The organism is Parageobacillus thermantarcticus (genome assembly GCF_900111865.1).
In the GTDB taxonomy this organism is placed as follows: domain Bacteria; phylum Bacillota; class Bacilli; order Bacillales; family Anoxybacillaceae; genus Parageobacillus; species Parageobacillus thermantarcticus.
In genome coordinates this window covers 55,687-102,551 of record NZ_FOJS01000005.1, presented here as the reverse complement: position 1 = coordinate 102,551, position 46,865 = coordinate 55,687, and the positions used below count along the sequence as shown (strand labels likewise).

47 protein-coding genes and 2 pseudogenes (1 of these 49 running past the window's edge) are annotated in these 46,865 nt (G+C 45.9%); 32 read left to right on the top strand and 17 right to left on the bottom strand.

What is annotated here, in order from left to right; all coding sequences use genetic code 11:
* Together BM278_RS05265 and BM278_RS05260 are read right to left on the bottom strand one after the other, a co-directional pair.
* Positions 1 to 591: IS982 family transposase (locus BM278_RS05265; protein ID WP_090948335.1), on the bottom strand; the 591-nt coding region annotated here is incomplete at its 3' end.
* A 198-nt stretch (positions 592 to 789) separates the two neighbouring features.
* Complete coding sequence (locus tag BM278_RS05260) at positions 790 to 1,281, bottom strand: YajQ family cyclic di-GMP-binding protein (RefSeq protein WP_081159986.1); 492 nt, start codon at positions 1,279 to 1,281, stop codon at positions 790 to 792.
* A gap of 431 nt (positions 1,282 to 1,712) precedes the next feature.
* Here BM278_RS05260 and BM278_RS05255 point away from each other — a divergent pair, with 431 nt between their 5' ends.
* The gene (locus tag BM278_RS05255) at positions 1,713 to 2,699 is read left to right on the top strand and encodes a BMP family lipoprotein (protein WP_090948333.1); all 987 of its coding nucleotides are present in this window, start codon (positions 1,713 to 1,715) and stop codon (positions 2,697 to 2,699) included.
* Between the two features lie 23 nt (positions 2,700 to 2,722).
* Positions 2,723 to 4,375, top strand: a complete 1,653-nt coding sequence (locus BM278_RS05250; protein WP_090948332.1) for a methyl-accepting chemotaxis protein — start codon at positions 2,723 to 2,725, stop codon at positions 4,373 to 4,375.
* 32 nt (positions 4,376 to 4,407) lie between these two features.
* Here the strand turns inward: BM278_RS05250 and BM278_RS05245 are convergent, their stop codons facing one another.
* From BM278_RS05245 to BM278_RS05230, 5 genes are all read right to left on the bottom strand, one after another.
* The gene (locus BM278_RS05245; protein ID WP_090948330.1) at positions 4,408 to 4,539 is read right to left on the bottom strand and encodes a DUF3941 domain-containing protein; all 132 of its coding nucleotides are present in this window, start codon (positions 4,537 to 4,539) and stop codon (positions 4,408 to 4,410) included.
* 59 nt (positions 4,540 to 4,598) lie between these two features.
* Entirely contained in the window at positions 4,599 to 5,462 is an 864-nt protein-coding gene (locus BM278_RS05240) for a DegV family protein (protein ID WP_090948328.1), read from the bottom strand.
* A gap of 112 nt (positions 5,463 to 5,574) precedes the next feature.
* Entirely contained in the window at positions 5,575 to 5,775 is a 201-nt protein-coding gene (locus tag BM278_RS05235; protein WP_090948326.1) for a DUF3813 domain-containing protein, read from the bottom strand.
* Between the two features lie 2 nt (positions 5,776 to 5,777).
* Entirely contained in the window at positions 5,778 to 5,930 is a 153-nt protein-coding gene (locus BM278_RS18645; RefSeq protein ID WP_167359579.1) for a hypothetical protein, read from the bottom strand.
* Between the two features lie 88 nt (positions 5,931 to 6,018).
* Complete coding sequence (locus tag BM278_RS05230; protein WP_090948325.1) at positions 6,019 to 6,825, bottom strand: Cof-type HAD-IIB family hydrolase; 807 nt, start codon at positions 6,823 to 6,825, stop codon at positions 6,019 to 6,021.
* Between the two features lie 137 nt (positions 6,826 to 6,962).
* Here BM278_RS05230 and yjfP point away from each other — a divergent pair, with 137 nt between their 5' ends.
* On the top strand, positions 6,963 to 7,730 hold the full coding sequence (gene yjfP / locus BM278_RS05225) for an esterase (protein ID WP_090948324.1): 768 nt from the start codon (positions 6,963 to 6,965) through the stop codon (positions 7,728 to 7,730).
* Between the two features lie 79 nt (positions 7,731 to 7,809).
* Here yjfP and BM278_RS05220 read toward each other — a convergent pair whose 3' ends face one another.
* The 5 genes from BM278_RS05220 to BM278_RS05200 all read right to left on the bottom strand — a co-directional run bounded on the left by BM278_RS05220 (position 7,810) and on the right by BM278_RS05200 (position 10,683).
* Positions 7,810 to 8,112: a metal-sulfur cluster assembly factor gene (locus tag BM278_RS05220; RefSeq protein WP_090948322.1), complete on the bottom strand. Its 303-nt coding sequence runs from the start codon at positions 8,110 to 8,112 to the stop codon at positions 7,810 to 7,812.
* 16 nt (positions 8,113 to 8,128) lie between these two features.
* The gene (locus BM278_RS05215) at positions 8,129 to 9,370 is read right to left on the bottom strand and encodes a hypothetical protein (protein WP_090948320.1); all 1,242 of its coding nucleotides are present in this window, start codon (positions 9,368 to 9,370) and stop codon (positions 8,129 to 8,131) included.
* 5 nt (positions 9,371 to 9,375) lie between these two features.
* Positions 9,376 to 9,585: a DUF2249 domain-containing protein gene (locus tag BM278_RS05210; RefSeq protein WP_090948341.1), complete on the bottom strand. Its 210-nt coding sequence runs from the start codon at positions 9,583 to 9,585 to the stop codon at positions 9,376 to 9,378.
* 99 nt (positions 9,586 to 9,684) lie between these two features.
* On the bottom strand, positions 9,685 to 9,921 hold the full coding sequence (locus tag BM278_RS05205) for a DUF2249 domain-containing protein (RefSeq protein WP_208601749.1): 237 nt from the start codon (positions 9,919 to 9,921) through the stop codon (positions 9,685 to 9,687).
* A 69-nt stretch (positions 9,922 to 9,990) separates the two neighbouring features.
* Positions 9,991 to 10,683, bottom strand: coding sequence for a Crp/Fnr family transcriptional regulator (locus BM278_RS05200; protein WP_090948317.1), 693 nt, complete (start codon positions 10,681 to 10,683; stop codon positions 9,991 to 9,993).
* 226 nt (positions 10,684 to 10,909) lie between these two features.
* On the opposite strand from BM278_RS05200, the gene BM278_RS05195 reads away from it, so the two are divergent.
* The gene (locus BM278_RS05195; RefSeq protein WP_090948315.1) at positions 10,910 to 13,273 is read left to right on the top strand and encodes a nitric-oxide reductase large subunit; all 2,364 of its coding nucleotides are present in this window, start codon (positions 10,910 to 10,912) and stop codon (positions 13,271 to 13,273) included.
* A gap of 70 nt (positions 13,274 to 13,343) precedes the next feature.
* Here BM278_RS05195 and BM278_RS05190 read toward each other — a convergent pair whose 3' ends face one another.
* The gene (locus BM278_RS05190) at positions 13,344 to 13,496 is read right to left on the bottom strand and encodes a hypothetical protein (RefSeq protein WP_208601748.1); all 153 of its coding nucleotides are present in this window, start codon (positions 13,494 to 13,496) and stop codon (positions 13,344 to 13,346) included.
* Positions 13,497 to 13,626: 130 nt separating this feature from the next.
* Between BM278_RS05190 and BM278_RS05185 the strand changes: the two genes are divergently transcribed.
* The 5 genes from BM278_RS05185 to BM278_RS05165 all read left to right on the top strand — a co-directional run bounded on the left by BM278_RS05185 (position 13,627) and on the right by BM278_RS05165 (position 18,551).
* Positions 13,627 to 13,863, top strand: coding sequence for a DUF2249 domain-containing protein (locus tag BM278_RS05185; protein WP_090948313.1), 237 nt, complete (start codon positions 13,627 to 13,629; stop codon positions 13,861 to 13,863).
* 99 nt (positions 13,864 to 13,962) lie between these two features.
* Positions 13,963 to 14,550: a molybdenum cofactor guanylyltransferase gene (locus BM278_RS05180; protein ID WP_090948312.1), complete on the top strand. Its 588-nt coding sequence runs from the start codon at positions 13,963 to 13,965 to the stop codon at positions 14,548 to 14,550.
* A gap of 71 nt (positions 14,551 to 14,621) precedes the next feature.
* Positions 14,622 to 15,743 (top strand): TIGR04053 family radical SAM/SPASM domain-containing protein, encoded by a 1,122-nt coding sequence (locus tag BM278_RS05175; protein WP_090948311.1) that lies wholly within the window; start codon positions 14,622 to 14,624, stop codon positions 15,741 to 15,743.
* 291 nt (positions 15,744 to 16,034) lie between these two features.
* Entirely contained in the window at positions 16,035 to 17,210 is a 1,176-nt protein-coding gene (locus tag BM278_RS05170) for an MFS transporter (protein WP_090948309.1), read from the top strand.
* A 297-nt stretch (positions 17,211 to 17,507) separates the two neighbouring features.
* Complete coding sequence (locus BM278_RS05165) at positions 17,508 to 18,551, top strand: multicopper oxidase domain-containing protein (protein WP_090948307.1); 1,044 nt, start codon at positions 17,508 to 17,510, stop codon at positions 18,549 to 18,551.
* Positions 18,552 to 18,709: 158 nt separating this feature from the next.
* Here the strand turns inward: BM278_RS05165 and BM278_RS05160 are convergent.
* Positions 18,710 to 19,416, bottom strand: a pseudogene (locus BM278_RS05160) (Crp/Fnr family transcriptional regulator).
* Positions 19,417 to 19,651: 235 nt separating this feature from the next.
* Here BM278_RS05160 and modB point away from each other — a divergent pair.
* Together modB and moaA are read left to right on the top strand one after the other, a co-directional pair.
* A complete protein-coding gene (modB, locus tag BM278_RS05155) occupies positions 19,652 to 20,308 on the top strand; it encodes a molybdate ABC transporter permease subunit (RefSeq protein ID WP_090948306.1) in 657 nt (218 codons plus the stop codon).
* Between the two features lie 14 nt (positions 20,309 to 20,322).
* Complete coding sequence (gene moaA, locus BM278_RS05150; RefSeq protein ID WP_090948304.1) at positions 20,323 to 21,345, top strand: GTP 3',8-cyclase MoaA; 1,023 nt, start codon at positions 20,323 to 20,325, stop codon at positions 21,343 to 21,345.
* 46 nt (positions 21,346 to 21,391) lie between these two features.
* Here the strand turns inward: moaA and ric are convergent, their stop codons facing one another.
* Positions 21,392 to 22,105, bottom strand: a complete 714-nt coding sequence (ric, locus tag BM278_RS05145; protein ID WP_090948303.1) for an iron-sulfur cluster repair di-iron protein — start codon at positions 22,103 to 22,105, stop codon at positions 21,392 to 21,394.
* A gap of 203 nt (positions 22,106 to 22,308) precedes the next feature.
* Between ric and BM278_RS05140 the strand changes: the two genes are divergently transcribed.
* The 17 genes and pseudogenes from BM278_RS05140 to BM278_RS05065 all read left to right on the top strand — a co-directional run bounded on the left by BM278_RS05140 (position 22,309) and on the right by BM278_RS05065 (position 42,458).
* Positions 22,309 to 23,277, top strand: coding sequence for a methyl-accepting chemotaxis protein (locus tag BM278_RS05140; protein WP_090948301.1), 969 nt, complete (start codon positions 22,309 to 22,311; stop codon positions 23,275 to 23,277).
* A 106-nt stretch (positions 23,278 to 23,383) separates the two neighbouring features.
* Positions 23,384 to 24,643, top strand: a complete 1,260-nt coding sequence (locus BM278_RS05135) for a molybdopterin molybdotransferase MoeA (RefSeq protein WP_090948300.1) — start codon at positions 23,384 to 23,386, stop codon at positions 24,641 to 24,643.
* Entirely contained in the window at positions 24,640 to 25,152 is a 513-nt protein-coding gene (gene mobB, locus BM278_RS05130) for a molybdopterin-guanine dinucleotide biosynthesis protein B (protein WP_090948299.1), read from the top strand. The genes BM278_RS05135 and mobB overlap by 4 nt, the downstream gene beginning before the upstream one ends.
* On the top strand, positions 25,145 to 25,615 hold the full coding sequence (locus BM278_RS05125) for a molybdenum cofactor biosynthesis protein MoaE (RefSeq protein ID WP_090948298.1): 471 nt from the start codon (positions 25,145 to 25,147) through the stop codon (positions 25,613 to 25,615). Before mobB ends, BM278_RS05125 begins: the two co-directional genes overlap by 8 nt.
* Positions 25,612 to 25,842 (top strand): molybdopterin converting factor subunit 1, encoded by a 231-nt coding sequence (gene moaD, locus BM278_RS05120; protein ID WP_090948296.1) that lies wholly within the window; start codon positions 25,612 to 25,614, stop codon positions 25,840 to 25,842. The genes BM278_RS05125 and moaD overlap by 4 nt, the downstream gene beginning before the upstream one ends.
* 5 nt (positions 25,843 to 25,847) lie before the next feature.
* The gene (locus tag BM278_RS05115; protein ID WP_090948294.1) at positions 25,848 to 26,582 is read left to right on the top strand and encodes a YwiC-like family protein; all 735 of its coding nucleotides are present in this window, start codon (positions 25,848 to 25,850) and stop codon (positions 26,580 to 26,582) included.
* A gap of 293 nt (positions 26,583 to 26,875) precedes the next feature.
* The gene (gene argC, locus BM278_RS05110) at positions 26,876 to 27,913 is read left to right on the top strand and encodes an N-acetyl-gamma-glutamyl-phosphate reductase (protein ID WP_090948293.1); all 1,038 of its coding nucleotides are present in this window, start codon (positions 26,876 to 26,878) and stop codon (positions 27,911 to 27,913) included.
* Positions 27,914 to 27,929: 16 nt separating this feature from the next.
* Positions 27,930 to 29,171 carry a bifunctional ornithine acetyltransferase/N-acetylglutamate synthase gene (gene argJ, locus BM278_RS05105; protein ID WP_090948292.1) on the top strand — a complete coding sequence of 414 codons (1,242 nt, stop codon included), beginning with the start codon at positions 27,930 to 27,932 and terminating at the stop codon, positions 29,169 to 29,171.
* Between the two features lie 15 nt (positions 29,172 to 29,186).
* A pseudogene (argB, locus tag BM278_RS19025) lies at positions 29,187 to 29,876 on the top strand (acetylglutamate kinase); the annotation flags it as partial.
* Between the two features lie 84 nt (positions 29,877 to 29,960).
* The gene (locus BM278_RS19020; protein ID WP_208601752.1) at positions 29,961 to 31,121 is read left to right on the top strand and encodes an acetylornithine transaminase; all 1,161 of its coding nucleotides are present in this window, start codon (positions 29,961 to 29,963) and stop codon (positions 31,119 to 31,121) included.
* Positions 31,122 to 31,200: 79 nt separating this feature from the next.
* Positions 31,201 to 32,271, top strand: coding sequence for a carbamoyl phosphate synthase small subunit (locus BM278_RS05095; protein ID WP_090948290.1), 1,071 nt, complete (start codon positions 31,201 to 31,203; stop codon positions 32,269 to 32,271).
* Positions 32,264 to 35,389, top strand: a complete 3,126-nt coding sequence (locus tag BM278_RS05090) for a carbamoyl phosphate synthase large subunit (protein WP_090948287.1) — start codon at positions 32,264 to 32,266, stop codon at positions 35,387 to 35,389. Before BM278_RS05095 ends, BM278_RS05090 begins: the two co-directional genes overlap by 8 nt.
* On the top strand, positions 35,386 to 36,324 hold the full coding sequence (argF, locus tag BM278_RS05085; RefSeq protein ID WP_090948285.1) for an ornithine carbamoyltransferase: 939 nt from the start codon (positions 35,386 to 35,388) through the stop codon (positions 36,322 to 36,324). Before BM278_RS05090 ends, argF begins: the two co-directional genes overlap by 4 nt.
* 94 nt (positions 36,325 to 36,418) lie before the next feature.
* Positions 36,419 to 36,598 (top strand): YjzC family protein, encoded by a 180-nt coding sequence (locus BM278_RS05080; RefSeq protein ID WP_090948283.1) that lies wholly within the window; start codon positions 36,419 to 36,421, stop codon positions 36,596 to 36,598.
* A 192-nt stretch (positions 36,599 to 36,790) separates the two neighbouring features.
* Entirely contained in the window at positions 36,791 to 39,388 is a 2,598-nt protein-coding gene (clpB, locus tag BM278_RS05075; protein ID WP_090948281.1) for an ATP-dependent chaperone ClpB, read from the top strand.
* Positions 39,389 to 39,674: 286 nt separating this feature from the next.
* Entirely contained in the window at positions 39,675 to 40,247 is a 573-nt protein-coding gene (locus BM278_RS05070) for a TetR/AcrR family transcriptional regulator (protein WP_003252363.1), read from the top strand.
* A gap of 90 nt (positions 40,248 to 40,337) precedes the next feature.
* Positions 40,338 to 42,458, top strand: a complete 2,121-nt coding sequence (locus BM278_RS05065) for an MMPL family transporter (RefSeq protein ID WP_064552473.1) — start codon at positions 40,338 to 40,340, stop codon at positions 42,456 to 42,458.
* 61 nt (positions 42,459 to 42,519) lie between these two features.
* On the opposite strand, the gene BM278_RS05060 is transcribed toward BM278_RS05065, so the two are convergent.
* Positions 42,520 to 42,708, bottom strand: coding sequence for a YjzD family protein (locus tag BM278_RS05060; protein WP_013401456.1), 189 nt, complete (start codon positions 42,706 to 42,708; stop codon positions 42,520 to 42,522).
* A gap of 141 nt (positions 42,709 to 42,849) precedes the next feature.
* Between BM278_RS05060 and BM278_RS05055 the strand changes: the two genes are divergently transcribed.
* Positions 42,850 to 43,581: an alpha/beta hydrolase family protein gene (locus tag BM278_RS05055; protein ID WP_090948279.1), complete on the top strand. Its 732-nt coding sequence runs from the start codon at positions 42,850 to 42,852 to the stop codon at positions 43,579 to 43,581.
* Positions 43,582 to 43,651: 70 nt separating this feature from the next.
* On the opposite strand, the gene BM278_RS05050 is transcribed toward BM278_RS05055, so the two are convergent.
* Entirely contained in the window at positions 43,652 to 43,900 is a 249-nt protein-coding gene (locus BM278_RS05050) for a hypothetical protein (protein ID WP_090948278.1), read from the bottom strand.
* A 174-nt stretch (positions 43,901 to 44,074) separates the two neighbouring features.
* Between BM278_RS05050 and BM278_RS05045 the strand changes: the two genes are divergently transcribed.
* The 3 genes from BM278_RS05045 to BM278_RS05035 form a co-directional block, all read left to right on the top strand.
* The gene (locus BM278_RS05045; RefSeq protein ID WP_090948276.1) at positions 44,075 to 45,007 is read left to right on the top strand and encodes a beta-ketoacyl-ACP synthase III; all 933 of its coding nucleotides are present in this window, start codon (positions 44,075 to 44,077) and stop codon (positions 45,005 to 45,007) included.
* A gap of 30 nt (positions 45,008 to 45,037) precedes the next feature.
* The gene (gene fabF / locus BM278_RS05040; RefSeq protein ID WP_090948275.1) at positions 45,038 to 46,279 is read left to right on the top strand and encodes a beta-ketoacyl-ACP synthase II; all 1,242 of its coding nucleotides are present in this window, start codon (positions 45,038 to 45,040) and stop codon (positions 46,277 to 46,279) included.
* A 97-nt stretch (positions 46,280 to 46,376) separates the two neighbouring features.
* Positions 46,377 to 46,865, top strand: partial view of a DUF2268 domain-containing putative Zn-dependent protease gene (locus BM278_RS05035; RefSeq protein ID WP_090948273.1) — the 5' portion only. The gene runs 309 nt beyond the window's last position; 489 of the gene's 798 nt are visible here — the first part of the coding sequence; it begins with the start codon at positions 46,377 to 46,379; its stop codon lies beyond the right edge, outside the window.

Here is a 46,865-nt window from a genome sequence, read left to right as displayed (position 1 = left end):
GTTATAGGGATGAGGAATTTGGGTCATCACGCTTTCGGCTGCGATTCGATCGTGGCAGGATGCTTCCGTCACCACATATCCCATTGGCAAACCTTGATCGGTCACTTGAAGGTGCAGTTTCAATCCGTAGTACCATTGCTTTTTTGAAGCGCAATACCCGATGTCGGCGATCCCTTGAAACCGTTTGACACGATGCATTCTCGCAGCATGGCACAACTCTAACGGCAAGCTATCGACCACGGCATAGGCATGATGTTGGACGCGTTTCGCCAGCTCATGGCGGATCCATTTCATCGCCCAGCGCAGCGCCCGGCAACGGCGGTTGTATCGGGAACGTTCGAGAAACTGCCCGTTTGTGAACAAATTTCCGGTGACAAAGCGATGCCATGCCCGTTCGGAAGAAAAGCCAAGCAGCTTCCCCAAAATGTGAATCGCTATGATCACGTCATCTTCTTGCTTTACCAAATGGCGGTTGCGGCGTTGAAGATGTGTCTGAATCAATGACAGTTGAGCGGAGACAAAAAAGAAAATGGCGGCATATTGCTTTTGAATCTTGGCTCGATCTGTAGTAAAATGAAAGTGCTCTTGCATGGGGATTCTCCTTTCGAATGGTAGGTCGCACTTTCATTTTAAGGAGATCCGCAGACAAGGGCTATTTTTATGCTTGATCAAGTTTATCTAGCACCACGGGTTTTAATAATCAATAAACATTAGCATATGCTTTTGTCAATGTAGGAATAAAAAGAGGTGCAAAAAAACGGATGGGAGGGGCAGTGGCCCCCATCCGTGTTAGCGATAGTTGACAAATTGCACATCAATCGGCAAATCAGCTTCGCGAATCGCGGCGATGACCTTTTGCAAATCGTCTTTGCTTTTGCCGCTGACGCGGATTTGATCGTCCTGTACTTGGCTTTTCACTTTCAGACCGGTGTTTTTAATGATCGTGTTGATTTTTTTCGCATTTTCCTTGTCAATGCCTTGCACGAGCTTGGCGCGCTGGCGCACCGTGCCTCCGGAAGCAGGCTCAATTTTGCCGTATTGAATGTTTTTCGTCGGCACGCCCCGTCTAATGAGCTTGCCAATCAACACGTCTTTAAGCTGTTCCAATTTAAATTCGTCGTCGGAAATGAGAACGAGTTCGTCTTTTTCTAAGGAAATGTCGCTTTTGCTGCCTTTAAAGTCGTAGCGGTTTTTAATTTCTTTTAGCGCGATGTTGATCGCATTGGTAACTTCCGATAAATCGACTTTTGATACAATATCAAAGGAACTTTCTTTTGACATACATGACCTCCAGCACTTTTCGTTATTTAGTTTCATTATAGTAAAATGTGGCAAGGGACACAATAAAAAAGAGGGATGGAGACAAGTGCCGATCGAAGCGTTCTTATTCTTCTAGATAGTCCGTCAAATTAGTGGATTCGGGAATTAGCACCATTTTAGTTCCTCTATTAATTATACTAATTATTAAAATAGTGTGATTTATTTGGACAACCTCATTTTGTTGAATTACTGTTTCCTCTGTAACCTCTACGTAAGCCACTTTTAATGTCCACGTAATAGATTGTTTTCGTCTTCAAATAAAAGAGGATATATGTCCCTTATGTTGGAGATTCATTAATTACAGCTTTGCTTTTTTCTGACAAAAAGCTTAACAAATGTCGAACGATGCCGATAAACAATAATGAACACTATAAAAAGAAGGAGACAAACATATGAAACAACAAAGACGCATATGGCATCTTGTTATTGCTTTATTGGCTACGTTCACGTTGATGGTCGGCTGTTCGGCGAAAGAAGCGGGAATGAAAAAAGATAGAATTAAAGTTGGAATTATGTTGTCAGACGTCGGACTTGGCGATCAATCGTTTAGCGACTCCGCGTTTCGCGGATTAATGAAGGCACGAGACGAACTAGGCATTATTTTTGATTACCGGGAATTGAAAGATACGAAAACGTATGAACAAGGGTTAAAGGAACTTATTGAAGATGGCAATGATATTGTCATCGGTTTAGGTTTTATGGTGCAAAAAGATTTGGAAAAAGTGGCGAAACAATATCCAAAGCAGCGTTTTATTTTAGTTGACTCTGTTTCGGATCTGCCAAACGTGACATCGATTACGTTTAAAGAAGATGAGGGGAGTTTTCTTGCCGGAGTGGTGGCGGCGCTGACGACGAAAACAAATCACCTTGGATTTATCGGTGGAGCGGATGTGCCGTTGATTCATAAATTTGCAACGGGATTCGAAAAAGGAGTTCATGCCATAAAGCCGTCTGCTTCTGTTCAAATTGTCTATGCCGGCGACTTTGGCGATGACAAGCTCGGTGCTAATATCGCCAAGGGTATGTTTGCTAAAAGGTGCGACGTCGTGTATACGGCGGCTGGACTTACCGGAGTCGGCGCGCTTCGGGAAGCGGAAATGCGCGGCGTGTATGCGATTGGCGTTGACAGCGACCAATATTTTTACGCGGAAAAAGCGGTTGTGACATCGATGGTCAAAAATGTCGATGTCGCTTTGTTCCGCGTGTTAAAACAATACGTGGAAAAAGGGGAGTTACCAACAGGCACCGTTCAGCTTGGGCTAGCGGAAAATGGGGTCGGCCTCGCGCCGATTCGCGTCATACCATGGAATGAACAAAAACAACAATTGCTCGAACAGTGGAAACAAAACATTATTGATAGAAAAGTGACGACAAAGTAAGTAGTACAGAAAAGGGGATTAGAATGACAATTCGCAGAAAATTATGGATTCATTCATTTTTTTCGCTTATTGCATCGATCATACTGATGGGATTTATTATCGCAAATATGCTATCGATTCAGGCAACGAACAAAGATATGGTGCCGGTGTTGCTGACGGTAGAAAAACTCAAAGCAAGCATGGAGTCGGTAAAGCAGAGCTTAAACAACGCCGCTTACAATATGACGGAAGGAAATAAGCAGGAAGTGATAGTGCAAACGAAAGCGACAATGCAGTTCATCAGCAAATTAGAAAAATCATTAAAGCAAAAAGAATTTCGTTTTTTATTAGCGAAAGCGAAACAAAAATTTGCCGAAGTGCATACGGCCTCGCTCGCCGCGCTTGATCGCCGCGACGCGTCAGAGATAAGAAGGCAGGCGATGCGGATTGAAGGAGCGGTGAATGACATCTATACGCTGCAATTGTATACAAACGATTACTACAACGAGCTTCTGCGCGATTTGCAGGGGCAAATTCGTTTTGTCATTTGGACGGCGGTTATCGGCAGCATTGCCCTCATCGTACTATCGGGAGCGATAAGCCTGCGCCTAACGCGCTCCATTACGAATCCGCTCAAGCAGCTTGCCAATAATGCGTCCAAAATTGCAGAGGGCAATTTGCTCGTTGAGCGTATTGATTATAAACAAAACGATGAGCTTGGTGCATTAAATGCGGCATTTCATACAATGGTCGAGGAATTGAAACGGCTGCTTCGCTCGGTAGAGACGGTTAGTCAACAAGTGGAAACATTTGCGAAAGAAATTGAAGCAGACAACAAAACGCTTACGGAGATTAACCGGCAAGTGGCGTTGTCCACCAATGAGCTATCTGCCGGTGCGCAAAGCATCTCTGAAGAATTGCAACAAGCAGTGCAGCAGATTGAAAAAATGGATGAGACGTTTGCCAAAACAGCGGAGCGAACTAAGCAAACAGCGCATTACAGCGAGACGGTCGTCGAAGCGATTCAACATGGACAAAAAGCGATGGAACAGCAAATGCACTTCATCCGCGAGAGCAATGAAGCCACGTTATTGATTGAACAGGCGACGAATGAGTTTACAAGCTATGCTGCCAATATTGAACAAATGGCAAAGGCGATATCAGAGATTGCGGAACAAACGAATTTGCTGGCGTTAAACGCGGCCATCGAAGCCGCAAGAGCGGGAGAAGCGGGAAAAGGATTTGCTGTTGTCGCGGAAGAAGTGCGCAAGCTTGCCGAGCAATCCGCACAGGCGACAAAACAAATTTTCGAGACGGTTTCGCACATTAAACGAGGTGTTGCTTCCGTTGCTTCAGCAGTTGTGCAAGGAGTAAAAATTGCCGAACAGCAATCGCAAACGATTGAAACGACAACGAAGGCGTTTTCTGAAATTGAGGATAAAGTAGCCGGCATTTCCGTCGATATTCAAGCGCTTGTCGATGGTGTCAACATGTCAAAACAATTGGAAGAAAAAGTATTGCAAAATGTGGAAAGCATCAGTGCTGTCGTCGAACAGTCAGCGGCTGGCAGCGAAGAAATCGCTGCATCGATGGCTGAACAGCTGACGGCGTTTGAAAAAATGGTGGAGAAAGTGACGAAACTAAGACAATTGACTGATGAAATGCATGAGGTGATGGCAAAATTTCGGATGGAATAAAGGCTGTCCAGCATAAAAGGACAGCCCGTTTTTTATAAATGATCCGTCTTTTTCGAGTACGCGAACTTCCCCGCCTCGCGATTTTTTTCGCGAAGCATGTTTTTTTCATGGCGTTTCGCGTTGTTATCGCGCGCTTTTTTATCGTTATCGCTTGTATGTGACATATTGGCGTGCACTCCTTTATCCACGGTCTACATCATTAGTATGCGTGGAAAAGGAGGACTTATGCTTCGATATATTTGTTCAAGAAAAAGAGCGCCAATGTTCCCGGTCCGGCGTGAGCGCCGATCGCGCCGCCGATTTCGCAAATAAAAAAGCGCGTGCAGCCGTATGTTTTTTCAATAAGCTGCTTTAACTCCAGAGCGGCTTCTTCATCGTCGCCGTGGCTGATGCCGATCACTTGTTTTTGCAGATCGTCGCCGCGCTCACCCATGATTTCAACCATGCGCTTTAGCACTTTTTTACGGCCGCGTAATTTCTCAAGCGGAATGAGCTTGCCGTCTTCGACATGGAGGAGCGGCTTAATGTTCAAAAGGCTGCCGACCATTGCCGCTGCTTTGTTGATTCGTCCGCCGCGCGCCAGGTATTCAAGATTATCGACCGTAAAAATATGTTCCATATGGCGGCAGTAAGAAGCAATTGTTTCGCATAATAAGTTGTACGGCGTTCCTTTTTCTGCTAGTTCCGCTGCTTTCATCACCGCCAGTCCTTGTCCGAGCGAAGCGCATTTAGAATCGATAATCGTCAGCTGAAATTCAGGATATTCCTCCAGCACTTCGCTGCGAATCGCCATCGCGGTTTGATATGTACCCGACAGTTGCGAAGAAAACGCGATATATAGGCAAGGGCGGTTTTCTTTTGCATATTTGGTAAACAGTTCTTTCATTTTCAATGGATTCGCTTGCGCGGTTTTTACGATTTGTCCGTTGCGCATTGCGTCATATACTTGTTTCGGTTCGATGGTGATAAAGTCTTCATATTCTTCGCCATTAAAATGGACAAGAAGCGGCAGAAATGCGATGTTGTGCTCTTGCAAATAAGCATACGGAAGATCGCAGCCGCTGTCAGTAATAATTTGAATTGACACTGTATCCACCTCTTACAAAGTTAAGATAAGAACATGTTTTAGTGTAGCGCTGATGAAGGAAAAAGACAAATTTTCTGTCGCATAAAACGGTTGCGGACGAGCGCCGCAACCGTTATCGAGTGAGTTGATCAAGTTCTTCTTGAAATTGACGCAGCTGCGCTTTTTCCGCCGTATTAGAATGCGCGTAGGCCGACGATAAAGCATTTTTCGCGATAGCGATGGCGCGGTCTAGTTCGATATCCGCTTGGCCGTTTGCTGATTGTTTCGCCTGCATCACCGCTTTGCGCGCTTCCTGAAACAACCGGTTGCCCATCGTTATTCGCCTCCAAGCGATGTTTCAAACGCTTTTTCCGCCTTGCGCGCTTCCGCTTCGGCGTATGTCATATGGTAAGGGATTCGTTCGTCATGTTTTTCTACCGCATCGGCGCTTTGTTGGATGAAGCGTTTCGACTTGTTTCGTTTGCCCAAGACGTATTCCCCCTTTGAAAAAGTAAAGACGCAGCGTTGCGTCATGGATAGTGTAACCGGATAAAGGGAATGATAATAAGGCAATTCGTTACAGCTTTAACAGCGATTTTAAGTATACGCCGATGCCGTCTTCTTCATTCGTTGTCGTTACATCATCTGCGATTTGTTTGAGCGGCTCAATGGCGTTGCCCATCGCGATGCCATAACCTGCCCATTCGATCATTTCTAAATCGTTATCTTCATCCCCAAAAGCGATGACCCGTTCTTTCGGAATATGAAAATAATCGGCGATCTGCTTAAGGCCAAATGCTTTATGGACGCCGCTGCGGATAATTTCAATCATATGCCAAGGCTCATTCCAGCGCCGGTGATGCAATACGTTCGCATGGACGGCGGATAAGTATGACTGTATTTGATCGATATGCTGTCGGTCTGTATGAATAAGAATGCTCGTTGGATCGTCTTTTAATGCATAGCGCAAATCGCCGATTTTGATTGTTGGATTGCCAAGGCGAACAATATCTAATAGCACTTCATCATGTTCATGAAAGTATACATTGTCTATCACTTCGGCTAAAATATTTTTAATCGAATACGTTTCACTGACTTCGATAATGTCTTTGACGGCTTCAAGCGGAAGCGGAAAATGCCGGACTCCCCATGAACGGTCCGCCGGGTGATGGACGAACGCGCCGTTAAAATTGACAATCGGCGTCGTGAGCCCAAGTTCTTCGTAGTACATTTTGCTGGCGCGGTAAGGCCTGCCGGTGGCGATCACGACAAGATGCCCTTCTTCTTTGGCGCGCAAAATCATTTCTTTCGTAAACGGGGAAATCGTTTTGTCATCTTTTAATAACGTACCATCTAAATCTAATGCAATTAAATGTCGCTTCATAATGACTCCTTTGCTTTTGTTTTTAAAGTATAAACGGTTCTCTGCTTTATTTTACTATTTTATAATATAGTGTAACTCTTTTCCAAATTTTTTGTCTACATGTTACACTATATAGAAAAAAGAAGGAGTTTTGGTTTATGGTCATTATTGAAAAAGAAACGGTTGCCCAAGTACCTGTGCTGCATGTCGTAAAAAAAGAAAAGAAAGAGGAACGATTGCCGTTCATTCTGTTTATTCATGGATTTACAAGCGCGAAAGAGCATAATTTGCATTTTGCGTATTTGCTTGCCGAAGCAGGATACCGCGTCGTGTTACCGGATGCTCTTTATCATGGGGAACGCGGCACGTTTTTATCAGAGCGTGAGTTGCAGTTGATGTTTTGGCATGTCGTCCAGCAGACGATTGCGGAAGTGAAATGGATAAAAGAAGAGATGGAGCGGCGGCGCTTGATTGACCCAGACCGAGTCGGGCTTGCCGGCACATCGATGGGAGGAATCGCCACATTCGGTTCGCTCGCTGTGTATCCATGGATTAAAGCGGCTGTTTCTCTGATGGGATGCCCCGCTTATGAAATGTTTTTCGACGAATTAGTCGAAACAGCGAAAAAAATGGGGGTTGTTATTCCGCTGTCAGACGAGCAATTAAAACGGGAAAAAGCAAAGTTAGTGAAATACGATCTTTCCAAACAGCCGGAGAAATTGGCGGGCCGCCCGCTTCTTATTTGGCACGGAAAGTGTGACCCGGTTGTGCCTTATTCTTATACATATGAATTTTATGAGCAGATAAAACGGCTTTATCAAGAGAAAAAAGAAAACTTAAAATTTATTTCCGACGATCAGGCTGGGCATAAAGTGACAAGGGAAGCGCTTTTAGAGACGGTAAAGTGGTTTTCGAAACATGTGTAGAAAAAGCGGCTATGCTAGGCAAAGCATAGCCGCTATGCGTTGTCGGGAGAAAAAAGCGGATGAAAAAAACGATATGTTTTTATGAAAAATGCCCTAATTGCCGCAACGCTTCTTCGCTCATCCGCTCCGGCGTCCACGGCGGGTTCCATGTAACTTCCACTTTGACATCACGAATGCCGTCGATATGTTCAAGCGCGCGCTTCACACCGCCGACGATGGAATCGTGAAGCGGGCATCCCGGCGTCGTCAGCGTCATTAAAATATATATGTTGCCATCGCTGATTTGCAAATCATAAATTAATCCTAAATCAACGACATTGATCCCCAATTCCGGGTCAAAAACCGTTCGAAGCTGTTGAAGTACTAATTCGCGAATATCCATGATCATTGCCTCCTTTTTATTTCCGCAAAACCGAAATAACCGTGCCGACAAAAAGAAGAGAAAACAATGTCATTGCGCCTTGGGCGATATAAAATAGCGGCAAGTTGGAGACGTCCAACGCGATTGTGACGCCGATCGCGCTGATCGTAAACAACGCGCATTGAACGGCGGTCCAATTTTCATTCATCATTTGTTTTAACGTCGGTACATTTTCCTTGCCGATTTTTTTGCTGTAGCGATGCGTCCACCATAAAAACGGAACAATTTTATATAAATAGCCGATGATGCTTAACATAATCCAGCCAAGCAGATAGCCGTAAATCACAATCGCGATTTTGCGATGGTCGCCGAAAAATGACAAGATAAACGCCGCCCCGTGCAGAATGAGAGCGATCGCAATGGCCAATAAAGCGAACTGGAATGGACGGTCGAGCCTTTTTTTCATCCGTTTCCGCAACATCGACGATATATGATAAACAAATAGGGCGAATGCGATAAATAAAAGGCCGGCACCGGCGACAAATGCCGCCTGATGATTTTTCCAAAAGCTTACAAACGTTACCGCCAGCCCGGTGACGTAAGCAGCGTACACATAGCGCGCCGGTTTCATCGAAAATCCATGCGCGAGGGAAAACATCGGCACCATCTTATATGAAAAACCGATAATCAGCAAGGTAAACCAACCGAATACGCCGAATAAGATGTGTGTCTTTAAAGCAAAGAGATGATCCATCGTTTGTGTGCCGCTCCAAAAGTGAAAGGCAAGCGTCAGCCCAAATACGATTGTAAATAATAAACAAACAAGCGCCGTGCTGACAAACAATGTCATCATATTTTTTTTCGCTTGTTTTCGCAATGTCATTGCCATTTGGAAAAGAAAAAGCACGATACCAAGCACAAGCAGCAGTCCTGGGAAAAATGCAGCGCGTGCGTGAAACGCTAAACTAGCGGAAAATAACGCGATTCCGGCGGCGGTGATGAAAAATTGCACAAACCCTAGCCGTTCGCTCCAAATCGGTGTCAAAAACGCGACAGGAACGAGTTGGTACATTGCTCCCATCGCAACCATCAGCGCAAAACCGAGCATTGCCAAATGCGCCGCCGCCCATATCGTTGGCAGGCGGAACGCTCCGTTTACTATGGTGGGCCCGGCGGCGAGCATGATCGTTTGTGATGCGGCGAAAGCGATGACACCAAACACGATAAATAAAAAAGGAAGGCGAATATTTGTTTCATATGCCGTATTCGTTGGAATCATGCTTGTCATCCTTTTGTAATCGTAATTTGAAAGCTGCCGTCTTCCCGCTCGATGGTTTCGTGTTTATAGCCGAGCTCATCAAGCTGTTCGTATAAAAACATCGGGCGGCGGTCGTTAATGATCGTCAATGTTTCTCCGGACTGGAGTTTTGCAAGCGCGGTTAATGTCCGCATCATCGGTTGCGGCGGTTCTAGCCCGCGGTTGTCAAGAATCACCGTTATCACCCCGATTAAGTTTAAATGATTGCGCAAACTTCCGCTCATGTTCAACGGCTTGAATCGCCGGAAAAACGCTTTTTGCGTGCTTTCCGCAACTTAATTATTCCCTTGTTTGACGAAAGTGACTTTCCAATGCTTTTTTTCCATTTGTTCCGCTTTATACGTAAAGCCTTTTGCCTTCATAATCGGAAGCAGTGGAATCGGCTTAAATGGTGCGTGCAAAATAAACGTGTCCCCTGCCTGAAGCGGTTTAATTGCGTTCATAATTTTTTCAAATGGTTCGATTTTCTTTTGTAAATCTTCACGGACATCCAACTCGACGATCGTTCCCACTATGATTCCCTCCTTTACTTGCTATGATAGTAATTCTCATTTTCAAACGTTGTGATCTGCATCACACAGCTAGAAAAAAATTTCTTTTTTCAATCCTTCCGCATCGATCAGATAAAACCCGTCTTTATCGACATCAATCAATCCTTTTCGCTTTAATTGGCTGAGCGTTCGGCTCACCGTTTCCCGCGAGGTGCCGATCATGTTTGCGAGCTCTCGATTCGTCACATGGGCAGTCAAGCGGTAAAGCTTTCCTTGCTGCACCGCGTTTGTTTTCGTCAAGCGCAAAAGAAGCATGATGATTTGTTCATACGTGTTATGGAGAATTTGTTCTTCCAAGCGATTTTGCAAATCAACGATTTTTTCGCCCATGACGCGGAATAGCTTAATGCATAGTTCCGGATAGCAAATTAACGTTTGTTCGAAGTCCGCGATCGGAATTGCAATTAATGTCGCTTCTTCGATGACTTCCGCGTGTGCGGGATACGTGCCTTTTAGGAAAAAACCGGCGTGCGGGAACATTTCCCCCGTCTGCAAAATCGAAACAATTTGTTCTTTTCCGTTCATATCCGTTTTATAAATTTTGACCGTTCCGGAATGGATGAAATAGACGCGTTCTAACGGATCTCCTTGCATAAACACGAACGTCCGCGGCTTATAGACGCGCACATGGGAAATCGATACGAGCGACTCCAGTTCATGATCGGATAACTCGCGAAAAAGCGGGACATTTTTTAAACGTTCTTTCATCCAATCATTCGTCATTATTCCATCTCCTTACGCAATTTTGACAAAAATGTGACTTTTATTAAGTGGAGTTTTCTTTAACAAGGATCATAAGAATTTCCGCTATTTCTATACTACCATTTTATGAGTTTCTTCATATGCGGGCTGTGACATAAATCATAGCATCCGTTTGCCATGACTCACATTTTTTTTATTTTTGCGGCGCTACAATGAGAGCGAAGCAAAGATAGGAGGTTGATCATGGATGGAGGTTAATCGATCCGTTCGTCCGTCTTTCCGTCCCGAACGGCGGACACAAAATAGTTTTCTTAAATCGATATTAATTTTTACGATTTTAATCAGCTTTACCGTCCTGCTTGTCGGCGGGTATTGGATTTTTAAAGAAATGGCGCCGCGCCCAAAAGAAGTGCGAAGCGAAAGCGGCGAAGTGTTGATGACAAAAGAAACGATTATCGGCGGACAGGCAGTGTTTCAAAAGTATGGCCTGATGGATTACGGCACTGTGCTTGGGCATGGATCTTACATGGGTCCAGATTATACGGCAGAGGCATTGAAGATTTATACGGAAGGAATGCAAGAGTATAAAGCAAAAGAACGATATGGAAAACCGTTCTCGCAACTATCGAAAGATGAAAAAACGATTATTCGCGATAAAGTAATCAAAGAAATGCGGAAAAACCGCTACAATCCGGTTACCGATGTGCTCGTGTTAACCGACGCACAAGTATACGGACTGGAAAAAGTCCGCGACCATTATCGTCGCGTATTTACAAACGGTGATGGTTGGGGTTTGCAAAAAGGATTGATTAAGGAGGAGGATATGCCAAAAGCACACCGCGCCTGGGTAGCGGATAGCGATCAAATTCAGCAAATTGCCGATTTCTTCTTCTGGACCGCTTGGTTATCGAGCACTCCAAGAATCGGGGACCATATTACGTATACAAACAACTGGCCATATTATGAAGATGCAGGAAATACGATGTCGTTTTCCGCGATGTGGTGGAGCGGAGCAAGCGTAACAATCTTAATTTTATTTGTCGGGATTATTTTGTTCTTCTTCTACCGTTATCAATTAAGCATGCAAGAAGCGTATAAAGAAGGGCAATTCCCTGTGATCGATTTGCGCAAGCAGCCTTTGACTCCTTCGCAAGTGAAATCTGGAAAATATTTTGCGATTGTTGCTGTGCTGTTTTTCGTTCAATCGATGTTCGGCGCGCTGCTTGCCCATTATTATGTAGAGCCAGACAGCTTTTTCGGCATCAAATGGATCCACGATTTATTGCCGTTTAACATTGCGAAAAGCTACCATTTACAGTTGGCGATTTTCTGGATTGCGACATCATGGCTCGGCATGGGGATTTTTATCGCGCCGCTTGTCGGCGGGCATGAGCCGAAAAGACAAGGGCTTCTTGTTGATATTTTGTTTTGGGCGCTCGTTGTTCTTGTCGGCGGCAGCATGATCGGCCAATGGCTCGGTGTGAACGGATATTTAGGAAACAGCTGGTTCTTGCTTGGCCATCAAGGATGGGAGTACATTGAACTTGGCCGCATTTGGCAAATCATTTTGGTAGTAGGCATGATCATTTGGCTGTTTATCGTCTTTCGCGGCATTAAAAGCGGCTTAAAGCGAGAGAGCGATAAAGGGGGTTTGATTCACTTATTGTTCTACTCGGCGATAGCGGTGCCGTTCTTTTATATCTTTGCGTTCTTCATGAAGCCAGATACGAACTTTACGATGGCTGATTATTGGCGCTGGTGGATTATCCATTTGTGGGTGGAAGGAATTTTTGAAGTGTTCGCCGTTGTTGTGATCGGCTTTTTGTTAGTGCAAATGAAACTTGTCACAAAATCTTCTACAGTAAGAGCGTTATATTTCCAATTTACGATTTTGCTTGGCAGCGGGGTCATTGGAATTGGACACCACTATTACTACAACGGTTCGGCGGAAATATGGATTGCGCTTGGTGCCGTTTTTTCGGCGCTTGAAGTCATTCCGCTTACATTGCTTATTTTAGAAGCATATGAGCAATATAAAATGATGCGCGATGGCGGCGTCAACTTCCCTTATAAGTCAACATTTTGGTTTTTGATTTCTACAGCGATTTGGAACTTAGTCGGCGCCGGTGTGCTTGGATTCCTCATCAACTTGCCGGCCGTAAGCTATTTCGAACACGGGCAATTTTTGACGCCGACTCATGGCCATGGGGCGATGATGGGAGTATACGGAATGTTCGGCATCGCGGTGCTGCTGTATTCGCTGCGCAATATCGTCAAGCCGGAAGCATGGAATGATAAATGGTTAAAATTCGCGTGCTGGATGCTTAATATCGGGCTTGCCGGGATGATTGCAGTGACGCTGCTGCCAATCGGTATTCTGCAAATACAAGAAGCGTTTGAACACGGCTATTGGGCATCGCGTTCCCCAGCGTTTTTACAACAGGATCTTATACAAACTTTGCTCACGATCCGTTCTGTTCCAGATACGATTTTCTTAATTGGCGTCATCGTGCTGATGGCATTCAGCGTCAAATCGCTATTCCATTTGCGCAAACCGACACACGGCGAGGGAGAAGCGCTTCCGGTTGCCGATTTGACCGAAGAAGAATAAATAAAAAAAGAATCACGGCGATTCGCGCTGTGATTCTTTTATCCTTATATGATAACGCTTTCTATTTTGCTCATTGTCGGCTGCTCTTCGCTTCTTCTTTTTCTTCGTAACATTGAAAACAATACAACGTTTCTTTTTCGTCGCTAATGATGCCGTTTAAAAAACCATGCAAACAATGAATCGGTTTGCCGCATTGCGAACAAAAGCCAACAAGCTCTTCCAACCACCATTTCTCCTTTCCTAAACGATTGAAAATTATTATGTTGTAGGTTGTGATGTTCATCACTACGACAAACGACAAAAGCGATTATGATGTGTATATAACTCATTATACTATAAAGGAGGCAACAATTATGAGTCAATTTGCCGCAAAAATTCATGCGCCTGATTATGAACCGAAAGAAAGACATCCTGCGATTTTTCGTTTATTCGATAGCTTGAAGCCAGGGGAAGTGATGGAGCTGACGAACGACCATGATCCGCGGCCGCTGCATTATCAGTTTATGATGGAACGCCCCGATCAATTTACTTGGGAGTACTTAGAAGAAGGACCGGAAATTTGGCGGGTTGCGATCGGCAAAAAACAATAAATTTTTTCGGAAAAGATTCCCGGGAAATTGCGGGAGTCTTTTCTTTTTGCTGCCCTCATGATACAGTGAAACAGAGATGTTACAGAAAGGGGACAGACGGTGAAAGGAATGACAGGGGTTGTGCTTGCGGGCGGCCAGTCGCGGCGTTTTGGCAGCCCGAAAGCGTTTGCCAAATTGAACGGAACATATTTTTTTGAAATTGCTGTAGAAGCGCTACGCGCAGTGGTAGAGGATATTTATATTGTTAGTCATCCTTCACTAGTAGACTGTTTTCGGCAACATACAGCGGAAAAAGTGATTATGGACGAGGAACGGTACCGTGGGCAAGGACCGCTTGCCGGAATTTATACGGTAATGAAAGAAAGCAGGACGGAATGGATATTTGTGCTGCCGTGCGATATGCCGTATATGAGACCGGAAGTAGCGGTAAAACTTGCTCAATATGCGAACGAGAAGTTTGATGCGGTGATATGTGCGCATTTCGGGCGCATTCAACCGTTAGTCGGCATGTATCATCGGCGAACATTTGCGCAAATCGAAAAGTTGCTGCAGGCAAAGGATAACCGAATGAAGTCGTTGCTTGATCGTTGCCATGTTCGCTATGTGACCGAGCAAGATTTTTGGGAAGACGAGATCGTATTCCGCAATGTAAACATGCCGAACGAATATGGCGATATAGTGACATAAACGGATTTGTGATTTATGTCACATGTATATCCTCCCCTCTGCAGTACAATGAAAACAAGGAGGGGAATATAGTGAGGGACTTTAACAAAAATCCGTTTATCGTAATTTGGGAATTGACGAGAGCGTGTCAGTTAAAATGTCTTCATTGTCGGGCGGAAGCGCAGTATCATCGCGATCCGCGCGAATTGACATTCGAAGAAGGGAAAAAGTTGATTGATGATATATACGAGATGGATCAACCGCTTCTCGTGTTTACCGGCGGGGATCCGCTCATGCGGCCGGATGTATTTGATCTTGCGAAATATGCGATTGACAAAGGTTTGCGTGTCTCAATGACGCCGAGCGCGACGCCGAATGTGACGAAAGAGGCGATTCGCAAGGCGAAAGAAATCGGCCTTTCCCGCTGGGCGTTTAGTTTGGATGGGCCAAACGCGGAAATCCACGATCATTTCCGCGGAACTCCCGGATCTTTCGCTTTAACGATCAAAGCGATTGAATATTTGCATGAACTTGATATCCCGGTGCAAATTAATACCGTTATTTCCCGGTACAATGTCCATGCTCTTGATGAGATGGCAAAGCTAGTTGAAAAACTAAAATGTGTGCTATGGAGCGTCTTTTTCCTCGTGCCGACGGGACGGGGAAAAGAGTCGGACATGATTTCCCCGGCAGAGCATGAAAAAGTGTTTCGCTGGCTATACGAAACGAGCAAGCGCGTTCCGTTTGACATAAAAACGACGGCAGGGCAGCACTACCGCCGCGTCGTTTTGCAGGCGAAAATGCGGGAAAACAAAATTGCCGGTGACGGCATCCGTTATGAAGACGTGTTGATGAAAGGGCTGACCGGTCAAGTTGATGGCCTTGGCCGTGCGCCAAAAGGGGTCAATGACGGCAACGGCTTTGTCTTTATTTCCCATATTGGCGATGTCTATCCGAGCGGGCTGCTTCCGGTTAAAGCGGGAAACGTCCGGGAAACGCCGCTTGCGGAAATTTACCGGAATTCGCCAATTTTCCAAGACTTGCGCAACCCGGATAAATACAAAGGCAAATGCGGCGTCTGCGAATTCCGCTACGTTTGCGGCGGCTCGCGCTCGCGGGCGTATGCCGTCACGGGCGATTATTTAGAAAGCGAACCGTACTGCATATACATTCCGAAAGCGTTGCGAAAAAAGAAAAAACAGCAATTTTACTGAACTGGTTCTCAGCATGAGAGCCAGTTTTTTTATGTTCAGCTGAGCGATTCAACTTTTTACAAATATGTGACACTGTAAAAAAATGTGATAAACATCACAAACATTGGTTTCCGATTTCCGTATGCTGAATGTAGTTACAAATCAAGTCCGTGAAATTGTGTAAAAACAAAACGGTAAAAAGCGGTTTTATTTTCCCGTAATCCAAGTTTATTGTATTGGCAATGGAATTTTCACAATCATTTGGACTTGACCTTAGTTACATGGCTGTGAGCAAAAAGGAGGATGTTTGTGATGAATAAGCAAAAAGCGCTTTTGCCGATTACAACATTGGCAATGACGTTTGCGTTTGCCGTATGGGCTGTGTTTTCCCCATTGGCGAGCACGTTTCAAGAAATGTATGGACTAACATCGACGCAAAAAAGCATTTTAGTAGCGATCCCAGTATTGCTCGGTTCTATCATGCGCATTCCGCTTGGAATTTGGACGGACCGGTTTGGCGGCAGACAATTGTTTTCATTGCTTTTATTGTTTTTGATTATTCCGTTAGTCGGCGCTGGTTTTGCGGATTCATACGCCATGTTAATGTTTTGGGCGTTTTTCATCGGAATGGCAGGGACGTCGTTCGCCATTTCTGTAACGTTCGTATCGCGCCTAACACCTCCAGAAAAACAAGGAACAGCACTTGGCATTAACGCAATGGGAAATATTGGGACAGCAGTAGCAAGTTTTTCGGTCCCGTCGATCGCGGCGGCGTTTGGAGTGAAATGGGCGTTTTGGGGAATGATGATCCCGGTTGTCATTATGCTTCTTCTTGTTTGGTTTTTTACTCCGGATATGCCAAAGCCGAAGCAGCAAAAAACAATGCTTGAGTCGTTATCAGTGCTGAAGTACAAACATACGTGGACGTTATCGCTCTTTTATTTCGTTACATTCGGAGCATTCGTCGCATTCGGCATTTATTTGCCATCGCTGCTTATTGATTTGTACGGTTTGACTCCGGTGGATGCCGGGCTTCGCGCTGCTGGGTTTACCGTAATTGCGACGCTCGCAAGACCGATCGGCGGAAATCTTGGCGATAAAATCGGCGCGGAACGGGTATTGACGTTCGTTTATGCCGGAATTACGATTGGAGCGCTTGCCATTGCGTTTGGAATGGAAAATATTATCGTGATGACAGCGGCATGTTTATTTATCGCCATTATGTCCGGACTAGGAAACGGTGCGGTCTTTAAGCTCGTTCCGCAGCTGTTCCCGGCGGAAACAGGGGCCGTCACCGGCATCGTCGGTGCATGGGGCGGACTCGGCGGCTTTTTCCCACCGATTTTGCTGGGAATGGTGAAAGATGCTACTGGTTCTTACATGCTTGGATTTATTCTCCTCAGCTTATTTGCTCTAATTTGCTTCTTGCTTAACCGCACCGTCTTCGGAAAAAAAGCAGGCAAAACGGCAAAGACATATGTATCGTAACATTAGTGAAACAGCGGATCGCATCAAGCGGTCCGCTGTTTTTGTTGTTGAGAACATATCTTCTCTACATGGAGAAACTAACATAATAAATGTTTACGGTGTGAAACGAAGCCATGGCATTATTTATCATTTTTTCTACGAAAATAATTTTTATCGTAAATATAAGTAATATTGTTCAGTATTTCACAAACTATTCAAATATTAGCGATGAGTCGTGATGCAAATCACTAGGGGAAAACAGTACATTCGGTACTCTGAAGTTGTAAGAAATCCATAAAATTTAAGGAGGTAGAAAAAATGAAGCGCAAGTTTTATACGTTTGTGTCGATTGCGGTTGCCGCCTCGCTTTTAGCTGCCTGTGGAAATACAGGTGGAAAAGAAGCGGAAAAGGAAAGCGCAAAGGCTGGAGCCCATCACACAAATTCAGAGGCGCTTGCTGCACACAAAGACCTTAACCAAAAACCAGTTCCGTTGAAAATGGAACGAATCGGCCCGCATGACGTCAAAATCGAGATGACTGCGCAAATAACGGACATCGAGATCGACAAAGGAAAAATCTATAAAGCGTGGACGTTCAACGGGCAAGTACCTGGGCCGCTCATTGTCGTCAATGAAGGAGATACAATCCACTTTACATTAAAAAATATGGATCCGGCGATACCGCATAGCATGGATTTCCACGCTGTTCACGCTTCGCCGTCGAAAGATTTTGTCGATGTCATGCCGAATAAGTCGGGAACGTTTACGTACCCGGCGAATAATCCGGGTGTATTTATGTACCATTGCGGCACGAAGCCGGTGCTCGCCCACATCGCTAACGGCATGCACGGAATGATTATCGTCAAGCCGAAAAACGGCTATCCGACCGATAACGAAGTGGACCGCGAATTTGTATTAATCCAAAACGAATGGTACAAATATAATGACATGGATGATTTTCAAAACGGGGTACCAAGCTATGTTGTCTTCTCGACAAAAGCGCTAAAAACAGGTGATCGAAATACGAATGGAGATACGTTTACGCTAAAAGAGGAGCCGCTCGTTGCTAAAGTTGGGGACAAAGTCAGAATTTATATTGAAAATGTCGGTCCGAATGAAGTTAGCTCGTTTCACGTCGTTGGTACCGTTTTCGATGACGTCTATATCGATGGTAATCCAAACAACCATCTAAAAGGTTTGCAGACCGTGATGCTTCCGGCAAGTGGTGGTGCAGTCGTTGAATTTACCGTCACGCGCCCAGGCAACTACTCAATCGTTACCCACCAATTTAACCATGCGCAAAAAGGCGCTGTAGCGATACTAAAAGTAACGGAAACCGGCGAAGATGACAGCGGGCATTAACCATCTCTCGTTCTGCCAAACGAGAAATGGCATGCCGCTATAAAAGATTCCTTTATGTTTACATTGTAAAAGATTATATAGAAAAATAAAAGTAATATGCACTACACAATAAAAAGAAAGATGCCCCTCCTTTTCCATCGAAAGGGAGGGGGATTGTTTTATTCAATGCAGCAAATTTCCGCTGGACAGTTTTCACAATGAATCTCTTTTTTCAAATAATCAAGGTCATGAATCGTAATCTTCCCTTTTTTAATAGAAAGAACGCCTTGCTGCTTTAACGCGTTTAGCATGCGGTTGACGCTTTCGCGGGTGGTGCCGCAAAAGTTGGCCAAATCTTGGTTTTTCAGCGTTAAGTCGATGAGGATGCTTCCGTTATCCAATTTGACGCCATAGCTGTTGCACATGCGGATGAGCGTAGAGTAAAGCGCTCCTTTTTTGCCGTGCATAATTAAATCGCGAAATTTTGTTTGCGTCCGCCGTGCGTGCTAACCCATTGCATATATTCATAGGCAAGCGCGGGATTAGTTAAGAGCTGCTGTTCTAAATCATCTTTTTTAATGGCTGCTACTTCGCCATCTTCGATCACTTTTGCCGTTAGTAAATAACGAGGTTCTGCAGTAAACAATGTTAGCTCGCCGATAATTTCTCCAGGGCCGCAAATGCGAAAACACATCTCTTTTCCGTCAGCGCCGATTTTACTTATTTGCACTTTGCCTGAAAGAATAAGATACAGTTCAGCGGCATCCATCCCTTCTTGGAATAAAAACGTTCCTTTTCGCATTTTGACTGTATGCTTCGCGGAACGAAGCAATTCCCGCAAATGCGCAAAGCGGTCGTGGTTGCCTAGTTTTTTTGCTGCAAGCATGTTCTCACCTCGATAGTTTGCCGTTACTTCCATTGTAGGAAACGATGAGGCAATATTGTTGTGACGAAAATCACATTTTGCTATATTTGTGATGATTGTCACAATGATGTCACAATTATTTTCTAAAACTGTTTTCACGTTTATTATGATACAATGTGAGTAACGTCACAACATTTCTCTTATTTTTTTTGTATAGTGAATAAAAATGTGCGATGTTGAAAGAGGTTTTTTTGGCATGACGGAGTTTTGGTCACCGGTTTGGCTGTCGATAAAAGTGGCATTCGTTTCCGAAGCCATCGTCGTCTTTTTTGGAACGGTTATCGCGAAATGGATGGCGCGCCGCCGATTTAGAGGAAAAATGGTGGTAGAAACATTGCTGATGCTGCCGCTTGTGCTCCCGCCATCGGTCGTTGGCTTCTTGCTGATCATTTTGTTTGGAAAAAATAGCGTGATCGGAAAGGGAATAGAAGCTTTGTTTCACGCACCGGTTATGTTTACATGGTACGCGGCGGTCATCGCGTCTAGCGTCGTTTCTTTTCCGCTCATGTACCAATCAGCGAAGGCGGGATTGGAAGCAATCGATGAAATGATTGAGGGAGCGGCGCGCGTCGATGGGGCGAATGAATATCAAGTTTTTTGGCATATATCGATTCCGCTTGCGAAAAAAGCGCTTATTTCAGGAGCGATTTTGGCTTTTGCCCGAAGCCTTGGCGAGTTCGGCGCTACATTGATGTTCGCCGGAAATATCCCTGGAAAGACACAAACGATTCCAACCGCGATTTATGTGGCGATTGAATCCGGAGAAATGAAATTGGCGTGGGCATGGGTTGCGGTGACAATGGTGTTGTCGTTTTTCTTATTATTATGTGCGACAAGCTTTAAGTCTAATTGAAAGGAGAAAGCGGTATGGAAACAAAACAATCGGTGGTCGTCGACCAATGGAACCGTCCGCTTCGCGATTTGCGCATTTCTGTGACAGACCAGTGTAATTTTCGATGTGTATATTGCATGCCGGCAGAAATTTTCGGCCCGAATTTTCGCTTTTTGCGTGAAGACGAATTATTAACGATCGAGGAAATGGCGCTGCTTGCGGAAAGTTTTGCAGAACTTGGCGTAGAAAAAATCCGCATTACGGGAGGAGAGCCGTTGCTGCGCCGCGACTTGGACGTATTCATTGAGCGATTGACACGCATTCCCGGCATCCGCGATATTGGCCTTACAACGAATGGGATTCATTTAGTGAAATGGGCAAAACGTTTGAAAGAAGCGGGGCTGAAGCGCGTCAACGTCAGTTTGGACGCGCTTGATGACGAAGTGTTTAAAAAAATGAACGGGGTTGGCGTCGGGGTCAAGCCGGTGTTAAAAGGAATTGAAGCCGCTGTGGAAGCAGGGCTTGGCGTCAAAGTAAACATGGTTGTGAAAAAAGGCATGAACGATTCGCAAATTATCCCGATGGCTTCTTATTTTAAGGAACGGGGCATTACACTTCGCTTTATCGAATTTATGGACGTCGGCACGACAAACGGTTGGGATTTTTCCTATGTCGTCACGAAAAAAGAAATGTATGAACTCTTGCAGCAAATGCATCCGCTTGAGCCGGTGGAAAAAGCCTACTTCGGCGAGGTGGCAAGCCGCTACCGCTACGTCGGCACGAACGTGGAAGTCGGGTTTATCGCCTCGGTGACGGAATCGTTTTGCCGAAGCTGCACACGGGCGCGCATTTCCGCCGATGGCACGCTATATACGTGCTTGTTTGCCACAAGCGGCGTATCGTTGAAGGAAAAACTGCGTTCTGGGGCGGATAAAGAAGAGATTAAACATGTTATTGCTTCAACGTGGCATCTGCGAACAGACCGCTACTCCGACGAACGGACGGAGCAAACGGCAAAAACGCGGAAAAAAATTGAAATGTCATATATTGGCGGATAAATAAACCGGATTTGCTCTTATGTTGAGCAATCCGGTTGTCGTTTGTTTATCGGGACATGTCTGTTTCGTTAAGGACGCGAGGGAATAAAATATTATTTTCCAAATGGATATGTTCAAATAAGTCTTTCTCAAGCGCTTCTAATCGATCATAGACAAGACGGTATGTTCGGCATGCATCTTCTGGCGGGGTAAAGTCATTCGTAATCTCGCGAATCGTTTTGATGATATCGCCAGCGGCGTCATGTTCATCGACAAGTTCGCTGACTGCTTGTTTTGTCGATTCTCTGTTTTCTGGAGTCGGAGTTTTTTCAAAACGCAAAATAAGCGGAAAAGCGTAAGTTTCTTCTTTGATCGTATGCTGTTCGAGCTCTGTTTTCAGCTCGTTAAACAACTTATGGACTTGCGCTAGATGCGGATGGTTTGCCCCGTGAACACGGAGCACTTTTGTCACGTAAGGGCTAAGCTGCGGAAGTTCTTCCGCCAAGTAGCGGTGATGTTTGGCAATAATATGGTCGATCAGTTCGCTGTAAGGTGCTTCCAACCAATTTTTATCGTCTTTTTCAAGCGATTGCGAGTAAAGCGCATTTAGTTGCTCTAATATTGCTTCGCCATCTAAATTTCTTTCTTCGATCGCTTCTTTTAACGGGCGTTGCCCGCCGCAGCAAAAATCGATTTTGTATGATCGAAAAATATCGCTTGCTTTTGGAAATTGTGCTACGATATCACCGATGAGCGATTGTTCTGTAAATCGTTTTTCCATAATCGGCGCCTCCATCTTTGTATAAATCTCTATAACTTAAGCATATTTCTTTTCTTTTTTGCATGTTGTGATGCATATCACATAAATGAAGAAATTTTGAACAAATCGCGTTAGGAGAGAAATGAGACGAATAAATGTGATGAACATCACAACTAGCTTTGCTTCATTTCCATACAATAAAAATAAGAAAGAAGGGATGGGGAATGTTCCGATTGTGGAAAGTTGAACAATGGAAAAACGAAAATCAGCAGTTAAAAAGCCGTTTAGAAGATGCGGAAAAGCAACTTGTCGAAAAAGAAGCAATGATGCAGATGTTGATCGATGATTTGTTTACAGAACTTGGAGAAGCGATTCAGCAGCATGAGTTCGTCAACAGCCAGCATCATGCTCTAGGCGAATTAGTTGAAAGAATAAAAGAAAAGGTTGATAATGTCAATGCATTAAGTAAATCTTCTTGCGAAACTTCCAATTTTTTGCTTGAACAAGGAAAAGATTTAGTAGAATCTACGAGGCATATGGTGAAAGAGTCAGAGTCGGGCATTCGCATGGCTGGCGAAGTGGAGGAAATAATGAAGAAACTCGGCGGTGAGATGCATGCAACATCAGAAACGATGCAAGGGCTTCGCACGCGATCCAAAGAAATTGAACAAATTGTCAAAGTAATTAAAGAGATCGCCGATCAGACGAATTTGCTTGCTTTAAATGCTTCCATTGAAGCAGCGAGAGCAGGAGAACACGGAAAAGGTTTTTCCGTTGTAGCGGCGGAGGTCAAAAAGCTGGCTGAACATACTGCCGATAGCACAGAATCCATTCATCAGTTAATAGATATGGTACAAAAAGATATCCATCAATCATTGCAGCAAATGGAAACGGTTTCCGCGATGATCAAGACAGCCGTGCATATGAGCGTTGAGACATCCAAAAAACTAATGGCGATTTTACAAATTATTCGTGATGTCGAAAAACACATCGAGCAAGTGCTTAACGATATTCGCAAACAGCATCATTCCGCCGGCGAAGTCACGGAGCAAATTGCGCAATCGGCAGACATTTTTCATCAAGCCCGACAGATGATTTTGCAACATATTGCCGATGCAAATGTCATCGATGAAAAATTAGAAAAAGGAATGCGGCAGTTAAAAACTTGGCAGTCCATCAATTGTGCGGATTAACCGATAAAAATTTGCTTTCTTTGGCAGTTTGCTTGCCCTTCTGGATGTAAAAAATTAAAATATGAACATCGTGGGCATCCATGAAATGAGAAAGGAAGAGAAAGGCATGGTAGAAAAACGAATTCCAATTCCAGTGACGGAAGCGATCAAAAAGGTGATGAAATATGCGCGGGAAGGGGAAGCGGAAACGGTTCCGCTTGAGAGAGCGTACGGACGGTATTTGGCGGAAGAACTGCGCGCAGACCATGATGTTCCGCCGTTCGATCGTTCTCCTTATGACGGTTTTGCGATACGCGCAGCTGACTCCGCAAAAGCAAAGCTTGACAATCCGGTAGAATTTGAAGTGATTGAAACGATAGGAGCGGGACAAGTTGCGGCAAAGACGGTTCAGCCGTTTCAAGCGGTGCGCATTATGACGGGAGCGCAAATTCCAGATGGATGCGATGCGGTCGTCATGCTGGAATTGGCGAAACAGTATGATCGCGACGGAAAAACGTATATGTCCATCAAACGCCCTTTTCAACCAGGTGATAATATTTCATTTCAAGGAGAAGACGCGAAAAAAGGGGATGTGCTCGTCCCGAAAGGAACGTTTATCAATCCGGGCGTACAAGCGTTGTTAGCGACGTTCGGATACGCCAAAGTAAAAGTTGCGAGAAAACCGCGAATTGGCATTTTTGCGACAGGCAGCGAGCTGCTCGACGTCTCCGAGCCGCTTGTTCCCGGCAAAATTCGCAACAGCAACGCGTATATGATTCAAGCGCAAGTAGTCCGCAGCGGTGCGGAGCCAGTCTATTTTGGAAAATTAGCGGATGATGTGGACACATGTTTTGTAGCGATACAAAAGGCATTGCCGCAAGTTGATTTTCTTATTACGACGGGTGGTGTTTCCGTTGGAGATTATGATTATTTGCCGGTCATTTACGAACGTCTTGGCGCAGAAGTATTGTTCAATAAAGTGGCGATGCGACCGGGCAGTGTGACGACGGTTGCGCAGTTGGATGGCAAGCTGCTGTTCGGGCTGTCGGGCAACCCATCGGCGTGCTACGTCGGATATGAGTTGTTTGTGCGCCCTGTCGTGCGGACGCGTCTATTTTCGCCGAAACCGTATTTGCGGAAAGCGACGGCAACGTTGATGGCCGACTTTCCAAAACCGAATCCGTTTACCCGGTTCGTCAGAAGTTATGTGGCGGTCGAAAATGGCCGGCTGACGGTTGCGCCTGTCGGGATGGATAAGTCGAATATTGTTACATCGTTGGCCAAAGCAAATGCGCTGATGGTGCTTCCGGGGGGGACGCGCGGATTTGCGAAAGGAGATACCGTCGATGTATTGCTGCTAGAAGATGAAGAAGGAAGTGACATATGAACGTTTGGCAAGTTGTTGGCTATAAAAATAGCGGCAAAACGACGCTCATCGAAAAATGGGTGCAAACGGCAACAAAGGAAGGATACCGCGTCGGGACGGTGAAGCACCATGGCCACGGCGGCTATCCTGAAAGAAGCGATGCTTATACGGATTCAAGGCGCCACGAACGAGCGGGAGCGGTTGCCGTTTCGGTGGAAGGCGGCGGGTTGCTTGAGCTTCATGCGTGGCAGCCGACGTGGTCGCTGGCGCAAATTTTATCATTATATAAGCTTTTGCCGCTTGATCTTGTCCTTGTCGAAGGCTACAAAAAAGAGACGTATAAAAAAGTGGTCATGCTGCGAAACAAGGACGACTGGGCTTCGCTTTCACAGCTTTCTAATATTATCGCCGTAATTGCGTGGGAGTCTCCTTCGCAATTATCTTTTATTCCATATCCTTTATTTTCTATCGACGATGAAGAAAGTTATTTACATTGGTTAATGAATGAGGTGAAAAAGGCGAATGAATGAACGGCTTTTTATGATTACGGATAAGCCTGTTTCCATCGAGGATGTGGTGAAAAAAGTGATGCGTCCCGAAGCAGGGGCGGTGACGACGTTCGCCGGGACGGTGCGCGAATGGACAAACGGAAAACGGACGTTGTTTTTGCAATACGAAGCGTACGTATCGATGGCGGAAAAAATGCTCGAACAAATCGGCGCGGAAATTCGCGAAAAATGGCCGGAAACGAAAGTGGCGATTACGCACCGAATCGGCAAGCTTGATATCGGCGATATCGCCGTTGTTATCGCTGTTTCGTCGCCGCACCGCAACGACGCGTACGAGGCGAACCGATACGCGATTGAGCGCATTAAACAAATTGTCCCAATTTGGAAAAAAGAGCATTGGGAAGACGGAACGGAATGGGTCGGCAATCAACTAGGGACGAAAGCGTACCCGACGGGAAAACCGGAAGGAGAGGATTTGCCATGATTACACTGCTCTTTTTTGCGCATTTGCAGGAAGCGGTTGGAGAGGGGCGTATCGTGCTTTCTAACGTTCCCGAAACGGTAAAGGAGTTAAAGCAAGAAGTCGAAAACCGTTACCACATTGATTTAAAACAAGTGATGGTCGCGGTGAACGAGGAATATGCCCGCGACGATCAAACGCTTCAGCCTGGCGATATTGTTGCCTTTATTCCACCGGTAAGTGGGGGGTGAGAGCGATGGAAAACCGACAAAAGCAAAAATGGATCGTTCCGAAACAGCATGGCGCTTGGGCGATGCTTGTCATTCCGTTTTTGCTGGGAGCATACGCGGGTGGATTTACATGGCTTCATCTGCCGTTATTTCTAGGCTGGCTTTTCTTATATTTGGCGACATACCCGCTGTTGATGTCAATCAAATCAAAGCGTAAACAAGAGTATAAGAAATCGTTTTCCTTCTACATTGCCATTGCCGCAGCGATGCTTGTTATTTGCTTATGGTACGCGCCGTCTTTATTTTATTTTGGAATGGCGATGATCCCGCTTTTCCTCATCAATATTTATTATACGAAACGGAAACAGGAGCGCGCTTTTTGGAATGATGTTGCGGCAATCGCTGCTTTTTGCATCGGCGGACTTGCCAGCTTTTATATCGGGCGCGGGACATTAACGGTACAAGCGTTGGAAATCGCCGCTTTTTGCTTTCTCTTTTTTCTCGGCAGCACCTTTTACGTAAAAACAATGATTCGCGAAAAGAAAAATCCAATGTACAAATGGCTATCATGGGGATACCATGGACTATTAATGATCGCGCTCGTTGTCATCGGATACCCGTTGCTTGTTCTTGCCTATGTGCCAAGCGTTGTTCGGGCAGTTTATTTGTATGGAAAATCGTTGCCGATTATGAAAATCGGAATATTAGAATTTGCCAACGCGATTTATTTTTTGGTTGCGATGGTTGTTCTTTATTCATAAAACGAGATGCATCAACGAATGCATCTCGTTTTTTTTTTCGGTTGTTGATTTCCGCCTTTTTTTGCATCATTTTTGAGAAATGGCGTGAAGACGTGCAACCAATACTATGTTTTTCCGCAATGTGAACGGCCTTTTTATAAAAATTTAAGAAAAATGATGTAAGGGCATTGAAAATTGTTTTTAAAAATGATTAAAAAATATTGAGAAAATAACTAAATATACATTTGATTTTATTTTTATACAGTATTATAATGGTAACTACATGAAAGATCATTCGGTTGAGGAGGCAAGGGATGAATATCGCAGTCATTGGTGCGACAGGGTATGGCGGTGTGGAATTGGTAAGGTTTTTACAACATCATCCGCATGTTCGTAGCTGTTCTCTTTATTCTTCTTCACAAGACGGCATCGATTTATCGGAAAGCTTCCCGCATGTCGGCGAAATCGAGGGAGCGATTCTTCGGAAAATCGATGTCGAACAAATGGCGAATGAGCATGAAATCGTCTTTTTTGCCACTCCGCCAGGTGTTTCCAGCTCGCTTGCGCCGGCGTTGGTGGATAAAGGAGTGAAAGTGATTGACTTATCCGGCGATTTTCGCCTGAAAGATAGATCCGTGTACGAAACGTGGTATAAAAGACAAACCGCTTCTGATCACTATTTGCAACAGGCGGTATACGGATTGACAGAATGGAATAAAGAAAAAATTGAAAATGCGCAGCTTCTTTCTAATCCGGGTTGCTACCCGACCGCTACTTTGCTTGGGCTAGCCCCTCTCGTAAAAGAGGGATTGATCGAGGAAGATTCGATTATTGTTGACGCAAAATCCGGGGTGTCGGGAGCAGGGAGAAAAGCATCGTTAAATACTCATTTTTCGGAAATCAATGAAAATGTCAAAATTTATAAAGTGAATTCCCACCAGCATATCCCGGAAATCGAACAAATGCTGAAAACTTGGAACGAGCGCATTCAGTCGATTACGTTTAGCACACATCTAATTCCGATGACAAGAGGAATTATGGCAACGATTTACGCGAAAGCGAAGAAAGAACTGACGATAGAGACGTTGCATGATTTATATAAAACAAGTTATAAAGATTCGAGGTTTGTCCGCATCCGCAAGCCCGGACAATTCCCGGCCACAAAAGAAGTGTACGGTTCAAACTATTGCGACATCGGAGTTGCGTATGATGAACGAACGGGAAGAGTGACCGTTGTTTCCGTCATCGACAATCTCGTCAAAGGAGCGGCGGGACAGGCGATTCAAAACTTGAACGTGATGATGGGCTGGGAGGAAGAAAGCGGACTTACGTTAGGCCCGATTTATCCATGAGGAAGGAGATCGAACGATGGTGATCGCAAAGGAAGAAAAGCCAGAAACGAAAATTTCTTATATTGCTGAAGGAACGGTTGTCACGCCGAAAGGATTTAAAGCTGCGGGAGTGCACGCCGGTTTGCGCTATGCGAAAAAAGATTTGGGCGTCATCGTGTGCGATGTGCCGGCTTCTTGCGCCGCGGTTTACACGCAAAACCATTTTCAAGCTGCCCCGCTGAAAGTGACGCAGCAAAGCATCGCGACTGAACAAAAATTGCAAGCGGTTGTTGTCAATAGCGCGTGCGCAAATGCGTGTACGGGAGAAAGAGGATTAAAAGATGCGTATGAAATGAGAGAGTTATGCGCGCAACAGTTCGGCATTGCCCCGCATCTCGTTGCGGTCGCTTCTACCGGCGTGATCGGTGAGTTTATGCCGATGGAGAAAATCCGCGAAGGCATGAAAAAATTGCAGCCGGGCATCTTACCGGAAAATGCGGAGGCGTTTCAAACTGCAATTTTAACGACGGATACGGTGATGAAAAAAGCGTGTTACCAAACGACCATTGATGGAAAAACGGTGACGATCGGCGGCGCGGCGAAAGGTTCGGGAATGATTCATCCGAATATGGCGACGATGCTGGCGTTTATCACTACCGATGCCAATATTTCTTCGCCGCTGTTGCAAGAAGCGCTCCGTTCGATTACGGATGTATCGTTCAATCAAATTACGGTAGATGGAGATACGTCCACGAACGATATGGTCATTGTGATGGCGAGCGGGCTCGCTGGGAATAAGGAATTAACGCCGGATCATCCGGACTGGGAAAATTTTTATGAAGCGCTGAAAAAAACGTGTGAAGATTTAGCGAAACAAATCGCCAAAGACGGCGAAGGAGCGACGAAGTTAATCGAAGTGCGCGTGAACGGGGCAAAAACGGATGATGATGCGAAAAAAATCGCCAAGCAAATCGTTGGCTCCAATTTAGTAAAAACGGCTATCTATGGCGCCGACGCGAATTGGGGAAGAATTATTTGCGCGATCGGCTACGCAGGGGCAATGGTGGATCCGGACAATGTCGATATTTCGATCGGCCCGATTTCCATGCTAAAAGGAAGCGAGCCACAGCCGTTTTCCGAAGAGGAAGCGAGCGCCTACTTGCAAAACGACGAGATTGTCATTGAAGTAGATTTGCATTTAGGCAGCGGGACAGGAATTGCTTGGGGCTGTGACTTAACTTACGATTACGTGAAAATTAACGCGAGTTATCGCACGTAATAAGGGGAGAGGGAGATGGAGAAGACAGTTGTCATCAAGTGCGGAGGAAGCGTGTTAAGCGATTTATCGCCGTCGTTTTTTACGAGTTTGCAAGCGATGTATGAACAAGGCATGAACGTTGTCCTCGTTCATGGCGGCGGCCCGGAAATCGGAAAAATGCTGGAGCGGCTTCATGTGCATAGTGAATTTGTGAACGGGTTGCGCAAAACGACAAAAGAAGTATTAGAAGTAGTGGAAATGATTTTGGCGGGCAAAGTGAATAAACAGCTTGTTGCGTTGTTGCAGCAGTACGGATTGCCCGCAGTAGGCGTTTCCGGCGTAGACGCTTGCTTATTGCAGGCAGCGCCAATCGACTTAGAAAAACTCGGATATGTCGGGAAAGTCGTCAACGTCAATGGCGTTTTTGTTGATAAACTGTTGCAGTCGCGTTACATTCCGGTCATTTCGCCGATCGGAACAGACAAAGACGGCCAAAAATATAACATTAACGCCGATACGGCGGCAGGTGCGGTAGCGAAAGCGATCAAGGCGGCGCAGCTGCTGTTTGTGACGGACGTTCCGGGAATTTTGCGGGACGGCGCTGTCGTTGAACAGGCAACGATCGATGCGATTGAGCGAATGATAAACGAAGGCGTCATTACGGGAGGGATGATTCCAAAAGTAAAAGCGGCGATTGCCGCGCTGTCGGAATCGCTTCATGAAGTGATGATCGTCAGCGGAAAAGCGCCGTTTTATGAAAATGGGCAATTATATGGAACGACGATTCGAAACGAAGTGGGGGGTCTATTAATGGGAGCGTTATTTCCAACATATAACCGCTGGAATATTTGTGTAAAATCAGCGGAAGGGACGACGGTTACCGATACAAACGGAAAACAGTATTTGGATTTTGTTTCCGGAATCGCTGTTTGTAATCTTGGCCACCGCCATCCTGCGGTGCAGAAAGCAATCGAAGAACAGCTCAATCGGTTTTGGCATGTTTCCAATTTATTTACTATTGAACTGCAGGAAGAAGTAGCGGAACTTCTCGTTGCAAATAGCTGCGGTGATTACGTATTTTTCTGCAATAGCGGCGCGGAAGCGAACGAAGCGGCATTAAAATTGGCGCGCAAGCATACAGGACGCCATAAAGTCATTACGTTTCGGCAATCGTTTCACGGGCGGACGTTTGCGACGATGTCGGCCACAGGACAAGAAAAAGTATACAAAGGGTTTGGCCCGCTTTTGCCGGAATTTGTCCATCTGCCGTTTAATGATATCAAAGCACTGGAAAATGAAATGAGCGAAGATGTCGCGGCGGTGATGGTGGAAATCGTTCAAGGGGAAGGCGGGGTCAGACCGGCCGATGCTGCGTTTTTGCAAAAAATCGCCGAGCTTTGCAAGCAATATGGTGCGCTGTTTATTGTCGATGAAGTGCAGACAGGGATCGGGCGCACCGGGAAGCCGTTTGCGTATCAACATTTTGCCATCGAGCCGGATATTATTACGAGCGCAAAAGGATTAGGAAGCGGCATTCCGGTTGGTGCGATGATCGGCAAGGCGTTTTTGAAAGATACGTTTACGGCGGGGGTGCACGGTTCCACATTCGGCGGCAATCCAATTGCGATGGCGGCCGCAAAAGCGACGTTGCAAATCATTTTTCAGCCTGACTTTTTGCAAGAAGTGCAAGAAAAAGGAGACTATTTTTTAGCGCGTCTGCAAGAAGCGTTAAGCGAATTCAAGTTAGTAAAAGAAGTGCGTGGTCTCGGCCTGTTAGTTGGCATTGAATGTGGCGAAGACGTTGCAAAACTAATCCCGGCCATTCATGAAAATGGATTGCTCGTATTAACGGCCGGACCAAACGTAATTCGGCTATTGCCACCGCTGATTGTTTCGAAAGAAGAATTGGATCAAGCGGTTAAAGTAATCAAACAAACGATACAGGAAGTCAAAACCGCAGCTGCGAAATAATCGCTAGCTGCCTCTTTATCCTTATGAATGAATAAAAATTCTGTTGTATAAATAAAAATTCGAGCATGAGGTGTCGTTCATGGAAGCATATTTGCATTTGGCAAACGGAAAGACGTTTGTCGGACAGTTAGAATCACCGCTTGCAAATGGCGAAGTGTGCGGGGAAATCGTCTTTTTTACCGGCATGACCGGCTATCAAGAAGTGCTGACAGATCCTTCATATAAAAATCAAATCATCGTGTTTACGTATCCGTTAATCGGAAATTACGGAATTAATGCGGATGATTTTGAAAGCAAGCGCCCGCACGTACAGGCGGTGATCGTTTATGAAGCGAGCAGCCGCGGATATCATTACGACGCGAAATATAGTTTCAAAGAGTATTTGCAACAATGGAATATTCCGCTGTTAACCCATGTCGATACACGCGCGTTGGTAAAAGAAATCCGCAACGAAGGAACGATGATGGCAAAACTTACAGTTTCGCCATCGTGCGACGCAGCGGCGTTTGCTGAAAATCCGTTTCCGGTCCGCGATGTGTCGACTGCAAAGATAGAGACATATGGAAGCGGCGAGCCTCATCTTGTATTAATCGATTTCGGCTACAAAAAATCGATTTTGCAATCATTGGTAGCGCGGGGCTGCAAAGTTACCGTCGTTCCGTATCATACTTCATTCGAAACGATCGAATCGATAAAGCCGGATGGAATCGTATTATCCAATGGTCCTGGAGATCCGAAGCAGCTTTCCGGACAGCTGGCAAACATCCGCAAAATCATTGACCGTTATCCAACGCTAGGAATTTGTCTTGGCCATCAGCTAGTGGCGCTTTCATACGGCGCAGATACGGAAAAGCTCCGTTTCGGCCATCGCGGGGCAAACCAGCCTGTCTATGACGCGGTGAAACAAAAGGTGTTTATGACATCGCAAAATCATAGTTATGTCGTCAAGAAAGAAAGTTTGGCGAACACACCGTTTGACATCCGATTTACAAACGTCAATGACGGTTCCATCGAAGGAATGGTGCACCGCCATAAACCAATTTTATCGGTGCAGTACCATCCGGAGGCACATCCGGGTCCAAGCGATACGAACCATATTTTTGACGAGTTTTTGCAAACGGTAGTAAAAGGAGAGAAAGTGTATGCCTAAAGATACATCGCTGCAATCAATTTTAATCATCGGCTCCGGCCCGATCGTCATCGGGCAGGCGGCGGAATTTGACTATTCTGGCACGCAAGCGTGTATCGCTTTAAAAGAAGAAGGATACCGCGTTATTTTAGTGAATAACAATCCGGCGACGATTATGACGGATGAAGTTCATGCCGACGCCGTTTATTTTGAGCCGTTGACGGTAGATAGCGTGGAGGCGATTATCGCGAAAGAGCGTCCTGACGGACTGCTCGCGACATTTGGCGGGCAGACGGGATTAAACTTGGCGTTTCAGCTTCATGAAGCCGGGATTTTGGAAAAATATGGGGTAAAATTGCTCGGAACGCCGATTGAAGCGATCAAAAGAGGTGAGGACCGCGAAGCGTTTCGCGCGCTCATGTATGAGCTTGGCGAACCGGTTCCGGAAAGCGAAATTATTACGAACGTCGATGAAGCGGTCGCTTTTGCCGAAAAAATCGGATTTCCGATCATTATTCGTCCCGCTTATACGCTCGGCGGAACGGGCGGGGGAATCGCGGAAACGATGGAACAATTTATTGCTTTAGTCGAAAAAGGGCTCGCGGAAAGCCCGATTACGCAATGTCTCATTGAACGGAGCGTGGCTGGATATAAAGAAATTGAATACGAAGTAATGCGCGACCATACGAATACGTGCATTACTGTTTGCAATATGGAAAACGTCGATCCAGTCGGCATCCATACCGGCGACTCGATCGTTGTCGCCCCGTCGCAAACGTTGACGGACGAAGAATATCAAATGCTGCGCTCATCAGCGATCAAAATTATTTCCGCGCTCGGCATCATTGGAGGATGCAACATTCAATTTGCTCTTGATCCGTTCAGCAAGCGCTATTATTTAATTGAAGTGAATCCGCGCGTCAGCCGTTCATCGGCGCTCGCATCCAAGGCGACGGGATATCCGATTGCGCGCATAGCCGCGAAATTAGCGGTCGGCTATACGTTGGCCGAACTGCTTAATCCGGTAACGAAAACGACGTATGCGAGTTTTGAACCGGCGCTCGATTATGTCGTCGTGAAATTTCCGCGCTTGCCGTTTGATAAATTTCCTTTCGGCGATCGCCAGCTTGGCACGCAAATGAAAGCGACGGGGGAAGTAATGGCGATCGACCGCAACATGGAACGCGCGTTTCAAAAAGCGGTTTACTCATTAGAAGGAAAGAATAAAGGATTATATTTGCCAGAACTCGCGGACAAAACCAATGACGAATTGAAACAGCTGCTTGTCCGAAAAGATGACCGCCGCTTTTTTGCGATTCTCGAACTGTTCCGACGCGGAGAAACGATCGATGCTGTATATGAATGGACAAAAATCGACCGTTTCTTCTTGAATTCATTTTATCAGCTGATTGAATTAGAAAAGAAAGCGAAAGAAACGAGTTTAGACGAAATCGATGAAGCGATGTTCCGTTTATTGAAAGAAAAAGGATTTTCCGACGCGTTTTTGGCAGAAGCATGGAACGTGAAAGAAAGTGACGTAAGAGAAAAGAGAAAACAGCTTGGCATCGTCCCATCATATAAAATGGTCGATACGTGCGCGGCGGAGTTCCATTCGGAAACGGATTATTATTATTCGACATACTTCGGCGAAGATGAGCGGAAAAAAAGCGATAAAGAGAAAGTATTAATTATTGGCGCGGGGCCGATTCGAATCGGGCAAGGAATCGAATTTGATTACAGTTCCGTGCATAGCGTATACGCGCTGCAAAAAGAAGGATATGAAACGGTGTTAATGAACAACAATCCGGAAACCGTCAGCACCGATTTTGCCGTAGCCGACCGCCTTTATTTCGAGCCGCTCACGCTAGAAGAAGTGTTGAACGTCATTGAAGCGGAACAAATTAAAAAAGTAATCGTTCAGTTTGGAGGACAGACGGCGATTAATCTCGTGAAAGGGCTTGAAGAAGCGAATGTTCCTCTTCTTGGCGTCACCTACGATATTATCGACCAGCTGGAAGACCGCGATCGTTTTTATCAGCTATTAGAAGAATTGGACATTCCGCATGTGCCGGGAATGATGGCGAACAACGAAGAAGAACTTGTTTCGAACGCAAAAAAAATCGGTTATCCGGTACTGCTCCGCCCTTCTTACGTCATCGGCGGCAGAGGAATGTTCATCGTCAAAGATGAACAACAATTGCGCGAGTTGCTAGAGCAAGGAGCGATTACGTATCCGCTGTTAATTGACGCCTATTTAGACGGAAAAGAAGCGGAAGTCGACGTTGTTGCAGATGGAAGCGACATTTTGCTTCCGACGATCATCGAACACGTGGAAAAAGCGGGGGTGCATTCCGGAGACAGCTATGCAGTGCTGCCGGCGCAAACGATTGCTAATGAAGAACAAGCGAAAATCATTGAATATGCCGAAAAAATTGTAAAAAAATTGAAATTTAAAGGGATTATGAACATTCAATACGTCATTGCCAACGGCCGCGTATACGTATTGGAGGTGAACCCGCGCGCCAGCCGGACTGTTCCGATCGTCAGCAAGGCGACAGGCATACCTCTCGCGCAAATTGCGACAAAATTATTGCTCGGGAAATGTTTAAACGATGTCGTTGATGAAAAACAACGCCGTTTGGTGAACTTGCCGTATCTTGTCCTAAAATATCCGGTGTTTTCAACTCATAAGTTGCCTGGTGTCGATCCGCTCGTCGGCCCGGAAATGAAGTCGACAGGGGAAGGAATCAGCATCGCGAAGACGATGAAAGAAGCGGCGGCAAAGGCGTTTTACTCCTATTTGTCGAAAAAACGCGGCGCTCGCGAAATTTATGTCAATGGCGAGGTAAGCGATGAACTTCTTGAGATGCTGAAAGAAAAACAATTAATTGCAGTTTCTGATCTGCCGTTTTCTGAATGGGTCAAACGCAAGGAAGCGTTGGCGTTTTTCGATTTGCAAAAAGACGAAAAAGGTGCGCAACAGCGAATGCTTGCGTTGGCGCGGCAAATAATGACGTTTACCGAAAGAGAGACGTTCCAACTCTTTTTGCAAGCGATCGGTGTGGAAAAGTTTTCTGTTTCATCCATTCAAGAGTGGCTTGACGAGAAAAAACAAACAGAGAAAGCGGTGATTATATGAACAAAGTCGCTTCGCTGAAGGGAAAAGATTTTTTAACGTTGATCGATATTTCGACAGAAGCTATTCATGATTTATTAACGCTTGCAGGGGAATTAAAACAAAAACAGCTTGCCGGGCAACCGTATACCCCGCTTGTTGGAAAAACGTTAGCAATGATTTTTGAAAAACCGTCAACCCGAACGAGAGTATCGTTTGAAGTAGGGATGATTCAGCTCGGCGGAAGCGTGCTTTACTTAAATAGCAGCGATTTGCAGCTTGGACGAGGGGAAACGATCGCCGATACGGCGAGAGTATTATCGCAATACGTCGATGCGATTATGATTCGCACATTCGCTCATAGCAAATTGGAAGAGCTCGCAAAATATGCGACGATTCCCGTGATTAACGGGCTTACCGATGACGACCACCCTTGCCAGGCGCTAGCGGACTTATTGACGATTTATGAAGTAAAGAAAACGTTGAAAGGATTGAAACTTGCTTATGTCGGCGACGGCAACAACGTCGCCCACGCGCTGATGATTGCCGCGGCAAAAGTCGGCATGGACTGTGTAATCGCTTGTCCGGCTGGCTATGAGCCGAAGGAAAAATATGTAGATGCGGCGATGCAAATTGGAAAACAAATGGGAGCAACCGTTGCGGTAACGCACGATCCAGTCGAAGCGGTCGCCGACGCTGACGTCATTTATACAGACGTATGGACGAGCATGGGCCAAGAACAAGAAAGCGAGCAACGTCTTGCGGTGTTTCAGCCGTTTCAAGTAAACGGCGAATTAACGAAGCATGCAAAACAAGATTATATGTTTCTCCATTGCTTGCCAGCCCATCGCGGTGAAGAAGTAACGGCTGACGTGATTGACGGGCCAAATTCGTTTGTGTTTCAGCAGGCGGGAAACCGGCTTCATGCCCAGAAAGCAGTGTTGCTATCTTTATTGTGACGAGTTGCACCGGCGATATGCCGGTGCTTTTTTGTTATGAATAAACGGGCGGACGGGCATGATAAAAATGTACTTCGGATAAGGGGGGATTCCAATGGGGCAACAGCGCCATTTTAAACCGGGCGATAAAGCTCCAAACAACGGGATGTACATCGAAATTGGCGAAACCGGCGATAACGTCAAAAATCCAAGAAAAATAAAACTAAAAGCAGGGGATACGTTTCCGGAAACATCAAACCATAACCGCCACTGGACGTATATGAGAAAACCGTAAAGAAAAGCGGAAGGCGCCCCATATCGCCTAAAGGCCGCTCTTGACTTTTGAGACGGTGAAGTATCCCTATTCTCGCTTATTTGCGAACGAGAAAAGCCATTCCATTTGGAGTGGCTTTCTATTTGAAAAGAAAAAGAGGTATCGTTATAATATACTTAAAGGTCAAAAAAGGTCAAAAGAGAGGGAAAGCGGATGAACGCAAATAAATTTACAGAAAAAGTGCAGGAAGCTTTTCTCGAGGCGCAAAAGATTGCGACAAAGCACCATCATCAGCAGCTTGATTTTGAACATTTGCTGCTCGCATTGTTGCGGCAAGAAGATGGGCTTGCCGGAAGAATATTCACATTGCTTCGGGTTAATATAGATGCATTCATCCATGAGCTAGAAGTGTTGTTAAAGAAAAAGCCGGAAGTGCTTGGGGCCGGTGCGGAAAATCTTTATATGTCGCCGCGGCTGCAGCGGTTGTTGACAAAAGCGGAAGAAGAAGCAAAAAATATGCAAGACGAATATATTTCGGTTGAACATTTACTGCTTGCCTTCACAGAGGAAACCGACGATATCGGGAAGCTTTTCCAACGTTACAACATCAACCGTTCTTCATTATTACGCGTATTAACGGAAATAAGGGGGAATCAGCGCGTGACAAGTCCAACTCCAGAAGCTACATATGAAGCGTTAAAAAAATACGGTCGCGATTTAGTCGCTGAAGTGAAGGCGGGAAAAATTGATCCTGTTATTGGCCGTGATAGCGAAATTCGCCGCGTCATTCGCATTTTATCGCGCAAAACGAAAAACAACCCGGTGCTTATCGGAGAGCCGGGCGTTGGAAAAACAGCGATTGTCGAAGGATTGGCGCAGCGTATCGTTCGCAAAGATGTTCCGGAAGGATTGAAAGATAAAACGATTTTCGCTTTAGATATGAGTTCGCTCGTTGCTGGGGCAAAGTTTCGTGGCGAATTTGAAGAACGCCTAAAAGCGGTATTGAATGAGATAAAGAAAAGCGAAGGGAGAATTATTTTATTTATCGATGAATTGCATACGATTGTCGGCGCCGGCAGAGCAGAAGGAGCGATGGACGCGGGAAACATGTTAAAGCCGATGTTGGCGCGCGGCGAGCTGCATTGCATCGGTGCGACAACGCTCGATGAGTACCGGCAATATATTGAAAAAGATCCAGCGCTTGAGCGGCGCTTCCAGCAAGTTCTCGTCGAAGAACCAAGTGTGGAAGATACGATTTCGATTTTGCGCGGCTTAAGAGAACGGTTTGAAGTACATCACGGTGTGAAAATTCATGACCGCGCCCTTGTTGCCGCAGCGACATTGGCGGATCGCTACATTTCCGATCGCTTTTTGCCAGATAAAGCGATTGACTTAGTCGATGAAGCGTGTGCGACCATCCGCACCGAAATGGATTCGATGCCGTCTGAGTTGGATGAAGTGATGCGCCGCGTCATGCAATTGGAAATTGAAGAAGCGGCGCTGCGAAAAGAAACGGACGAAGCGAGCAAAGAGCGGCTTGCCGCGCTTACGAAAGAACTGGCGGATTTGCGGGAAAAAGCGAACAGCATGAAAGCGCAATGGCAACAGGAAAAAGAAGCGATTCAGCGCGTGCGTGACGTTCGTGAAGCATTGGAGAAAGCGAAGCGCGAATTGGAAGAGGCGGAAAACGAATACGACTTGAATAGAGCGGCGGAACTTCGCCATGGCCGCATTCCGCAGTTGGAAAAACAATTGAAACAGCTTGAACAAGAAATGAGCGAAAGTAATAAAGAAGGGAGACTTCTTCGCGAAGAGGTAACGGAGGAGGAAATTGCCGAAATCGTTTCGCGCTGGACGGGAATCCCGTTGACGAGGTTAGTCGAAGGCGAGCGGGAAAAGTTATTGCGGCTGCACGAATTGTTGCATGAGCGAGTCATTGGCCAAGATGAAGCGGTTGAACTTGTTGCCGATGCGGTACTGCGGGCGCGCGCCGGCATTAAAGACCCTAATCGCCCGATTGGTTCCTTTATCTTTTTAGGACCGACTGGAGTAGGGAAGACGGAATTGGCAAAAACGCTCGCGCACGCGCTATTTGACAGCGAAGAGCAAATGATTCGCATCGATATGTCCGAATATATGGAAAAACATGCCGTTTCCCGCTTAATTGGCGCGCCTCCGGGCTATGTCGGCTACGAAGAAGGAGGCCAGTTAACGGAAGCGGTGCGGCGCAAGCCATATTCCGTCATTTTGTTCGATGAAATTGAAAAGGCGCACCCAGAAGTGTTCAACATTTTATTGCAGCTGTTGGATGACGGGCGCATTACCGACTCGCAAGGGCGCACGGTTGATTTTAAAAATACGGTGGTGATCATGACATCCAATATCGGGTCGCATTTGCTGTTGGAAGGAGTGACAGAAGACGGTAAGATTAAGGAAGAAACGCGCGAACAAGTATTGCAACAATTGCGTGCACATTTCCGTCCAGAATTTTTAAACCGAATCGATGACATCGTTTTATTCAAGCCGCTGACGATGAACGAAATAAAAGGAATCGTGGCAAAATTCGCGCGTGAATTAGCCCAACGGCTCAGCGACCGTCATATTTCGCTTTCCTTAACAGAAAAAGCGAAACAATATATCGCCGAATCTGGATTTGATCCGGTTTATGGGGCGCGTCCGTTAAGACGGTTTATGCAAAAACAAATTGAAACGCCGCTCGCCAAAGAGTTGATCGCCGGGCGGGTGAAAGATTACAGCACCGTCATCGTCGATGTCGAAAACGGCCGGCTTGTCATCCGTCCACAGTTATAAAGACGATGCGGCAAGGAAACGGGGAAGCGCTCCGGCTTATTTGGCGCATCAAAGAGGGGAGTGGTGAGGGGCTTGCCTTTGCCCGGCAATCACGTACGATCGATATTGTTGGCAAAAAGGGGTATCGCCTAGGTTGCCTCATCCGTTCCATCCGTGCGCGATCCGTAGTATTGACCAAAAGCGCCTTGCTTTTCGCAGGGCGCCTTTTCTTTTTCCTTAAAGCAGATGTATAATAAGTGCGGGAATGCTTATACCGGCATAAGGTGAAAAGGGGAGAGGCGATCAAATGGCACGCGAACGGAAATTTTCATTGAACGAAGTGTTTCAACATACAAAACAACTTCTCCTTGAACACGGCTATGAAGGATTTACCTTCGGGTTGTTAGCGGAACGGCTCGGTGTATCAAGAACGGCCATTTATAAACATTTCGAGAACAAAGAAGAGGTCATTACGGCATATATGGTGGACGAAATGGAGCAAGTGTTTGCCAAGTTTGTTCACATTCATGACTATCCGACGTTTGATGAACAATTCCGTTTTTTGCTTAACTTGATTTTGTACCATGACGATCTTCATCGAATGATCGCGATCGGAAGGCGCATTCCGGATACCACTCCGGCTGTGCGGGCGAATAAGGAGCGCCTTGAACAGTTTCATGAACGGATGTATGAAGAACTTAATCAGTTGGTGGAACGAGGGAAACAGGAAGGAAGAATCAAACCGCATCTTCCGAACCGGATCGTTCTTGCGTATATTTTTCAATCGGTGGTCGTCCCTCATTTTCCCGGCATTTCGCTTGACCAATGGGCGGAAAGCATTAAGGAAATCATCATGTATGGGGTGATGACTGGAAATTGACAGTATTGCCACTTTCCCTTTACAATAAGAATGTGTCGAAAGTGACAGAAGTGTCACTTTCGGCAATTCATGAAAAATGGAGGAATAGCGATGAATCGATGGCTGCATGCTTTGACTGACCGGGTGGCAACGAAAAAAGGAATGTGGTGGACGTTGATCGTTTGGCTTGCGGCCGTTGCCATACTGGGGGCTGTAGCGCCGAGCGCCAAAGAGTATGAAGTCTCAAGCATTGAAACGCTCCCAGAAGATGCGCAATCGATGGTGGCGGCGAAAAAAGCAGACGAGTATATTTCGTCGAGCGACGGCGTTCCGGCCATTTTTGTCTTTCATTCAGATGACCGTCCGATTGCCAAAGATGAACTGCAACGTTTGGTGGGCCATATCGAACAAGCGCACCGCGACGCTTTGGAACAAGTCGTTCCTGTTGCTTCTCTTCCACCGCAAGCGATGGCCGGCTTTGTTTCTGAAGATGGGAAAACGATCGTTGTTCCGGCCGTCTATCGGTCAACGATGGAGTCCAAAGACATCCAAACGGTGAACGACGAGATTCGCAAATGGGTCAAAAAGGAAAGCGATGTTGCTATATATATCACGGGGCCGGCCGGCATTGCGGCCGATACGTTGGCCTTGTTTTCCCGCGCTGATATTGTGCTCATGTTGTCGACAGTCGGGTTGATTCTCGTGCTGTTGATCGTCATTTACCGTTCGCCGCTGTTAGCGTTGATCCCGCTTGTAGCTGCCGGTTTTGTTTACGGGGTGGTTATGCAGCTGCTTGGAGTGATGGGCAAAGCCGGGCTGGTGATGTCCAAACAGACCATTTCGATCATGTCGATTTTGCTGTTTGCGGCGATCACCGATTATTCGTTGTTCATCTTTTCTCGTTACCGCGAAGAGTTGAAACGGCATGAGAACAAATGGCAGGCCATGAAATGGGCGATGCGCGAGACGGGACTGCCGGTCTTTTTCTCTGGAGGCACGGTGCTGGCCGCCATGCTTGTCTTGTTTTTCGCGAAACTAGGCGATTACCGAAATTTTGCCCCGACGTTCGCTCTTGCGATGGCGATCATCATGATCGCTTCCGTTACGCTGATTCCGGCGTTGTTTACGCTGTTTGGCCGCAAAGCGTTTTGGCCGAACATTCCACGCGTCGGTGAGAGCGAAGGGAAAGGAACAAGTGGATTTTGGGGGAGAATCGGCCGGTTTGTTGTTCAAAAGCCGCGGCTGACCGTGGCTTTGATTGGTTTACTCCTTGTAGTGATGGCGGGCCATACAACCGCGCTTCGATATGAGTATGATATGATCAAATCGTTCCCGAAAGATATGCCGTCGCGCCAAGGATATGAACTGTTGGAACAACATTTTGCCAAAGGGGAGCTGGCGCCGACCACGGTCTTGTTTGAAGGAAAGGAAAAGGTCACGCCACAGCAACTGGAACAGCTGCAAAATCAGCTTGAGAAACAGCCGCTTGTCAGTGAGGTGCGCCCGACTGGTACGGCGGATGATGGCCGCGTCGTCTCATTTACACTTACGTTTCGCGAAAACCCATACGATGTCGAAACGATCGATGCGATGGAACGGATTATTGACCGGAAGGAAACGATCGTCAAACAAAGCGGGCTTGATGGGCGCCTTTATTTTGCCGGGGAAACAGCGGCGAAAGTGGATGAGCGGTCGTTGAACAAACGCGATATGATCGTGATTGTTTCGTTGGAAACGCTCTTGATTCTTTTGTTGCTCATTGGGCTGACGCGGTCGGTGAAGCGGTCCGTGTATATGATGGGGACGATTCTCGTTTCGTTTACGGCTGCGCTTGGCCTCGGAATTTGGCTGACCGATTGGCTGTTTGGCATCGAAGCAGTCAGCGGCCGCGTGCCACTGTATGCATTCGTCTTCCTCGTGGCGCTTGGCATCGACTATAATATTATGCTGATTTCCCGTTTCCAAGAGGAGTGGAGAACGCATTCGCTCCATGAAGCGGTGAAACAGGCGGTAACCCATACAGGCGGCGTCATTTCTTCAGCCGGCCTCATTTTAGCGGCGACGTTTTCCGTGTTGATGACTCAACCGGTGCAACTATTGTTTGTCTTCGGATTTCTTGTCGCGATCGGGATTTTGCTTGATACGTTTTTGATTCGTGGGATGCTGTTGCCGGGGCTCATTATATGGCTGGAAAAAGAACGAAGAGCGCCGGCCGAAGCGAGCGGTGAATAACGGCATAGACAGTTGCAAAAAACAACGCCTTGGAGATTCAATCTCCAAGGCGTTGTTCGTTTTAATGGTGATGATCCCCGGCTGGCTCGTCCGGAATCAAAGCGGCGACAACGACGACCAAAACGGTCACGATCACGCCGAGCAAGGCGCCGGTTGTGAAGTTGTAGCCGATGCCTTGCATCGAGCCCATGACGTACGTCGCCATCTGGACAAGCAAAAACGTCCAGAAAAATGTCCAAAACAGGCGCATTACATTTCCTCCCATCTTCGCATCATTCCTTTTCTTATCTTATCATAATTTGCTCGTTTAGGCATATACCCGTACTTTTTTTTCCATTCCGCATATTGTATATTGTACAATTATGCATCGTAAAAGCAAGGGTGAATGTCAATGTCGATTCAACGGCGATTTTTTCAGCTTGATGATCAGTGGTGTATCATTCATTTGCCGGAACGCCCAAACGGATTCGCTCTCTTGATTATTGGTGATGCGAATCATTTTGTTAACGAACATACAAGCTTTTGGATTGAGCATAAAGGACGCCGCCAGCTTCTTTGCGAACTGCTTGAATACGGCTACACTGTTTTTTATTCTCATCTATACGGCAGGCATTGGGGAAGCCCAAAAGCGGTGCGTTTGGCGAAACAGCTTATTTACTACGTATTAAAAAGTGAAATATTAAACAATCGCATTTATATTCTTGCCGAAGGAATGGGAGCGCTTGTCGCTTTGCAACTTCTTGAAACGATGCCGAAGCAAATCCGCGCGCTCGCGATGTTAAGCCCTTGTCTAGATTTGCGCGCACAGCTTGAGTATGAAAAGGAAAATGAATTTTTTTATAAGCGAATGAAAAGAGAAATAGCGATTGCATACGATATCGACGAAGCAAATGTCGAAAAAGCAGCTCCTTCATTACTCATTGCGCCCCATCAAGTTCCGATAAAAATATGGCAATTATCAGGAATTGCTCATTATCCATCTTCTCTCCACTGTCGAAAATATGAGCAGTGGATGAGGGCGGCGAACGATAATGTCCATGTTATTTATTATTTGCCGGAAAAGCGGTATCAGTTTAGCAATGCGATCCATCAATTTTATCAACAATATAACGAGCTTCCATGAATTCTTTGTATTCGGTGGGATATTGTAGTTAAAAGTTCATATAAAAAGAGGCGTTCGTTTCTTACGCCTCTTATTTTTTTAACATATTTACGAAAGAAGTAATTTTTTTCATCAACGGCTTTAATTGGTCAAATGAAGAGATGAGCGTATCGATATTTTGCATAAGCTGCGAAAAATCAAGGCCTTGCTCGGAAGAAGACTCGTTTTGAACAGATGCGTCACGCGACTGGCGCGACCGCGGCGGAAAGGGACCAAACATTAAACGGGAAAAACGATCGAATTGTTCGTTATGTTGCTTTGTCTGCTCTTGATCATCCACAGTAACAACGCCTCCTCCCTTTCTTTTTTCCTTTATTAGCACTGTATGTGAAAAATAAGAAAGTGATTAGACAAATTACACGCTTTACATCTTTCTATTGCGTGTTTTTCGTATTTGCGATAAAATTAGTACCAAGTAATAATAATTGGTTATATACTAAAGGAGATGTTCGGCGTGGGAGCAGGTATTATTGGAATCGGACGGTATTTGCCAGAAAAGGTGTTGACAAATTTTGATTTGGAGAAAATGATGGATACATCGGACGAATGGATTCGGACGAGAACAGGGATTGAAGAACGGAGAATTGCTGCAGATGATATCGATACGTCCGACATGGCGTATTTTGCGGCGAAAAAGGCGTTGGATGACGCGGAAATTTCCGCGCAAGATATTGACTTAATTTTAGTAGCAACAGTAACGCCTGACAGAGCATTTCCATCTGTCGCCTGCATGCTGCAGGAGCGGCTTGGCGCGACAAAAGCGGCGGCGTTGGATATTAGCGCGGCATGCGCGGGCTTTATTTACGGAATGGTGACAGCAAGCCAATTTATTGACAATGGTGCGTATCGTTATATATTGGTAGTGGGAGCGGAAAAATTATCAAAAATTACCGACTGGAATGACCGCAATACGGCGGTGTTATTTGGTGACGGCGCCGGTGCGGTCGTGATGGGTCCTGTTTCCGAAGGACGAGGCATTTTGTCGTTTGAATTAGGAGCGGACGGAACAGGAGGAAAACATTTATATAAAGACGAATATATCGTGATGAACGGTAGAGAAGTATTCAAATTTGCCGTCCGTCAAATGGGAGAATCATGCATTAACGTCTTAGAAAAAGCAGGATTATCGAAAAACGATGTTGATTTTCTCATTCCACATCAAGCAAATATTCGCATTGTCGAAGCGGCTAGACAGCGTCTTGAACTGCCGGAAGAGAAAATGTCAACAACTATTCGAAAATACGGAAACACTTCAGCAGCTTCCATTCCAATTTCAATCGTTGAAGAATTAGAAGCAGGAAAAATCAAAGATGATGACCTCATTATTATGGTTGGATTTGGCGGCGGATTAACGTGGGGTGCAATCGCTTTGCGTTGGGGCCGCTAGTAGCTCAATACGGAAGGAGAGACGGAAGCGATGGAAAAGAGACGAGTCGTTGTTACAGGTCTTGGAGCGGTAACACCGCTTGGGAACAATGTGGAAACGACGTGGAAAAATATTATTGCCGGCAAATCAGGAATCGGAATACTTACGCGCGTCAATCCGGATGAATTCCCGGCAAAAGTGGCGGCAGAAGTGAAAGACTTCGATGTGGAACAATTTATTGATCGACGTGAAGCGCGCAAAATGGACCGTTTTACGCAATATGCTGTCGCTGCCGCGTTGATGGCGGTAGAAGACGCAAAATTAGAAATCACCGAAGAAAATGCAACGAGAGTCGGCGTTTGGATCGGCTCTGGAATCGGCGGGATGGAAACGTATGAGCAGCAGTTTGAAATTTTCCAAAAACGCGGCTACCGCCGGGTAAGCCCGTTTTTTGTGCCGATGATGATTCCGGATATGGCGGCAGGACAAGTATCGATCATTCTAGGTGCGAAAGGAATCAATTCTTGCACTGTCACCGCTTGTGCAACAGGCACCAATTCGATTGGCGATGCCTTTAAAGTTATTCAACGCGGCGATGCCGACGTGATGATTACCGGCGGCACAGAAGCCCCGATCACAAAAATGGCGTTAGCCGGATTTTGCGCGAATACGGCGCTATCAACGAATCCGGACCCAAAAACGGCAAGCCGCCCGTTTGACAAAAACCGGGATGGTTTTGTGATGGGGGAAGGAGCAGGAATTCTTGTATTGGAAGAACTGGAGCATGCGTTGCGCCGCGGCGCGCCGATTTATGCGGAAATCGTCGGCTACGGTGCGACAGGGGACGCATACCATATTACCGCGCCAGCTCCAGGCGGGGAAGGCGGCGTCCGCGCGATGCGTCAAGCGTTGGCCGATGCGGGAATGAAGCCGGAAGAAATCGATTATATTAATGCTCACGGCACGAGTACGGAATACAATGACAAATATGAAACGATGGCGATTAAAGAAGTGTTCGGAGACCATGCGTACAAGCTGGCGGTCAGCTCGACAAAGTCGATGACCGGACATTTGCTAGGAGCGGCTGGCGCAGTAGAAGCGATATTTTCTGTATTAACGATTAAAGATGGCGTAATCCCGCCGACGATGAACTATGAAACTCCTGATCCGGAATGCGATCTTGACTATGTGCCAAATGCGGCGAGAAAGCAGGAAGTAAACGCGGTGTTAAGCAATTCTCTCGGATTTGGCGGACATAACGCGACATTGATTTTTAAAAAATATGTAAAATAATGGTGACGGGCTATCTCGACAAAAAGAGATAGCCCTTTTTTCACCTCTTTTTCGTTTCGATCATACGATAGAAAAAATGGAAAAAGAGGTGACAAGCATGCCGGTTATTCGCACCGATCGATGGCTTGACGAATGGTATGATGATCCCGTTCGCCTATGCCGGCACCTTGTTTTTTACTTTCCAGACGCGAACGAGCGCGATATTTACTTCCATCTTGTGCACTACGGTATGTATCGACCGTCAAAAAACATAAAAGAAACGATTGAGCAAATGAAACAAAAAAACATATGGGGACGGGTCGAGGCGGTTTACGAAAAGCGAAAAAAGGAATGGAACGGCCCGGATGTGCCTCTTTTTCTTTTTCCAGCTGATCCTCATAACCGGAAATTCGCGCGTGAGTTTAATAGTAAAGGAGGGATCGCCTTTCATGACAAATTATTTATTTTTTTATTGCCACACCATACGGATAAAGAAATTGAAGCGTTGATAACACATGAGTATAATCACGTTTGCCGTTTGAAAAAACAAAAGAAGGAAAACGAAGATACCACACTTTTAGATGCGATCGTATTAGAAGGGCTTGCT

What these genes read in the sequence shown, in the direction of transcription:
- BM278_RS05255 (WP_090948333.1), top strand. Translation starts at nt 1,713, where the DNA reads ATGAAACAACAAAGACGCATATGGCATCTTGTTATTGCTTTATTGGCT.
- moaA (WP_090948304.1), top strand. Translation starts at nt 20,323, where the DNA reads ATGGAAACAAAACAATCGGTGGTCGTCGACCAATGGAACCGTCCGCTT.
- clpB (WP_090948281.1), top strand. Translation starts at nt 36,791, where the DNA reads ATGAACGCAAATAAATTTACAGAAAAAGTGCAGGAAGCTTTTCTCGAG.
- BM278_RS05135 (WP_090948300.1), top strand. Translation starts at nt 23,384, where the DNA reads ATGGTAGAAAAACGAATTCCAATTCCAGTGACGGAAGCGATCAAAAAG.
- BM278_RS05080 (WP_090948283.1), top strand. Translation starts at nt 36,419, where the DNA reads ATGGGGCAACAGCGCCATTTTAAACCGGGCGATAAAGCTCCAAACAAC.
- BM278_RS05070 (WP_003252363.1), top strand. Translation starts at nt 39,675, where the DNA reads ATGGCACGCGAACGGAAATTTTCATTGAACGAAGTGTTTCAACATACA.
- yjfP (WP_090948324.1), top strand. Translation starts at nt 6,963, where the DNA reads ATGGTCATTATTGAAAAAGAAACGGTTGCCCAAGTACCTGTGCTGCAT.
- BM278_RS05215 (WP_090948320.1), bottom strand. Translation starts at nt 9,370, where the DNA reads ATGATTCCAACGAATACGGCATATGAAACAAATATTCGCCTTCCTTTT.
- BM278_RS05245 (WP_090948330.1), bottom strand. Translation starts at nt 4,539, where the DNA reads ATGTCACATACAAGCGATAACGATAAAAAAGCGCGCGATAACAACGCG.
- BM278_RS05165 (WP_090948307.1), top strand. Translation starts at nt 17,508, where the DNA reads ATGAAGCGCAAGTTTTATACGTTTGTGTCGATTGCGGTTGCCGCCTCG.
- BM278_RS05235 (WP_090948326.1), bottom strand. Translation starts at nt 5,775, where the DNA reads ATGGGCAACCGGTTGTTTCAGGAAGCGCGCAAAGCGGTGATGCAGGCG.
- argJ (WP_090948292.1), top strand. Translation starts at nt 27,930, where the DNA reads ATGGTGATCGCAAAGGAAGAAAAGCCAGAAACGAAAATTTCTTATATT.
- BM278_RS05140 (WP_090948301.1), top strand. Translation starts at nt 22,309, where the DNA reads ATGTTCCGATTGTGGAAAGTTGAACAATGGAAAAACGAAAATCAGCAG.
- BM278_RS05200 (WP_090948317.1), bottom strand. Translation starts at nt 10,683, where the DNA reads ATGACGAATGATTGGATGAAAGAACGTTTAAAAAATGTCCCGCTTTTT.
- modB (WP_090948306.1), top strand. Translation starts at nt 19,652, where the DNA reads ATGACGGAGTTTTGGTCACCGGTTTGGCTGTCGATAAAAGTGGCATTC.
- fabF (WP_090948275.1), top strand. Translation starts at nt 45,038, where the DNA reads ATGGAAAAGAGACGAGTCGTTGTTACAGGTCTTGGAGCGGTAACACCG.
- BM278_RS05055 (WP_090948279.1), top strand. Translation starts at nt 42,850, where the DNA reads ATGTCGATTCAACGGCGATTTTTTCAGCTTGATGATCAGTGGTGTATC.
- BM278_RS05065 (WP_064552473.1), top strand. Translation starts at nt 40,338, where the DNA reads ATGAATCGATGGCTGCATGCTTTGACTGACCGGGTGGCAACGAAAAAA.
- BM278_RS05250 (WP_090948332.1), top strand. Translation starts at nt 2,723, where the DNA reads ATGACAATTCGCAGAAAATTATGGATTCATTCATTTTTTTCGCTTATT.
- argF (WP_090948285.1), top strand. Translation starts at nt 35,386, where the DNA reads ATGAACAAAGTCGCTTCGCTGAAGGGAAAAGATTTTTTAACGTTGATC.
- ric (WP_090948303.1), bottom strand. Translation starts at nt 22,105, where the DNA reads ATGGAAAAACGATTTACAGAACAATCGCTCATCGGTGATATCGTAGCA.
- BM278_RS19020 (WP_208601752.1), top strand. Translation starts at nt 29,961, where the DNA reads ATGGGAGCGTTATTTCCAACATATAACCGCTGGAATATTTGTGTAAAA.
- BM278_RS05230 (WP_090948325.1), bottom strand. Translation starts at nt 6,825, where the DNA reads ATGAAGCGACATTTAATTGCATTAGATTTAGATGGTACGTTATTAAAA.
- BM278_RS05185 (WP_090948313.1), top strand. Translation starts at nt 13,627, where the DNA reads ATGAGTCAATTTGCCGCAAAAATTCATGCGCCTGATTATGAACCGAAA.
- BM278_RS05060 (WP_013401456.1), bottom strand. Translation starts at nt 42,708, where the DNA reads ATGCGCCTGTTTTGGACATTTTTCTGGACGTTTTTGCTTGTCCAGATG.
- BM278_RS05195 (WP_090948315.1), top strand. Translation starts at nt 10,910, where the DNA reads ATGGAGGTTAATCGATCCGTTCGTCCGTCTTTCCGTCCCGAACGGCGG.
- BM278_RS05115 (WP_090948294.1), top strand. Translation starts at nt 25,848, where the DNA reads ATGGAAAACCGACAAAAGCAAAAATGGATCGTTCCGAAACAGCATGGC.
- moaD (WP_090948296.1), top strand. Translation starts at nt 25,612, where the DNA reads ATGATTACACTGCTCTTTTTTGCGCATTTGCAGGAAGCGGTTGGAGAG.
- argC (WP_090948293.1), top strand. Translation starts at nt 26,876, where the DNA reads ATGAATATCGCAGTCATTGGTGCGACAGGGTATGGCGGTGTGGAATTG.
- BM278_RS05170 (WP_090948309.1), top strand. Translation starts at nt 16,035, where the DNA reads ATGAATAAGCAAAAAGCGCTTTTGCCGATTACAACATTGGCAATGACG.
- BM278_RS05220 (WP_090948322.1), bottom strand. Translation starts at nt 8,112, where the DNA reads ATGGATATTCGCGAATTAGTACTTCAACAGCTTCGAACGGTTTTTGAC.
- BM278_RS05095 (WP_090948290.1), top strand. Translation starts at nt 31,201, where the DNA reads ATGGAAGCATATTTGCATTTGGCAAACGGAAAGACGTTTGTCGGACAG.
- BM278_RS05260 (WP_081159986.1), bottom strand. Translation starts at nt 1,281, where the DNA reads ATGTCAAAAGAAAGTTCCTTTGATATTGTATCAAAAGTCGATTTATCG.
- mobB (WP_090948299.1), top strand. Translation starts at nt 24,640, where the DNA reads ATGAACGTTTGGCAAGTTGTTGGCTATAAAAATAGCGGCAAAACGACG.
- BM278_RS05125 (WP_090948298.1), top strand. Translation starts at nt 25,145, where the DNA reads ATGAATGAACGGCTTTTTATGATTACGGATAAGCCTGTTTCCATCGAG.
- BM278_RS05090 (WP_090948287.1), top strand. Translation starts at nt 32,264, where the DNA reads ATGCCTAAAGATACATCGCTGCAATCAATTTTAATCATCGGCTCCGGC.